Here is a 55,089-nt window from a genome sequence, read left to right as displayed (position 1 = left end):
TCGCGGCGTGTCTGCTCCACCCGGCGCCCAAGCCAGCGGCCGGGGGCCCCGATGAGCCTCCCGCGACCCACTGAATTTCAGACGAAAGTGATTGCGTGATGAAAAGCAAAGCCTTGAAGTGGCTGACAACCGTTCCCGTGGCCATCGCCGTGGCGGTCTCCCTTGCAGCGTGCGGCGGCGGGACGGCCCAGACAACTGCGTCATCGACCGATGCCCTCCAGGGCAGCGACCAGAAATCCTTGGACAAATACACCACCAAGGACGTCACTCCCCTGGACAAGATTGACAAGTCCAAGCTCGGCCTGCTGAGTGAAGGAACCCTGACTGTGGGCACCCTTTCGGATGCCCCGCCGAACATCTACATCGACAAGTCCGGCAAATTCACCGGCTACGACAACGAGCTCCTGCGTGCCATTGCGGACAAGCTGGGCCTCAAGGTGGAGTTCAAGTCGACCGGCTTCGCGTCGCTGCTCGCCCAGGTCCAGAACAAGCAGTTCGACCTCGGGTCCTCCTCGATTTCCACCACCGACGCGCGCCGTAAGACCGTGGGCTTCACCAACGGTTACGACTTCGGCTACATGGCCGTGGTGGCCAAGAAAGACTCCAACATCAAGGGGTTCAAGGACCTGACCAAGGACTCCCGCATCGCCGTGGTCCAGGGCACGGTGCAGGATGACTACGTCACCAACACCCTTCAGATCGAGCCCGTCCGCTTCGAGGACTACAACACCGCTTACGCCAACTTGAAGAACGGACAGGTTGACGCCTGGGTCGCTCCGTCCCAGCAGGCCACCGGCCAGGTCAAGGAAGGCGATGGCACTGTCATCGCCGAGTCGGTTGTGAACACCCAGAACTTCACCGCGTACGCCGTGAACAAGGAAAACCAGCCGCTCATTGACGCGCTGAACTCCGGCCTCGACGCTGTGATTGCCGACGGCACCTGGTCCAAGCTGACCAAGGAATGGTACCCGGACCGCGAGACCCCGGCCACGTGGTCCCCGGGCTCCAAAGCCGTCACCGTTCCGAAGTCCTAGTCCATGGATGCACTCGATCAACTCGTAAAGACCTTCTTTGACTGGGAGGCGATGGCAGCCGTCCTACCGAACATGATTAAGTTCGGCCTGCCCAACACCCTGATCCTGGCAGGTTCCTCGGGCGTGCTCGGGTGCATCCTGGGCATGTTCCTGGCCGTCATGGGCACGTCCCGCATCACTGCGCTGCGTTGGCTCTCCCGGATCTACACGGATGTGTTTCGCGGCGTCCCGGCGATTGTGATCATCCTCCTGATCGGCCTCGGGCTTGGACCCGTGGTCCGGGTCACGACCGGATCCACCAACCCGTTCCCTCTCGCCATCTTCGCCCTGACCCTCATGGCGGCGGCCTACATCGGCGAGATCTTCCGCTCCGGCATCCAGAGCGTGGAAAAGGGCCAGTTGGAGGCCTCCCGCGCCCTGGGCTTCAGCTACGGCTCGTCCATGCGCCTCGTGGTGATTCCGCAGGGCATCCGACGGGTGCTCCCGGCCCTGGTCAACCAGTTCATCGCGCTGATCAAGGACTCGTCCCTGATCTACCTGCTGGGCCTGATCGCCAGCCAGCGCGAGATCTTCCGGATCGGTAACGACGCCGCCGCCAACACGGGGAACCTTTCGCCGCTGGTGGCCGCGGCGTTCATGTACCTCATCCTGACCGTTCCGCTCACCCACTTGGTCAACTACATCGACAACCGCCTGCGCACCGGCCGTCCGGAGAAACGTCAGCCCGACGACGCCGCGGCCCTGATCGGGAAGGGAGCACAGCCATGAGCGAATTCGCGTCCGGTTCGCTGACCGGCAAGAACCTGCACCTGTCCTTCGGCTCGAACCATGTCCTCCGCGGCATCGACCTGCACGTCGAGAAGGGCACCACCGCCTCGGTGATCGGCCCCTCCGGATCGGGCAAGTCCACGCTGCTACGGGTCATGAACCGCCTGATCGAACCGGACCAGGGCGATATCCTGCTCGATGGCCGCTCGGTCCTGAAGGACAACCCGGACGAGCTGCGCCAGCGGATCGGCATGGTGTTCCAGCAGTTCAACCTGTTCCCGCACAAGACCGTGGTGGACAACGTCTCGCTCGCGCTGCGGAAGCTGCGCAAGCTGCCGGCTGAGCAGGCCCAGGCAGAAGCGCTTGAACAGCTCGACTTGGTGGGGCTCAAGCACAAGGCCGACGCGCGTCCCGCCAACCTCTCCGGTGGCCAGCAGCAGCGCGTCGCCATTGCGCGCGCCCTGGCCATGAAACCGGAGGTGATGTTCTTCGACGAGGCCACCTCGGCCCTGGACCCAGAGCTCGTCAAGGGTGTCCTGGCGCTGATGGCCGATCTCGCCAAGGGCGGCATGACCATGGTGGTGGTGACCCACGAGATGGGCTTCTCCCGCAACGTCTCGGACACCGTGACGTTCATGGACGCCGGCGTGGTGGTCGAGTCCGGTCCGCCGGAACAGATCTTCACGAGCCCGGAGACCGAACGGCTGCAAGGGTTCCTCGCGGACGTTCTCTAGGCCGCCTGCGGCAGCATTAACTACTGATGGCACCCGCCGCTGCGGGTGCCATCAGTCATTTAAGGATGCCGGCCACGAGAGCCCGACGCCGGCCGCAGGCTACGGCTTGGCGCCGGCCGCCGCCTTCGCCGCCGCCGGCAGGGCGTCGAAGATCCGGTTCATCGCAGTGTCGTCGTGCGCGGCGGAGAGGAACCATGCCTCGAAGACTGACGGCGGCAGGTAGACCCCCGAGTCCAGCATGGAGTGGAAGAACGGGGCGTAGCGGAACACGTCCTGGCCCTGGGCGTCGTCGTAGTTGTGGACCCCGCGTGCGCCCGTGCCGAAGGCCACGGAGAAGAGGTTGCCCGCGCGCTGGATGGAGTGATCCACGCCGGCTGCGTCGAGCGCGGAGGACAGCGCCGCGGAGAGTTCGAGCGAGCGGGCGTCCACGAACGAGTAGACCTCGGGGGTGGCGTGCGTGAGGGTCGCGACGCCGGCGGCCATGGCCACCGGGTTACCGGACAGTGTTCCGGCCTGGTAGACGGGACCCACGGGCGCCAGATAGTCCATGACGTCGGCGCGTCCGCCGAGGGCCGCCGTCGGCATGCCGCCGCCAATCACCTTCCCGAACGTCAGCAGGTCGGGGGCCCACGGCTCGGCGGCGTCGGCCGCCCCGCCGGTCAGGCCCCAGTAGCCGGAGTAGCCGGTTCGGAAGCCGGTCAGGACCTCGTCGAGGATCAGCAGGGCGCCGTGCTCGCGGGTGATCCGGGACAGGCCTGCGTTGAAGCCGTCGGCGGGGGTCACCACGCCCATATTGGCGGGAGCGGCTTCGGTGATGACGGCGGCAATGCTGTCGCCGTGCTTGGCGAAGGCGGCTTCGACGGCGTCGAGGTCGTTATACGGCAGCACGAGAGTCTCGGCGGCCGTCGCGGCGGTGACGCCGGCCGAGCCGGGCAGCGCAAGGGTCGCCAGGCCGGAGCCCGCGGCGGCGAGGAGGCCGTCGAGGTGGCCGTGGTAGCAGCCGGCGAACTTGATGATCAGGTTCCGTCCCGTGAAACCGCGGGCCAGCCGGACGGCCGTCATGGTCGCCTCGGTGCCGGTGGACACCATCCGGACGCGCTCGGCGGCCGGGACGCGCTCCTTGACGATGGCGGCGAGGTTGGCCTCGTCCGGTGTGGACGCGCCGAAGGACAGCCCGCGGTCGACGGCGGCATGCACGGCGGCGAGGACCTCCGGGTGGGCGTGTCCCAGCAGCGCCGGGCCCCAGGAGCAGACGAGGTCGACGTAGTCGGCGCCGTCTGCGTCGGTCAGGTAGGCGCCCTTTGCGGACACCATGAACCGCGGCGTCCCGCCCACGGAGCCGAAGGCACGCACGGGTGAGTTCACACCGCCCGGCATCAGCTGGCGGGCACGGTCAAAGAGTTCCTCGTTGCGAGGCATGCTGGAAGTCATGGTTCCTATTCTTTCAGTTCGCGGCCGGGTCAGTGCGCGGCCAGCAGCGCGGCCACGCGGGGCGCCACTTCGGTGCCGAACAGTTCGATGGAGCGCATCATGGACGGGTGCGGCAGGGTGCCGTTGCTGTACTTGAGGTCAAAGCGGTCCACGCCGAGGTTCTTCTTGAGCAGGGCGATCTTCGCGGCCACGGTTTCGGGCGAGCCGACATAGAGGGCTCCCTCGGGGGTGCACATCGCGTCGAATTCGCCCCGGCTGGCCGGACCCCAGCCGCGTTCGGCCCCGATCCTGTTCCGCTGCTCGAGCCAGTGGGGGTAGAACTCCTCGCGGGCTTCCGCATCCGTGGCGGCGACGTGGCCGGGTGAATGCGTGGCCATCTGCTGCATCGGGTGCCCGTACTTGGCCATGGCCTCCCGGTAGAGGTTGGCCAGGGGCGCGAAGGACCGCGGCTGGCCGCCGATGATCGCAAAGATGATCGGGTAGCCGTACTCGGCGCAGCGCAGCACCGACTCCGGGGTGCCGCCGACGCCGATCCAGGTCGGCAGCAGGTGGTGTTCCAGCGGCGGATAAACGCTCAGGCCGTTGAGGGCCGGCCGGGTGCGTCCCTCCCAGTGGACCGGTTTCTGTGCCCGGACCTTCTCGAAGAGCTCGAGCTTTTCTTCGAAGAGGACCTCGTAGTCGGCCAGGTCGAGGCCGAACAGCGGGAAGGATTCTATGAAGGACCCGCGGCCAAGCATGACTTCTGCCCGGCCGCCGGAGATGGCGTCCACAGTGGCGAAGCGCTGGAAGACCCGGATCGGGTCATCGGAGCTGAGCACTGTCACGGCTGAGCCGAGCCTGATGTTCTTGGTGCGGGCAGCCGCCGCGGCGAGGAAGACCTCCGGGGCGGAGACCGCGAAGTCGCGGCGGTGGTGCTCCCCCACCGCGAAGGCGTGCAGCCCGACGTCGTCCGCGAGTTCGGCCTGTTCCAGGAGCTGCCGCAGCACCTGGGCGTGCGGGACGGGATGGCCGTCCGGGAAGACGCCGACGTCGCCGAAGGTGTTCAGGCCGAGGAGGATGCGGTCGGCCGCCACCGGCGCCGTGGGCGTGGTGTTCCCTGGCTCGGGGGCCGCGCTCACCGGGACTCCTTCAGCCAGCCGGCCAGCTCGCTCGCCCAGTAGGTCAGCACCATGTTGGCGCCGGCGCGCTTGATGCCCAGGACGGACTCGGTGATGGCCGCCCGGCGGTCGATCCAGCCGTTCGCGGCGGCGGCCTCGATCATCGAGTACTCGCCGGAAATCTGGTAGGCGGCCACGGGGACGGGGCTCATGGCGGCGACGTCGGCGAGGATGTCCAAGTAGCTCATGGCAGGCTTCACCATGACCATGTCAGCGCCTTCGGCCAGGTCCAGGTCCACCTCGAGGATCGCCTCCCGGCGGTTGGCGGCGTCCATCTGGTACGTGCGGCGGTCGCCGGTCAATTGCGAGTCGACGGCCTCACGGAACGGGCCGTAGAACGCTGAGGCATACTTCGCGGCGTAGGCCACGATGGCGGTGTTGGCGTGCCCGGCGTCCTCGAGGGCCTGCCGGATCACCGCGACCTGGCCGTCCATCATGCCCGAGGGACCCAGCACGTGGGCGCCGGCCTCGGCCTGCGCGACCGCCATCTGGCCGTAGATCTCCAGGGTCGCATCGTTGTCGACGTAGCCGTTGGCGTCAAGGACGCCGCAGTGGCCGTGGTCGGTGAATTCATCGAGGCACACGTCGCTCATGATGACGAGTTCGTCGCCCACCTCGGCCCGGACGTCCCGGATGGCCTTGTTCAGCACGCCGTCGGGGTCCAGGGAGGCCGTCCCGCGCGCGTCCCGGACCGCGGGGACGCCGAACAGCATGATGCCGCCGACGCCCAGCTGCACGGCTTCCGCCGCGGCCCGCCGGAGCGAATCGGTGGTGTGCTGCTGCACGCCGGGCATGGAAGCGATCGGGTTGGGCTCGGTGAGGCCTTCGCGGATGAAGGCCGGCAGGATGAGTTCCGACGCCGAGAGCCGGTGTTCAGCGGTCAGCCGGCGCATGGCCGGGGTGGTGCGGAGCCGGCGTGGGCGGTGGGTCGGGAAGCTCATAAGGTGTCCTTTGCTGAGGGCTCTGCGACTGACGGATGAGGTGGAGAGTGCTGGTGGTCCAGGGACCGGACGACGGCGGCTACCAGGCCCGACGCCGTCGGCTCCTGCGCCACGGCGTCGACGGTCAGTCCGAGGGAGGCTGCCTCAGCCGCCGTCGAACGTCCGATGGCGACGAATCGGCAGTTGCCCAGCGGGGCGAGGTCCGCGTGGATGCGGCGGGCGGCGCTGGGCGAGGCGGCGACCACGGCGTGCAGCCGGCCGGCACCGATTTCCGCCTTCGCCTCGGCCACGGTGAGCACTGTGGGCGGGGGCGCGTCCTGCCCAACGGGACCGGCCCGTTGCGTCAAGGTCTGCGGTGAGGCCGGCGCGGGGCCGGACGGGAAGGCGGGCAGGGCCCGGCGCGGATCTGCGGGATAGTCGACCGTGTTGTAGGCCGTGACGGCCTGGACGAAGGCGCCGCGGGCCTCGAGGCCCCTGCGGAGCCGCGGGTCGGCAATGTCCGCCTGGGGCAGGAGCACGCTGCCCTGGTTCGCGGGCCAGATGTCGAGCAGGCCCGTTCCGGATTGCTGGCCCGTGGGGGCAAGGTCCACGCTGATACCCCGGGATTCCAGGAAAGTGCGGGTGGCCGGGCCAATCGTGGCCACGAGGAGACCGCCGGGCAGCCAGTTGCTGAGGGAAGCGCCCCGTTCGGCGGCCTTCGACTCAAGAGCCTGGACGGTGGTCACGCTGCTGATCACAAGCCAGGTGTAGGCCCCGGCGCCGAGCGCGTCGAAGGCGACGTCAAGGGAGTGCTGGTCACTCGCCTGCTCGAAGTCGATCAGCGGCAGGAGCATGGGCTCGGCACCCACACGGCGGAGGGCCGTGACGAGCTCCCCCGCCCGGTCCGGGCTGCGGGCAACCAGCACACGGGCGCCGTCCGGCACCCTCGTGCCGGCCGGCCCGCCCATGTGGTTTCGGTCGCTTTGCCGTCCCATAAAGTGTGGAATCCGCGGTTCAGGAAGCTGCCAGGTCCGCGATGCCGGCGGCGCCGCCGGCCAGCAGGACTTCGGCCAGTTCGATCCCGAGCAGCGTTGCCCCGATCTCGGTGAGGCCATCGGTGGCCTTCTTGTCGCGGACCGTTGCCGTGCCGTCGACAGCGCAGACCACCGCCTCGAGGTACAGCATGCTGCCCTTGCGGTAGGCGTAGGCGCCCACGGGGGCGGCGCATCCGGCTTCCAGGCGGGCCAGCAAAGCACGTTCGGCTGTGACGGCGAGCCGGGTGTCCGGATCATCGAGGGCCGCGAGGGCCTGCGCCAGCACGCCCTGGGAGCCTTCCGTGGACCCGGCCCTGCGGGGCGCATCGGCCGTGCGGCATTCGATCGCCAGGGCACCCTGCCCGGCGGCAGGGAGCATGACGTCCGTCTCGAGATACTCGCTGACGGCGTCAAGCCGGCCGATCCGGTGCAGTCCGGCGGCGGCGAGCACGACGGCGTCGAGGTCGCAGGACTTGCCGTCGACGACGGCGTCGATCGTGTTGCCCGCCAGGCCCGGGACGCGCCCCAGCCGGGTTTCCACGTTGCCGCGGATGTCACGGATGTCCAGGTCGGGGCGGGCGGCACGGAGCTGGGCTGCGCGCCGCGGGGAGCCGGTGCCCACGGTGGCTCCCTCGGGCAGGTCGGCGAGCTTGAGCCCGCCACGGGCGCACAGCACGTCCCGGACGTCGACGCGTTTCGGGGTGGCAGCGAGGCTCAGCCCCAAGGCCGGACCGGTGGGAAGGTCCTTGAGCGAATGCACGGCGACGTCGCATTTGTCCTGCAGCAAGGCGTCGCGGAGCGCGGCGACGAATACACCGGTGCCGCCCATCTGGGACAGCGAGCCCTTGAGGACATCACCTTCGGTCCGGATGTGGACGAGCTCGACGGGGAACCCTCCGACGGCGGCCAGCTGGTCCGCGGTCTGCTGGGTCTGGGTCAGGGCCAGCTTGCTGGCGCGGGTGCCGATCCGGACGGTCATGGGGTCCCCCGGCCTGCCGCCGTCGCAGCCGTAGCCGATGCCGCGCCCGCAGCCACGGGTGCGGCCGGGTAAGGATCGTGCCCGGTCCCGACGTTGGTGTCGGCTCCGGCGACGGTGGGCTTTTCGCCGCGGAAGTTCGCGCAGCAGCCGGGCCGGCAAACGTCGTACCAGGGGCCGAGCTTGGTCAGGTGGGGACGCTCGGCGATGTTGTTCGCGACGGTCCGCTCGCAGATGAGGTCCACGAGCCCGGCGACAAACTTGCGGTGCGTTCCGGGGGTGGGGACGCGGGTGGCGGTCAGATCCAGCTTTGCGCAGGTCTCGAGGGCCTCGGTGTCCAGGTCCCAGACCACTTCCATGTGGTCACTGACAAAGCCCAGCGGCACAATCACGATGCCCTTGACGCCCTGGCCGGCGAGCTCCTCGATGGCGTCGTTGATGTCCGGTTCGAGCCACGGCACGTGCGGGGCTCCGGAGCGGGACTGGTAGACGAGGGACCACGGTGCGGTCATGCCCGTCTCGACCTCGACCCGGCGGATGATCTCGCTGCCGGAGGCCAGGTGCTGCGCGGCGTAGGCGGAGTCTTCCTCGAAGGTGCGGGGCTCGTCCTCGGACCGCCCGGCGGCCTCGGCGTCGCGGGTAGGGATGGAGTGCGTCGCGAACAGGATGTGCACGGGGGCGTCCGGGGTGCCCGCCGCGGCCAGCTGGGCCCGGACGTCGGCAAGGCCGGCGGCGGTGCCTTCGATGAAGGGTTCTACGAAGCCGGGGTGGTCGAAGTACTGGCGCACCTTGTCGACCTCGAGCTTGCCGTCGAGCCCGGTTTCCGTCAGCGCCATGCCAATGTCCTCGCGGTACTGGCGGCAGCTGGAGTAGCAGGAGTAGGCGCTCGTGGTGAGCATGAGGACCTTGCGGTGGCCGGCGTCGTAGATCTCCTGCAGGGTCTGCGGGATGTACGGGTTCCAGTTGCGATTGCCCCAGAAAACGGGCAGCCCGATGCCGCGGGCGGCAAGTTCGGCCTCGAGGCCGGCCTTGAGCTCACGATTCTGTCCGTTGATGGGGCTGATGCCGCCGTTGGCGCGGTAATGGTGCGAGACCTCTTCGAGCCGTTCGTCCGGGATGCCGCGGCCACGGGTGACGTTGCGGAGGAACGGGATGACGTCCTCCTGCCCCTCGGGTCCGCCGAAGGAGGCAAGGAGTACGGCGTCGTACTCCTTGGGGGCCATCCGGCCGGCCTCCGTGACGGGGTTCACTGCGGTTACTGAGGCGGCGGATTCCTGGGGATCCAACGGACTCATGCAAGGACCTCGGCAATCTCGGCGGGGGTGACGCGGCGGCCAGTGTAGAAGGGGATTTCTTCCCGGACATGGTGCCGGGCTTCGGTGGACCGCAGGTGACGCATCAGGTCCACGAGGTCCACGAGTTCGGGGGCTTCCAGGCCGAGGATCCATTCCCAGTCGCCCAGGGCGAAGGAGGAGACCGTGTTGGAGATGACCTGGGGGAAGTCGCGGCCCAGCATGCCGTGGTCGCGGAGCATGGCGCCACGCTCGGCGTCCGGCAGGAGGTACCACTCGTAGGAGCGGACGAAGGGGTAGACGCAGAGCCACTCTGCAGGTTCCACACCGCGGGAGAACGCCGGAGTGTGGTTCTTGGCGAACTCGGCCTCGCGGTGCACGCCCATGGCTGACCAGACGATCTCTGTGCCTGCGAACAGTTTGCTGCGCCGGATGTCCCGGACTGCACGCTGCAGCGCTTCCGGCCGGGGACCATGCAGCCAGACCATGATGTCCGCGTCGGCCCGCATCGCAGAGACGTCGTAGCTGCCGCGGTGGACAACGCCGGCGTCGGCGAGGCTTTTCATCAGCGCTTCGAAGTCTTCGGCTGCATCAGGGCCCCGCAGGATGTCCTCGGACCGCTTGAAAACGGTCCAGAGGGTGAAGAACTGCTCGGTTGAATCTTCGGGCGCCGCTGCCCCGGCGACTGATTCCCCGGGGGCTGACATTCCGGTTTTAGTGACAGATTCGGCAGAAGTGTGGCTCATGCATACCAGTCTGCCTCCTCTCCCCAGCTAAGTCGAAAAAAAGCACTTCTACAACGCGTAGAAGTGCTTTATTTCACACCCGGGAGGCTGCTCTGGGGCAGGCGGGTCAGCGGCAGGCGGGTCAGCGGTCCGCGGCGGGCGGGTCAGCCAAAAAAGGTCCTGTCAGCTCCGGCGCATCCGGATCACCGCGACGCCGGCACCGAGCGAGAACACCACCAGGCCGATGCCCCAGCCGACCAGCGGTGACCGCCCGGCAGGTTTCACCACCGACGTCGCCTCCAGGGAGGAGTTGCCGGCGTGGCCCTTGGCCGGGGTCATGGTCGCACCGGCTGTGTTTGATTCGGCGGTGTTTGAACCGGTTGGGGAAGGGTGCGATGTGGCCGGTTTCGAGGCCGGCGCCTGCGTGCCAGTACCGCTGCCCACGGCCGGCACTGCTGCCCCGGGCTCGGCGGTCTGGTCGGCGCTGCCGCTTCCCGGTGCCGGCTGGCCGGGAGCTTCTCCTGTGGGAGCGGACCCGGCGGATCCGCCAGCGGCGGGAGCTCCCGGTGCCGGGGCGGCGGGCGGCGTGCCGGGGACCTGCGGGGCGGCGGGCGGCGCAGGTTTCGCGGACGGGGTGCTGGTGGGCGGGGTGCTGGTGGGCGGTGCCGTGGGCTGGGGAGTGCTGGGCTGTGGGTCACTGGGATCGCTGGGCTCCGGGCTGCTGTGCGACGGTGGCCGCGAAGGGGTGTCATCGTCCGAGCCGCCGGAGGGCGAGTGGCTCGGCGTCGTCGCGGAGCCCAGCAGGCCATCCAGCACGTCATCGAGGCCGAGACTCAGCGAGCCCTGCGCCGACGGCGCGGACGCTGCCGCGGACAGCCCGGTGGCCGCATGTGAGGCCGGGACCCCTGCGGTGGCAGCCAGCACCGCCCCGGGGGCGACTGCCGCCGCGCCGCGTCGAAGGCCCCAATGACGCCCGTTTTTCGTTGTGGACACCTTGGACCTGAAAATAACCATGGTCATCGACCCTAGCCGCAATCGACCGGCAGGAAAAACTTGCAAAAACCGCGGAAATCCGGCAGGAAACCACACGGGACCGGAGAGGTTCAGGGTGCCTGGGAAACACTGTTATTCCTGTGGCTGAGGGTGCTTTTGGGACTCGAGAGACCGTGATCAGGCCAACAGGGTTTGGACCTGCCGCGGGGTGTCGGCCACGATCGCGGCCAGGCCGTTGCCGGACAGCCAGCCGCCCACCACGGCAAGCGTGCCGTCCGCTGCACAGATGCTCCGGACGGCCGCGACGCGCTGCCTGTGGCCCAGCGACGCAAAGGGCAGCGCACCGGCCCAGCGGACCACGTCCCAGTCCGCCACGTCCCCGGCGCCGACGGGAACGCCCAGCAGGGCCGAGGCGTCAGCCAGCGCTGCGCGGAACAGCTCATCGTCAGAGTGCGGGGCCGCGGGCGCTCCCCCGGCTCCGGGCTCCCGCGCCGGGCCTGCGGCAGCAGCGCGTCCGTAGGAGAGCCGGAGCACATGCCTTCCCGGGCCTGTCCGCTCCGCCAGCCAGGCCCACTTGGCGGTGGCGTGGGTCAGCGCCTTGGCCTGCACGCCCGGGCTCTGCGGCGCCACAAGCACGCCGGTGCCGCGCGGCGCCGGGTCAAGGGCAGGCAGATCCACCACAAGCGTGACCAGGCAGACATCGGGTCCGGCGTCGGGGCGGAGGCCGGCAAGTTCGGGCAGTGTGTCCTCAAGCAGCCCGACGGCCGCGGGGCCCTCCACCGCAACCACGAGGAATCCGGCGTCGAATATGGCCCGGTCAGTGGCCACCCGCCAGCCGTCGGCTGTGCGCTGCACGGACCGGGCCGAGGTGCCGTTGAGCAGGGTGACGCCGCGCTGGCGGAGATCGGCGAGCAGGGCGGCGACGAGAGTGTGCATTCCACCGCGCAGCCCGGCGACGGCGGACCCGGCCTTCCGGAGCCCCGCTGACTGGGCCCTCGCGGAACCGGCCGGTCCGGCCGTGGCGGCCGCCGCTCCCCTGCGCTGGGCCGCGACGGCGGCGGCGAGGGAACCGTGCTCACGGATGCCGGCACGCAGCCCGGGGGCCACCATGTCGACGTCGAGCACTGCGGGATCGGCCGAGTGGACGCCCCCGACAACCGGTGCCACGAGCCGGTCCAGGACCCGGCTGCCCATCCGCCGGCGGACCAGGGCTGACACGCTCGTGGCCTCGGCGCCGGTGCCCAGCCAGGCCGGCAGCACGGCATCGAGGGAGGCGCGGAGGGAACCCAGCCGGCCCAGTGACCGGAGGACTTCCGGGTCCCACGGGCTGGCCGGGATGCCCAGGACGCCGGTCTTGGGCAGTTCCCGCGGGCCGTCGGGCAGCTGGACCCAAGCGCCGCCGGGGTTCGGAGCGACGATCTCGCCAGCCAGCCCGAGCTCCGCCGCGAGGTCGGCTACGGCGGTGGTACGGGTGGCGAAAGATTCTGCGCCGCTGTCCAGGGTCAATCCGGCCACGGCATGGCCGCCGATGCAGCCGCCCCAGGCTTCGCTGGCTTCGAGGACGGTGGTGCGGACGCCGGCCCGGGCGAACTCCCGGGCCGCAAGCAGGCCGGAGATCCCGCCCCCAATCACGACGGCGGTGCCTTCCAAGGGAGTCCCGGCGGGGCCCGCGTCCACGCTCTTACTCCGGAGCGATGGAGTGGATGAGTTCGACCACGCGCGTGAGCACCTCAGGATCCGTTTCCGGCGGCACCCCGTGGCCGAGGTTCACCACGTGCCCGGGAGCCGCGGAGCCGGCCGCGAGCACGTCGCGGACATGCGCTTCGAGGACTTCCCACGGCGCCGAGAGCAGGGCCGGGTCGATGTTGCCCTGCAGAGGAACGGTGCCGCCAAGGCGGCGGTTGGCCTCGTCCAGCGGCAGCCGATAGTCGACCCCCACGACGTCGACGCCGACGTCGCGCATCGCGACGAGCAGTTCGGAGGTGCCGGTGCCGAAGTGGATCAGCGGCGCGCCAAGGTGCCGGACATGGTCCAGGGCACGGGACGACGCCGGCGCAACGAAGCGCTTGTAGTCGGCCAGTCCCAGCGAACCGGCCCAGGAATCGAAGAGCTGGCCGGCCGAGGCGCCGGCTTCCAGCTGGGCGCGGAGGAACATCCCGGAGGCGTCCGCGGCCCAGTTGGCCAGCGCAGTCCAGGTCCCGGGGTCGGCGTGCATCATGGTGCGCGGGCCGAGGTGGTCGCGGGAAGGCTTGCCTTCCACCATGTAGGCGGCGAGGGTGAAGGGCGCACCGGCGAAGCCGATCAACGGCGTGCTGCCAAGCTCGGCCACCGTAAGCCGGACAGCTTCGCGGATAGGCTCCAAGGCCTCCCAGGTCAGCTGCGGCAGGGCTGCAACGTCCGCGGCCGTGCGGACCGGTTTGTCCAGGACGGGTCCGATGCCGGGCACGATGTCCACACCCACGCCGGCCAGCTTGAGCGGGATGACAATGTCCGAGAAGAAGATGGCGGCATCGACGTCGTGGCGGCGGACCGGCTGCAGGGTGATCTCGGAAGCCAGCTCGGGGCGCAGGCACGAGTCCAGCATCGCGACGCCCTCACGGATCTTGAGGTATTCGGGCAGCGACCGGCCTGCCTGGCGCATGAACCAGACCGGTCGGCGGGAGGGCTTGCCGCCGCGGTAGGCCGTGATCAGCGGCGAGCTTGCGGTGCGGCCGTCCATCAGCGGGTGCCCGGCATCGAGGCCGCCTGCGGCGCCATCCACGACGCCGCCATCGTTGGCAGCATTGCCCTCGGACATACTGAATGTGGTGGTGCCGGCACGTGCCGCAGTGCTTGGAGTCATGCCTTCGATTGTGCCCAAATTTGTGCCCAAAAGATAACGACAGCCTGTCACGGTGCCTCTCACACTGGCCACGAGCGCCGCACGGTGGCGGGAATCACAGGCCGGCGTGCCCGAACCCACGCCGGGACAGTTGTTCTACACGGGCACGAAAAAGCTATGATGGTGGTGCTGTGGTTCTTTTTTCATTGGTGGCTACACACGCCGACATCGACCTCGAAACCGTTGCTCAGTTGAGCACCGGCGCTTCAGGGCTCGCCACATCCGCCCTCGCCGGATCGCCGGCCGTGGCGGGTGCCGTTGTCCTTGCCACCTGCAACCGCCTTGAAATCTATGGTGAAGCCCCGCATCCTGACGCTGTCGACGCAGCCCGGGCGGCCCTCATCACCCAGATCAGCGGAGCCAGCGGACTCAACGATCAGCTCGTCTCCCGCGCCTTCAGCACCCGCACCGGCGCCGAGGTCAGCCAGCATCTTTTCGCCGTCAGCTCCGGACTGGACTCCGCCGTGGTCGGCGAACGCGAAATTGCCGGCCAGGTCCGCCGCGCCCTGATCACCGCCCAGCACGAGGGCACCGCCAGTTCCGGCCTGGTCCGGCTGTTCCAGGCTGCGTCCAAGACCGCCAAGGACGTCGGCGCCCAGACGGCGCTGGGTTCGCGCGGCCTGTCCATCGTCTCCGTGGCGCTGGATCTCGCGACGGACCTGTCGGAAAACCCGGACTGGTCCGCCAAGAAAGCTGTCGTCTTCGGGACCGGCGCCTACGCCGGAGCCACCATGTCGCTGCTGCGCGAACGCGGCTGCACCGACGTCTTTGTCTATTCCTCCTCCGGCCGCGCCGCTGGCTTTGTCGCCACCCGGGGCGGCACAGCCCTGGACGAGGACACCCTTCCGGCCGCAGTTGCCGGGGCCGACGTCATAATCGGCTGCAGCGGCTCCGACAGCCGGGTCGAAGCGGGCGATCTCGCCCGGATCCGGGCTAACTCGCCCCAGCCGCTCATCGCGATTGACCTCGCCCTGACCCATGACTTCGACCCCGCGGTGGGCGATCTCGACGGCGTCGAATTGCTCACGCTCGAATCCGTCCGGCTGGCCGCGCCGCAGGAACAGGCCGAGTCGCTCGAGCAGGCCAGCAGCATCGTGTCCGGGGCCGCCAGCGCCTTTGAGCAGGAGCGCGAGGCACGGTCCGTGGACTCGGCGATAGTCGCCTTGCGCCGCCACACGATGAACGTCCTGGACGCGGAGATGGAAAAGGTCCGGGCCCGGCACGGCTGCACCGCTGCCGCCGAGGAAGTCGAATTCGCCCTGCGCCGCATGGTGAAACAACTCCTGCATATCCCCACCGTCCGGGCGCGCGAACTGGCCTCCAACGGACAGCAGGAGACCTACATTGCCGGTCTTGAGGCGCTGTACGGCATCACAGTGGAGCCCGCCGCCGGTGCACCGGCCTCAGGTGCTGCCGGCCCCGCGGCCGCGTGCCCCGTCGACCACAACGCAGCTATCGGCAACCCTGGGGACCACATCTCCGGCGCGGGCGATATCCGCGAAACCGCATAACTGCCCCGAGGCCCCCGGGCGTAGCCGCCCCGCGTAGTCAGCGCCGTCCGCGGCCTGCCGGTGTTTATCAGCGGAATGCGTTGATTCCGGTCATTTCGGCCGACATCTGCCACAGCTGCGCGGCAGCCTCGCGGTCCACCGCATGCGCATCCACGCCCCGGATCCTCGCTTCGGGGGATCCCGGCACCGTGGCTTCGGCGATGTCGCAGTCCTCGCAGTAGACGCCTCCCATTCCCTCGAGCGCCGGAGCCGTCGCGGCCCAGACCGAAGTGGCGGCGCCCTGCGCCGGTGTCTTGAAGCGCGGGTCGAGCTTGCCGTCCGCGTCCATCCAGCCTGCGGCGATCATCTCTTCGCGCGGCAGGTGCCGCTGCAGTTCCGTCATGATCCCGCCCGGATGTACGGCGAAAGCGCGCACGCCGAAATCCCGGCCCAGGGCATCGAGCTGGACGGCGAAGAGCGCGTTGGCCGTCTTGGCCTGGCCGTAGGCGCGCCATTTGTCGTAGCCGGAGTCGAAATTGATGTCATCGAACCGGATCCCCGAGAGCTTGTGGCCGGTGGAGGACAGCGAGACCACGCGGGCTCCCTGCGCCGCGGTAAGCGCGGGCCACAGCAGGTTGGTGAGGGCAAAATGACCCAGGTGGTTCGTGGCGAACTGCGACTCCCAGCCGGGGCCCACCCTGCGCTCCGGGCTCGCCATGATGGCGGCGTTGTTGACCAGGATGTCCAGGCTGCGTTTCGCGCCGGGCGCCGCGCCCGCCAGGAAGCCGGCGGCGAACTCCTTCACGCTGGCCTGGTCCGCCAGATCCATCTCGGCAACGCTGACATCGCTGCCTTCGATGCCTTCGGTGGCCGGCGTCAGCCCGGCCTCTGAGAGGACGTCCCGGGCGTGCCCCGGCCGGCGGGCCGGCACCACAACGGCGGCACCGGCGGAGGCCAGTGCCCGCACGGTCTCCAGGCCCAGTCCCGAGTAGCCGCCCGTCACGATCGCGGTCCTCCCGGTCAGGTCGATGCCGGCAATCACCTCGGCCGCTGTCGACTCCCGGCCAAAGCCAGAGCCAATCTTGCGCTGGGGTGTCAGGGTATATTCCTCGCTCATGGCCAGGCCTTTCGTAGGAGGGCGCCGCTTGGCGGAGCATTTTTCGGCGGCCGCGACGCGGCCGCGGCGGCCGCGGCGCGGCTGGCCGGTTGGCCTCAGTACACCGGCTTCCCGGGTTCCACGTCCCGGACCCAGGCGAGAATGCCGCCCTCGAGGTGGCTGACGCGCTCGTACCCGGCGGCTCGGGCTGCGGACAGGACGGCGGCGGAACGTGTTCCGCCCTTGCAGTGGAAGACAATTTCGGCATCCTGGGGCAGTTCCTGCCACGCCTCCCCGGCAAGGATGCGGCCCTGCGGGATCAGCACCGACCCGTCAATGCGGACAATCTCGTACTCCCCTTGCTCCCGCACGTCAATGAGGTGGAAGTCCTTGAGCCCAGCCTTGCGGGAGGCCAGCATGGTGGCGAGCTGGGTCGCCGTCACGGTGTGCTCGGTGCCGGCATCCGCCGTCGGGGTTATCCCGCAAAATGCCTCGTAATCGGTAAGCTCAGTGACGCGCACCGCCTCGGGGTCCCGGGCCACCTTGATCTCGCGCCAGGTGCCGCCGAGCGCGTCATAGAGGGCCAGCCGGCCCAGCAGGGACCGGCCGACGCCGGTGATCAGCTTGACAGCCTCGGTCACCATCAGCGTCCCGACGGCGGCGCACAGCATGCCGAACACGCCGCCTTCGCCGCAGGACGGCACGGATCCGGCAGGCGGCGCCTCCGGGTAGAGGTCCCGGTAGGTGGGCCCGAACTGCTCCCAAAAGACGCTGACCTGGCCGTCGAAGCGGAAGATCGATCCCCAGACGTAGGGCTTGCCGAGGATGGCAGCGGCGTCGTTGACGAGGTAGCGGGTGGCAAAGTTGTCGGCGCCGTCGAGGATGAGGTCGTAGCCGGCAAAGAGTTCCAGCGCGTTGGTCGCGTCGAGGCGGACGTTGTGGAGCCGGACGTCCACGAGCGGGTTCAGGGCCGCAATGGCGTCGCGGGCGGACTCGATTTTGGGCCGGCCCACATCCGCGACGCCGTGGATGATCTGGCGCTGGAGGTTGCTGAGGTCGACGTCGTCATCGTCAACGATGCCGAGGGTGCCGACCCCTGCAGCGGCGAGATAGAGCAGGGCCGGGGAGCCGAGGCCGCCGGCCCCGATGACGAGGACTTTCGCGTTCTTGAGGCGCCGCTGACCGATCGCGCCGATCTCCGGGATGATCAGGTGGCGCGAGTAGCGTTCCACTTCGTCGGGGCTGAGCTCCCCTGCCGGGTCAACCAGCGGCCCTGGCCGCGGATCCAGCTGCGTCTGGTGGGTTGCGGGGGCGCCGGTGGCGGTGAACTTGGAAGCCATACTTCAATCTATGCCCGAAGATACCGCCAGGTCATATTACCCGCGCGTAAGGTGTAATTGAGTGCAAGGTAGTTCAGTACAAGTGCAGTTGAGTGCCATTGCGCGCAATGGGGTGAAAAGGAAAGAAGGCCGACGTGGTTCATCAGGCACCGGTGGAACGGGACGAGACCGGCAAGCCGCCGGCCGGACAGACACGGAGCGGCCAGCGCTCGGCCCGCCTGCCCCGTGACGAACGCCGGGCGCAGCTGTTGGCGGCCGCGCAGGAAGTTTTCGTGGCGAACGGCTATCACGGTGCCGCCATGGATGAGATCGCCGAGACCGCCCACGTCAGCAAGCCGGTGCTGTACCAGCACTTCCCTTCCAAACGGGACCTGTACCTGGCATTGCTGGACAGCCACCTCAGCACCCTGATCGATCTGCTGCTTGGCGCCCTGAATTCCACCACGGACAATGACGAACGCGTCCAGGCGGTCATGCGCGCCTACTTCCGCTTCATTGCCCACGACGACCAGGCGCACCGGCTGGTCTTCGAATCAGACCTGATCAACGATCCCGACGTCAGTGCACGGCTGGAAACATTCAACAAGACCTTTGCCGACGCCGTCGCCCGCGTCATCGCCGAGGACACCAAGCTGCCCGAACTGGAAGCCCGGCTGCTGGGCCGCGGGCTCGCTGGAATGGCCCAGGTGAGCGCCCGGTACTGGCTGGAAACGGCCGGGAATCTGGATCTCGATGTAGCCAGCGACCTCATCTACCGTTTAGCTTGGCGCGGAATCTCCCGCTTCCCCAAAGAGACCTAGACTACAAATAGAGATTGACCTTAGACATTTTTTGGACGTTGATTGGCTGGGAGGCCTTGCTGTGGAAGTAAAGATTGGTATTCAGAACATTGGCCGCGAACTTGTCCTTGAATCGACACAGGACGCCGACGCCGTCGCCAAGGTGGTCGGCGACGCGATCGCCAAGGGCGGCGAACTGCGGCTGAAGGACGACAAGGGCCGCCTGGTGATCGTCCCCGCCAACGTTCTGGGCTACGTGGAAATCGGTGCAGAAGAGGCCCGCCGCGTCGGCTTCGGCGCCCTCTAGCCCGAGCGTTTAGCCCCGGCGTTTCTCCACTGTCGTTTCTTCATTGTCGTTTTCTTCACCAGCGTGAGGTGTCCTGAATGCTTTCCCTGATTGTGGTTGCCATCGTGACCGTTGCTGCGGGCTTTGTCGTGTGGGCCAACGACAAGCGGCACACGAAATACGGTGTCAGCGTCCCGGCGGGAGTCGCTGCGACCGTCGGCATGCTGAGCTGGATCATCTTCATTGCGGCCGGACTTGGCTACCAGCCAGGCCTGACCTGGATCCCGTGGATCCTGCCGATGCTCCTGGGCACCGCGGCCTCGATCGCGTCCGTGGTGTACCTGGGCAAGACCCGGACCCGGCAGGACACCGAGCGGCTCACCGCAATCCTGAAGCTCTAACGGCCCCTCCGGGGGCACCAGCAGGCGGGGCATCGGCAGGGCAGTGCCCTACGCCGGCAGGTCCGGTCCGTGGCCGTCCTCGGTACACAAGCACAGCCGGTTTCCTTGCGCATCCGTGACCACCACCCAATGGGGTGCGTGGTCACGGTTGATTAATGCCCCGGTAGCCGCGGTCTGGTCCAGTACGGGCCCGGATTCGGCCTGGCTCCGGTGGATGTCCACATGGATGCGGCTGGCCCTTGGGGTGGTCGTTTCCCGGAACCGGAGCGAAGGGCCGCGGCCGTAGGGGTCCGTGAGATCCCCGAGTCTGCCCTTGCGGTAACCGAGGGCGACCCGCCAGACCTCCGAAATCCCGGCGGGATTCTCCGAATCGATGGCTACTTCCACGGTCCGGTACAGCCCCGGTTGCGCGGTGGCAGCGACTGCGGCGGCCGCCGCACTGGCCGCAGCGGCCGCCTTGACGTCCCGCTGCGTCACCTCGGAGCCGACGTCATGGGAACTGTAGCGAAGAAAGACCCGGTTGAAGCGCCAGTCCAGGTCCGGGTGATGGTTCTGCACTTCGGCGAGGTGCCCGACGGCGGCGATCAGCTCGAGTGCCGCGGCCGTCGTCGGCGCCTTGTACACGGTCACCAGCCCGCCGAGGCGGTACCGCCAATCCGGCAGGCCTGCCAGCGCTTCGTCGAGTTGTGGGCGGGCGAGGATGTCGTCCGTGGCTGCCATGACAGTCTCCTTCACTGGTTGACCGACAAGACGGCCTACCGGAGCGGCCGGACTCAGAGGAACTCGGCCCGGCCTTCCATCGCCGAGGACGCCAGAGCGTGCTCGCGGCGCGGGATCCTGCCAGCCTTTTTTGCCAGCCTACCGGCGATGACGGCATGCTTGAAGGCCTCGCCCATGAGCACGGGATTCTGCGCCCGGGTCACGGCCGTAGCCAGCAGCACGGCGTCGCAGCCCAGTTCCATCGCCAGGGCCGCGTCCGAGGCCGTGCCGATCCCTGCATCCAGCACCACGGGCACGGACGCCCGCGAGACGATCAGCTCGATATTGTGCGGGTTCAGGATGCCCAGGCCGGTGCCGATCGGGGCGCCCAGCGGCATCACGGCCGCCGCGCCGAGGTTTTCGAGCCGGAGGGCAAGCACGGGATCGTCGTTGGTGTAGGCGAAGACCTTGAAGCCGCGCGCCACGAGCTGTTCGGTGGCGTCTACGAGTTCGACGGCGTCCGGCAGCAAGGTGTGCTCGTCGGCAATGACTTCGAGCTTGACCCAGTCCGTTTCCAGGGCTTCCCGGGCCAGCTCGGCGGTGAGAACGGCGTCCCTGGCTGTGAAGCAGCCGGCCGTGTTGGGCAGCACCCGGATCCGGTGATTCTCCAGCAGCTGAAACAGAGAGCCGGTCTCCGCTGGCGAATAGCGGCGCATTGCCACGGTGGTCAGCTCGGTGCCGGAAGCCACGAGCGCCGCCCCCAGCCCGTCCAGGCTCGGCGCACCGCCGGTGCCCATGATGAGGCGGGAGCCGAGCGTCACGCCGTCGACCACGAACGGGTCGGCCACTGCCCCGGCCGCGGGTGCGGCTGGTGTTGCTGCCAATGTTGTCTCGATCATGCTGGTCATCCTCCCTGGACTGCCGTGACAAGTTCGACGTCGTCGCCGTCGGCGAGCGCCGTGGCGTGCCACTGGCTGCGCGGCACCACCTCAGCGTTGCGGGCCACGGCGACACCGAGCTTGCCCCCGTCGGCAGCCCGGCCGTCGGGGCCGATGCTGCGGCCAGTGAGCTGGCTGACGAGAGTGCTGACGGAGGCGCCGTCGGCGACGCTCTGCTCCGTTCCGTTCAGTCTGATGTTCATGCTGCTTCCTTCTTGGGGCTGTCCCCGGACGTGTCCGGGGTGCGGGAAAAACGGTCGGGGCGGAACCCGGCCCAGCGCGGGCCCGGCGTCCCGTCCATGAGTTGCCGGCACACGGCCGCAGCCGCGGGGGTCAGCAGGACGCCGTGCCGGAAGAAACCGGTGGCGATGATGAGCCCCGGGACGTCCCCACCGTCCGGGCGGGCGACCCGTCCCAGCAACGGGGCGTTGTCCGGCGTGCCGGGCCGGGCCCGCGCCGTGGCTTCCAGCAGCTCCAGCTCGGCGACCGCGGGCACCAGCTGCTGGGCATCCCTTAGCAGCTGGTAGACGCCGCCGGCAGAAACCGCATGGGGATCCGACGGCCCGTCCTCACGCTGGGTGGCTCCGATCACCACGGTGCCGTCCTGGCGGGGAACGATGTACACCGGGACCCCGCGCACCATGCCCCGCACGGTGGCCGTGAGCAGCGGCAACAGACGCGGGGGCACGCGAAGCCGGAGGATGTCGCCATAGACAGGCCGCAGCGGCAGCGCCAGCCCGGTGGGCAGGTCCTCGAGCCCGGCGGCGCCAAGGCCGTTGGCGATTACCGTTTCCGCAGCCCGCACGGAACCGCCGCCCGCGAGCCGTACCCCGGCAACCGTGCCGTCCTGCCACAGCAGGCCCGCCGCGCGCCGCCGGACAAAGCTCCCGCCCTCCGCGCCGAGCACGCTGGCGAGCCGGGTGAGCAGCAGCCGGGGGTCCACCTGGTGGTCGGCCGGGATGTCGAAGGCGCAGGAGATGCCCGGGCTCAGCAGGGGCTCCCGGCTGCGGGCCTCGCGCACTGTCAGTGGTTCCACGGTGAGGCCGCAGGCCTGCTGGACCTCCCTCAGGTCCGCGAGCGCGCGCCGGTCCGCCGCGTCGGCCCCGACCGCGAGGGTCGACGTCGTCAGGTAGCCGGTACCGGCCAGGGAATCCGCGCCGCCGGCGTCGAGGCCGGCAGCGAATCCGGGCCACAGCCGGGACGACTCAAGCATCAGTTCCAGCAGCTGCTCCTCCTGGTAATGCAGCTCGCTGACGGGGGCCAGCATGCCGGCCGCGGCCCAGCTGGCTCCGCTGCCGGGAGCATCGTCGATCAAAACCACAGACCGGCCCGAGCGGCTGGCCTCGAACGCGATGCCATGGCCAATCACCCCGCCGCCGATCACGGCAACGTCGGCGGCGTCATTTGCGGCGGCGGCTGCGCGGCCGGCTCGTGTGCCCATAAAAAAATTCCTTCCCTACGCCGGTACTAGCCGGATCAGGTCAAGCGGTCGGCTCTGACGCCCTCTCAGCCCTGCAGCAGCGACTTGGCTGCTGCGGGCTCCCGCGGTATGCGCCCAGTTTAGAGGAACTAGGCTGGACCCATGAGCCAGGACCCCCTCCACACCACCGCCCGCCTCTACTTGTGCACTGACGCCCGCAGGGACCGCGGCGACTTCGAGGACTTCGTTGACGCCGCCTTCGCCGGCGGTGTGGACATCATCCAGCTGCGCGATAAAACACTTGAGGCGGCCGAGGAACTCGAACTCCTGGAGGTCCTGCACGCCGCGGCCCAGCGCCACGGACGGTTGTGGGCCGTCAACGACCGGGCGGACATCGCGTCCTTGTCCGGGGCACCCGTGTTCCATATCGGCCAGAAGGACATTTCGCTCGACGCCGCCCGCGGCTTCCTGGGCAAGGACGCCGTGATCGGCCTGTCCACCCACAGCCCGAAACAGGTGGACGCCGCCATTGCTGCCTCGCCCGGCCGCAAAGGGCTCGACTACTTCTGTGTGGGTCCCGTCTGGGCGACGCCCACCAAACCGGGACGCGCCGCCGTCGGCCTCGACCTCGTGCGCTACGCCGCCCAGGCGATCGGCCGGGCGGACGCTGAGGGAACCGGCAAGGTGGACGGCGTCATGCCCTGGTTCGCGATCGGCGGGATCGACCTCAGCAACGTTGAGCAGGTAGTCGAGGCCGGCGCCCGGCGGATCGTGGTGGTCCGGGCGGTCACCGACGCCCCTGATCCGGCCCACGCCGCAGGTGCGCTGCTGGCGGCGCTGGACGCCGCGGCATCTTAGGCAGGTTCCCGGCCTGCACTGAACCTAGCCGGCGAGCCCCAGCCCTGCCATCCGGCGGGCGTGGTTCGCCGCGAGTTCGGCCGTCAGGCCCCTGACCAGCTCCCTGGCGCCGGCGTCGTCCAGGCCCGAGAGCCCGGCGAGGAACGCGTGCTCAAGGCTGAGCCGCTGGGCATGGGTCAGGACCTCGCCCAGCAGGCGCCTGGCCCACAGCGCCAGGCGCGACGCCAGCCGGGGATCATCGGCCAGGGCCGCCTTGAGCCGCTCCTGGAGCACGGCCGTGGACTCGCCGGTGGAGCGGACCTGCCCGATCAGCTCCCGGGTCCCGGCGTCGACGTACCGGCCGACGGCGCGGTAAAAGTCCGCGGAGACGGTGTCGATCACGTAGGCCTTCATGAGCGCCTCATACCAGTCCGCCGGGCGCGTGCGCTCGTGGAAGTGGTCCACCGACGGCTGGAACGGCAGCATGACAGCCTCGGTGTCCAGGCCCATGTGCTCGAGCCGGGCGCGGACCAGTTCGTAATGCTGGAACTCGACCACCGCCATGCTGCCCAGCACCGCACGGTCATGCAGCGTGGGCGAATACCGGGCACTCGAGGACAGCCGCTCGAAGGCGGAAAGCTCGCCGTACGCCAGGACCCCCAGCAGATCCGCCACCAAGCTGTTGTAGAGGGCAGGATCGTCCGCAGTTGCGCTCATCATCCAAGACTAATAGCGGAAATCGGGCTACCCTGATTTTCGTGTCACATCATCGCCTGACCCCCAGTGTCCACGAGCAGCAGAACCAGCTTGCCGAGGCTCTCAAGGCGTTGCGCACCACGCTGGAACTGCCCGGTCCGTTCCCCGAGGACGTGCTGCGCGACGCGGAAGCAGCGGTGGCCGAGCACAAGCTGCCGGACCTGGACCTGACGCACGTCGAGTTCGTGACCATTGATCCGGCATCGTCCACCGACCTCGATCAGGCCCTGTTCATCGAACGGAGCAACGGGGGCTACAAGGTGTTCTACGCCATCGCCGATGTCCCCTCCTTTGTCGCCCCGGGCGGGGCGCTCGACGCCGAGACCCGGCGCCGCGGCCAGACCTTCTACACCCCGGACGGCCGGATTCCGCTGCACCCGGAGATCATCAGCGAGGCCGCCGGCAGCCTGCTCGCCGGGCAGTTGTGCGCGGCGTTCGTCTGGGAGTTCGAGCTCGACGCCGCCGCAGAGGTGACCGCGGTCCTCGTGCGCCGGGCGCAGGTCCGCAGCCGGGCCAAGCTCAACTACAAGGGCGTCCAGGCCGAACTCGACGCCGGCACCGCGTCGCCGGTACTGCAGTTGCTCAAAGAGGTGGGCATCAAGCGGGTGGAGCAGGAACGCCTGCGCGGCGGCGCGAGCCTGAATATGCCCGAACAGGAGATCCAGCAGCTGCCCGACGGCGGCTACCGGATCGTGGCTGCCCCGCCGCTGCCGGTCGAGGACTGGAACGCCCAGATTTCACTCATGACCGGGATGGCCGCCGCCGCTCTCATGCTCCGGGGCAAGGTGGGCATCCTGCGCACCATGCCCGCCCCGGATGAGGCGTCGCTGCGGCACTTCCACCGCCAGACCCAGGCCCTCGGCAAGCCCTGGGATGGGGAAATGCGCTACGGCGAGTACCTCCGGACCCTGGACCCCATGGACCCCCGGCAGCTGGCCATTGTGCATTCGGCCGGGATGCTTTTCCGCGGTGCCGGGTACACGCACTTCGACGGCAACGTGCCGGGAGCCGCCGTCCAGTCCGCCATCGGCGCGGCCTACGCCCATTCCACGGCGCCGCTGCGGCGGCTGGTCGACCGTTTCGTGCTGGTGATCTGCGAGGCCCTGAGCAACGGCACCGAAGTTCCGGCCTGGGCCCGGGAGGCCCTGCCGTCCCTGCCGGCCATCATGGGCACCTCGGACCAGCTCGCCGCGAAGCTGGAGCGGCTCTCGCTGGACACCGTGGAGGCGGCGCTGCTGGTCAACCACGTCGGCCAGGAATTCGACGCCGTCGTCATCTCCGGCCCCAAACCGGCGAAGAGCGCGAACGGCAACACAGCGGTCAGCGTCAACGGGAATGGGAACGGGAACGGCGGCAAAGCCAACGGCAACGGGAATGGTCCCTCCGGGATCGTCCAGATCGCCGAGCCCGCCGTGACCGCACGATGCCCGGGCGAACTGGAACCGGGCACTCAAGTCCGGGTCCGGGTGCTGTCAGCGGACATCGCCACCCGCGAAATCGAGCTGGAGCTCGTGGGCTGACGGTCCGCTTCAGGCCCGCTATCGGTCCGCGGCCGGCACCACTCCGCGGCGCGATCACGGGTCCAGTCGAGGATCCGTGCCTTGTACAGCTAGACTGGAGAGGTAGATATGGATGCCCGGTCGTTGATTTCCATGATTTTCGAATTCAACAAGCCCGCCCCTACGCGATCTTGAGATACACCCGCTGGTCCCCAGTGCCAGCATTTAGATAGCCCGCGATCGGCTTCCACTGGAAATGCTTGCGCGCCTGAGCGTGCTCCGGAACGGCCACTTTGGCCGGCCCCGTTGAGCAAGCAGCGCAGCCCAAAATGAATAAGGAAACTCCCCTGTGAGTGAATTGCACACGCACCAGCTTCTGACCGATGAGTCCGGCACGGAGACCATCGAGCCCGAAGAGACCATTATCTCGGACGAAAAGCCGCACGAGATTGCCGAAAAGACCTTCGCCGACTTCAACGTCCGCGCGGACATTGTGGAGTCCCTGGCCGACGCCGGCATCACCCACCCCTTCCCGATCCAGGCCATGACGCTGCCGGTCGCACTGGCCGGGCACGACATCATCGGCCAGGCCAAGACCGGTACGGGCAAAACCCTCGGCTTCGGCATCCCGGCGCTGCAGCGCGTCGTCGGCCGTGACGACGCCGGTTTCGACAAGCTGGCCGTTCCCGGCGCCCCGCAGGCCCTGGTGATCGTGCCCACCCGCGAACTCGCCGTCCAGGTGGCCAAGGACCTCGAGAACGCCGCGAAGAAGCGCAACGCCCGCATCGCCACCATTTACGGCGGCCGCGCCTACGAGCCGCAGGTCGAGGCGCTGAAGAACGGCGTCGAAGTCGTCGTCGGCACCCCGGGCCGCCTGATCGACCTCTTCAAGCAGAAGCACCTGAGCCTGAAGAACGTCAAGATCGTCATCCTCGACGAAGCCGACGAAATGCTGGACCTCGGGTTCCTGCCGGACGTTGAGACCCTGATCGCCGGTACCCCCGCGGTCCGCCAGACGCTCCTGTTCTCGGCCACCATGCCCGGCCCGGTCATCGCCATGGCCCGCCGCTACATGACCCAGCCGACCCACATCCGCGCCGCGGACCCGGACGACGAAGGCCTGACCAAGCGCGACATCCGCCAGTTGATCTACCGTGCCCACAGCATGGACAAGGTCGAAGTCGTCGCCCGCATCCTGCAGGCCCGCGGACGCGGCCGGACCATCATCTTCACCAAGACCAAGCGCACCGCCGCGAAGGTAGCCGAGGAACTGGTGGACCGCGGTTTCGCTGCGGCTGCCATCCACGGCGACCTCGGCCAGGGCGCCCGCGAACAGGCGCTGCGCGCCTTCCGCAACAACAAGGTGGACGTCCTCGTAGCCACCGACGTCGCTGCCCGCGGCATCGACGTCGACGACGTCACGCACGTGATCAACTACCAGTGCGTCGAGGACGAGAAGATCTACCTGCACCGCGTCGGCCGCACGGGCCGCGCGGGCAACAAGGGCACCGCCGTGACCTTTGTTGACTGGGATGACATGCCGCGCTGGGGGCTGATCAACAAGGCCCTGGGCCTGAGCTACCCCGAGCCCGTGGAAACCTATTCCTCCTCGCCCCACCTGTTCGAGGAACTCGATATCCCCGCGGGCACCAAGGGTCGGCTCCCCCGCGACAAGCGCGTGCTGGCCGGCGTCGACGCCGAAGTCCTCGAGGATCTCGGCGAGACCGGCAAGAAGAACTCGCGCACCAGCGCAAAGGACAGCGGCCGCGACGGCGCCCGCGAAAGCAGCCGTACGGGTGGACGTGACGGCGCCCGCGAAGGCAGCCGCACCGGCGGCCGCGACTCGCGCCGCAGCGGCGCGGAAGCCGGCGGACGCTCTGGCGACCGCCGTCGCCGTCCCGCCGAGGCCGAGACCGCAACGGCGTCCGCCGCCAACGGACAGGGTCCGGAAACTGCTGCCGCCGCAACGGCGAAGGCCCCCACCGAGGTGGACCGGGCGACCCGCGCCCGCCGCCGGACCCGCACGCGCCGCCGCAACGGCGAGGTAGTGGCCGGGGGCGACGCACAGCCGAGCGGCGCCGAGGCCTAATCCCCTCCATGACTGACACCGTCTGGGCGCCGGACGGCAGCAACCTGGTGGTTCACGCGGACAACGCGGAATACCTCCCCACGCTGCCGGACGGCGCCTTCACACTGATATACGTGGACCCCCCTTTCAACACCGGCCGGGTCCAGCGGCGCCAGGAAACCAAGATGGTGCTCAATGCCGGCGGCGAGGGCGACCGCGTCGGGTTCAAGGGCCGGTCCTACGACACCATCAAGGGCGCCCTGCACAAGTACGACGACGCGTTCAGCGACTACTGGTCCTTCCTCGAGCCCCGGCTCGTGGAAGCCTGGCGGCTCCTGGCCGACGACGGCACCCTGTACCTGCATTTGGACTACCGCGAGGTGCACTACGCGAAGGTCATGCTGGACGCGATCTTCGGCCGGGAGTGCTTCCTGAACGAGATCATCTGGGCGTACGACTACGGCGCCCGGGCCAAGTACCGCTGGCCCACCAAGCACGACAACATCCTGGTCTACGTCAAGAACCCGGCGAAGTACCACTTCGACAGCGCCGAGGTGGACCGTGAGCCGTACATGGCCCCCGGACTCGTCACCCCCGCCAAGCGCGAGCTCGGCAAGCTTCCCACGGATGTGTGGTGGCACACGATCGTTTCGCCGACCGGCAAGGAGAAGACCGGCTACCCGACGCAGAAACCGGAGGGGCTCATCCGCCGCGTGGTTGCGGCCTCGAGCCGGCCCGGTGACTGGTGCCTGGACTTCTTCGCCGGTTCCGGAACGCTCGGATCCGTGGCCGCGAAACTGGACCGCAGGTTCGTGTGCGTGGACCAGAACCAGCCGGCTATCGACGTCATGGCCAAGCGCCTGGCCGCGCAAGCGCAATTCACGTCGTTCCCGGCGGCCTGACGCCACCCCGCCCGTTGCGCTATCACTTACGGCGGCTCTTCGGGCCCTGAGGGTGCCCTGAGGGGCCTTATGGCGACGCTAAGTGATAGCGCAACCGCGGGTTCAGGCCCTCATGGTCTAGGGTCTCAGCGGACCGGTCCTTAGCGGACTACCGACGAGCCGGTGCCCAGTTCCTCGATCCGGGCAAGGACTTCTGCGGAGGTCAGGTTCTCCCCCAGCAGGTTCGGCTTTCCTGCGCCGTGGTAGTCCGAAGACCCCGTGACCAGCAGGCCGTAGCGTTCGGCGATGCGGCGGAGGAACCTCCGGCCCTCCTCGGGATTGTCCCGATGGAAAATTTCCAGGCCGGCCAGGCCGGCGTCGATCATCTCCCGGTAGGTCTCCTCCCCCACGATCCGCCCGCGGGCAGACGCCACAGGGTGGGCGAACACCGGGACGCCGCCGGCCGCACGGACCAGTTCGACGGCGAGCGCCGGCTCCGGCGCATAGTGCTGGACCCAGTAGCGCGACCTTGCGGTGAGGATGGAGCCGAAGGCCTCGGCCCGGTCCTCCACGACCCCCGCGGCGACGAGCGCGTCGGCGATGTGCGGGCGGCCCAGGGTGGCGCCCGGCGCGACGTGGTGGATCACGTCGTCCCAGGTCAGCGGGTAGTCCTCGGACAACAGGGTGACCATCCGCTGTGCCCTCGTGTGCCGGGCATCCTTGGATTTCGTGATTTCCTCCAGCAGCCCCGGATGCGCGGGATCGTGGAGGTAGCTGAGCAGGTGGACGCTGATGCCTTCAGCCGTCCGGCACGAGATCTCCATGCCCGGGACCAGGGCCACCCCCGCCTTCCGGGCGGCGACGGCGGCCTCCGCCCACCCGGCCGTGGAATCGTGATCGGTCAGGGCGATGACGTCGAGGCCGGCAGCGGCAGCGGACTCCATGACGTCGGCCGGCATCTGGGTGCCGTCGGAAACATTGGAGTGCGCATGCAGGTCAATCCTCACCTCACCAGCCTAGTAGATGGCCGGATCCAAAGCCCCGGCTCCTCCACGCCGTTTCCATCGTGTCAGGGCTCCTCCAGCTGCCCCACGGCGCGAGCGTGCCGTTGGCCTAAGCCGCGGCGCTGGTGAGACTATGGGACGGTGAACGATGCAGATAACACCCTAGTCTCCGCTTCCCAGCCCCTCGAAGAGCGCGTCAACAACCGCTCACAGCGGCCCAGCTCCGACGCCTTCAAGGCCTTCATGGCCAGCAACTGGGCGCCGGCCACGCAACAGCTCCCCGCAAGGGACGCCGTCGCCGGCCACGCCGCAGCCCGGCGCCGCTCCATCTCAGGCCTGTTCAAAGGTGAACGCCTGGTCATCCCCGCCGGTCCGCTGAAGGTCCGCTCGAATGACTGCGACTACCGTTTCCGGCCGCACTCCGCCTTCGCGCACCTCACCGGTCTCGGCCTGGACCACGAACCTGATGCGGTCCTGATCCTGGAACCGGTGCCGGAAGGCACGGGCGACGACGGCGGCCACCACCGCGCCACCCTGTACTTCCGTCCGCTGGCCGGCCGCGACACCGAGCAGTTCTACGCCGATTCCCGTTCCGGGGAGTTCTGGATCGGTGCACGCCCAACCCTGGCCGAATTCCAGGCCAAGCTCGGACTGGCCACGGCGGACATCGCCGAACTCGAACTCGCCATTACCAAGAACGTTGGTGCGCCCGAGATCGGCGGAATCTCCATCAGGCTGGTCCGCAAGGTTGACGACAACATTGACGCCCTCGTGGACACCGCCCGCTACAACACGGCCAAGGACCCGGACAACCTTGACCTGAGTGTCCTCGACGCCCTGGACGAGAAGCTCACCGAGGCCCTCTCGGAGCTGCGCCTCCTCAAGGACGAGTGGGAAATCGAACAGATGAAGACCGCCGTCGCGGCCACGGTCGCAGGCTTCACGGAGGTCGTGAAGGCCCTTCCCCGGGCACTGACCCACCACCGCGGCGAGCGCGTGGTGGAAGGGGCGTTCTTCGCCCGGGCCCGCGAGGAAGGCAACGAGCTCGGTTACGACACCATTGCCGCCTCGGGCAACAACGCCACCGTGCTGCACTGGACCCGGAACACCGGCAAGATCAACGCCGGTGAACTGCTGCTCCTGGACGCCGGAGTGGAGGCCGACTCGCTGTACACGGCCGACGTCACCCGCACCCTGCCGGCCAACGGCAAGTTCTCCGAGATCCAGCGCAAGGTCTATGAGGCAGTGCTCGACGCCGCCGACGCCGGCTTCGCCGCTGCCCAGCCCGGCACCAAGTTCCGGGACATCCACACCGCGGCCACCACTGTGCTGGCGGAACGGCTCGCCGAATGGGGCCTCCTGCCCGTCTCCGTGGAGGAAGCCGTCAGCACCGAGGGCCAGCAGCACCGCCGGTGGATGCCGCACGGCACCAGCCACCACCTCGGCCTCGACGTCCACGACTGCGCCCAGGCGAAGCGGGAACTCTACCTCGACGGCGTGCTCACGCCCGGAATGGTCTTCACGATCGAGCCCGGCCTGTACTTCAAGAATGAGGACATCGGCATCCCCGAGGAATACCGCGGCATCGGCGTCCGGATCGAGGACGACATCCTCATGACGGCTGGCGGGCCGGTCAACCTCAGCGCTGCACTGCCGCGCAAGGCCGACGACGTCGAGTCCTGGATGGCGGGCATCTACCTGGAGGTCGATGGCCAGACGCCGTAGCTCGGAAAAGTCTCGAAAGAGGCCCAAAGCCGGTAATGGCATAGATCCGAAAAGGGAGGGTCCCGGACGTTCCGGAACCCTCCCTTTTCTGTTGCCTGTTTTTGCGGCCCGGGATCAGTGCTGCTGGCCGTCCTGGCCCGGCGCGGGCTTCTCGGTGTCCGTGACCCTGACGCCGTACTGCGGTCGGCCGTCCGGAAGGTCCGGGTAGGTCACCCCGGAGACCCGGCCGGCCGGTCGGGCCGGCTCGTCCGCCCTGGCCGCTGCAGCCGGCGCAGGGCCTGCGGCGCCCTCCTGCTGGGGCGCACCGCCCTGGTATTGTCCCGCCGCCTCGCCGCCGGTCTCCGGAGTCCGCTGGCCGTACGGATCGTTCCAGCCCGCGGGGCGCTGTGGCTCATGGCCCTGCTGCCCCGGCTGCTGGGGTTCCTGATGACGGTAGTCGTGCTGCGCGTAACCGCCGGCCGCGGCACCGGACGCGTCATGCGGCGTCATGGGCAGCTGGTGCAGCATGCGCCGCGCTTCGCCGGCGGCCTCGAAGGAGACCACGACGTCATAGTTGGTCGCCACCACCTGGCTCGTGGACGTGAAGTCACGCTTGCCGCGCTGCATCGCGTAGGTGACGATGCCGAACAGCATGAAGAACGCGGCACCCATCAGCACGGACGTCACAATCGAGAAATAGCCGGGGGTGGTGGAGAAGAAGGACAGCATGACGCCGACGAACAGGCCGAACCACATGCCGCTGAGGGCGCCGGAGAGTGCGACGCGGGGATAGGTCAGCCTGCCGGTCACCCGCTCCACCATCTTCAATTCGTTGCCCACGATCGACACCATCTGCACGGGGAACTGCTGGTCAGCCAGATAGTCCACCGCCTTCTGGGCATCCAGGTAGGAGTTGTAGGAACCGACGACGTCGCCCCTCGGGACGGCGCGGGCCTCATCCGAACCGTTGGGGGCACCGGCCCTGGGACCAAAAATGTTTGACATAAGCCCATTCTCACCTATCCGGCTGGTGTGCGGCTGGAAATTCAGCTAAAAGAGAGCAGACTCGGTAGCCTGTAGGGGTGAGCACGAATCTTTCGCGAGTGTTTGTCGCGCGCCTCCTTGGACTGGACGTCTTCGACCCATTGGGCGACCGTCTGGGCCGGCTGCGCGACGTCGTGGTGCTCTCCCGCGGGACCAGGGGCGCCCCGCACGTGGTGGGCATCGTCGTCGAGGTCCCCGGCAAGAAGCGGGTATTCGTCCCGATGACCCGGATTACATCGATCGACCAAACCCAGGTCATCTGCACCGGGCTGGTCAATCTGCGCCGCTTCGAACAGCGCGGCGCGGAAACCCTCGTCGTGGCGGAAATGTTCGACCGCCGGGTGACCCTCGCGGACGGCAGCGGCGATGCGACCATCGAGGACATCGCCATGGACAAGCACCGCTCCGGCGACTGGTTCGTCAGCAAGCTCTTCGTCCGCCGCGGCCACTCGCTCTCGCCGCTGAGCCGGCTGCGCCGCAACGAAACCATGATCATCGACTGGGCCGATGCCCGGCAAGGCGCCAAGACCGAGCCGCAAGCCGCCACCCAGTTCGTGGCCACGCACGAGGACCTCAAGCCGGCCGACTTCGCCGAAGCCCTCCAGGAAATGAGCGACAAGCGCCGCTTCGAGGTTGCCAGCGAGCTCCAGGACGAACGGCTCGCGGACGTCCTGCAGGAGATGCGGGAAGGTGACCAGGTGGAGATCCTCTCCGCCCTGGACGTCCACCGCGCCGCCGACGTCCTCGAGGAAATGGACCCCGACGACGCCGCCGACCTCCTCGCCGAACTCCCCAGCGCGCAGGCCGAGGAACTCCTGCAGCTGATGGAACCCGAAGGCGCCGAGGACGTCCGCCGCCTGCTCGAATACGACGAGGACACCGCCGGCGGGCTCATGACGCCGGTTCCAGTGATCCTGCCCCCGGAAGCAACCGTCGCCGAGGCACTGGCCCACGTCCGCCGGGAAGAACTCTCCCCCGCCCTGGCGTCCTCGATCTTCGTCGCCCGGCCACCGCTGGAAACCCCGACGGGACGATTCCTCGGCGTCGTCCATATCCAGCAGCTCCTGCGTTTTCCGCCGCCGGAACCGCTGGGCAACTTGGTGGACAAGAACCTGGAACCGGTCTCCGACCAGGCCCACATCAGCGAGGTCGCCCGCACGCTCGCAACATACAACCTCAACTCCCTCCCCGTGGTCAACGAAGACGGACGGCTTGTGGGGGCGGTGACTGTTGACGACGTGCTTGATCATCTGTTGCCGGACGACTGGCGCGCCCACGACGACGACGCCCCGATAAGAAAGCTTGGAGGCCGCATTGGCTGATCCCACCGCACCACGGAACGCCCCCGTGCGTCCCGGCAGCAGGACTTCAGGCGGCCTCGACACGCCATTGAGCGGCAGGCAGCGCATCCTGCCCAACTTCCGTCCCGACCCGGACGCCTTCGGCCATGCCACGGAAGGCTTCGCCCGTTTCATGGGCACCCCCCAGTTCCTGCTCTATATGACCGTGTTCTGCGTCTTCTGGCTGTGCTGGAACACCTGGGCTCCGGAGCAATGGCAATTTGATTCACGGGCACTGGGCTTCACGCTGCTGACCCTCATGCTTTCCCTGCAGGCCTCATACGCAGCCCCCCTGCTGCTGCTCGCGCAAAACCGCCAGGACGACCGGGACAAGGTCTCCCTCCAGCAGGACCGCCAGCGGGCCGAGCGCAATCTCTCCGACACCGAATACCTGACCCGGGAACTTGCGTCCCTGCGCATCGCATTGCGGGAAGTCGCCACCCGCGACTACGTCCGCACCGAGCTGCGCAGCCTGCTCGAGGACATGCTGGAAGCCCAGGAGGAACTGCGCACGCACGATCCTTCCGCCGGCGTCCACGAGACGCCGCGGGACAAGGTCAAGGAGAAGATGAAGGACCGGCGCGACAAGCAACGGAGCCCCCGAACCCAGCAGATCCCGCGGGTCAAGTCCGGCGGCAAGCGGGACTACCCTGCGAAGGAAGGCAAGCGGGAAGACCCGGCGGAGAAACCGCCGGTGAACGAGTCCGGGGTCGCTGCCGACCCCACCCGCCTGCCCGCACACCGCACCATCCCCGAGAGCTGAGCATCGCCCGCATGAGCACCCCGCTGGACCGCACTCCCCTGGAACAGGCAGTGCACGGCGCACTTGCCACCGTGATCGACCCTGAACTCCGCCGCCCCATCACCGAGCTCGGCATGGTGGAGTCCGTGGACATCGCCGACGGCGGCCGGGTGCGGATCGGGGTACTGCTAACCATCGCGGGCTGCCCGTTGCGCGGCACCATCACGGCCGACACCGAGGCGGCACTGTCCGCCGTCCCGGGGGTCACCGGCGTCGAGGTGGACTTGAAAGTCATGACGCAGGTCCAGCGCGACGCTCTCAAAGAGCAATTGCGCGGCGCAGGCGGCCAGCGCGGCATCCCGTTCAACGCGCCGGGCTCGCTGACCAAGGTGTACGCCGTCGCCAGCGGCAAGGGCGGCGTGGGCAAGTCGTCAGTGACGGTCAACCTGGCGTGCGCACTGGCTGCCCAGGGCCTCCGTGTGGGGATCGTGGACGCGGATGTGTATGGTTTCTCCGTTCCGGGGCTGATGGGCATCACACAGGCCCCCACCCGGGTGGACGACATGATCCTGCCGCCGGTGGCCTACGGGGTCAAGGTCATCTCCATCGGCATGTTCGTCACCGGGAACCAGCCCGTGGCTTGGCGCGGACCGATGCTGCACCGGGCGCTGGAGCAATTCCTCACGGACGTCTACTTCGGCGACCTCGATGCCCTTTTCCTGGACCTGCCGCCGGGCACGGGCGACATCGCGATCTCCGTCGCCCAGCTGCTGCCCAAGGCGCAGATCCTCGTCGTCACCACACCGCAGGCGGCCGCCGCGGATGTAGCCGAGCGGGCCGGGGCGATCGCAACGCAGACGGGCCAGACCGTGGCCGGCGTCGTGGAAAACATGTCCTACCTTGAAATGCCCGACGGCGGCAGGATGGAACTGTTCGGCAGCGGCGGCGGCGCCGTGCTCGCCGAGCGTCTCTCGGCCACCGTGGGTGAGGATGTGCCCTTGCTAGGCCAGATTCCCCTGGACGTCCTGCTGCGTGAGGGAGGGGATTCCGGGGTGCCGCTGGTGCTGGGCCGCCCGGAGACGCCTGCGGCCATGGCCCTGGCGGGAATCGCCGGCAAGCTGGCGTCGGTTCCCCGCGGGCTCAAGGGCATGTCATTGGGCCTGCAACCCCGCTGACGGGGCCTCACTGACAGGCTCCCGGGGACGGGGCCTCACAGTCGGAGTCCCGCTGGTGGCGGCTGCCGACCGGGGCCCGGTATGCGGGCCCAGGGCTGCGGGAGGTCCTAGGTCGCCTCTGTGTCGAACGGAGCCGGTTCGCCCTCGGGCAGCCGCTCCACCATCCGCGCCGGGCGGTGCTCTGCGACCGCAGTGGCGGCCGCGGCCGTGGCGGCGGGCGCCCCGGTGCTCACCGGCTTGGTGTCATCGTCGAGGAGCGCTTCCTTGATGATCCGGCGTGGATCGTACTGGCGGGGATCGTACTTCTTCCAGTCGACATCATCGATATCGATGCCGACTTCTTCCTTGATCTGCTCCCGCGCACCGGACGCCATCCGGCGCACTTCCTTGACGATATTGGCAAGTTTCTGCGTGTATTCGGGCAGCCTGCTGGGACCAATCACCAGAAGGCCGATGATCAGCAGAAGTAAGAACTCCGGTCCATTGATTCCAAGCACTTTAGGAAGATTACCCTCTCGCTCGGGCTGGCGACGACTTCGCGAGGGCCGAATGCCGACCATGTCCGCCCCGGACCTGCCTCACGGAGCCAGGCGCTCCAGGATTCGGCTCAGCCCACGCTCGATCCGCTCCGGAATTCCGTTGCGTGAACCCGGCCCCGGAGTGCCGCTGCTGCCCCGGGTGAGGGCGGCGGCGCCGTCGTCGGCCTGCTCGGCCGGCAGGTCCGAAATGTATGTGTACGTGGCCGCTGACGTCTGGTAGATGGCCCGGTAGGGCGGGGCAGGATTGACCCAGAGGGCGCCATTTCCGGTTTCGGGGGCAGCCGAGGGCCTGCCCGCCTTGGCCCGGGTGAAGCCGTCCGCCGCCGCGGCGTGTCCGGTCAGCACGTTGATGGGTGAAACGTCGGCCCCGGAGGGCGTGGCGGGCGAACCGGCGCCCCGGCCCGCAGCGTGCTGCTCGAGGACCGTGGCGAAGTGCTGGCCGTCCGTGAGGCGAAGTTCCAGGACCTCGTCCCCGGCCATGACACCGGCGCGGGCCCACATGAGATGGAATCCGAGGGCGTGCAGCTCCGGACATGTCCATCCCTGCGACCGGAACGCGGCAAGCTGCCCGGTGCTCAGCGTCCCGGCGGGGGTGAAGTCGGGCTCGCCGCCCAGGCCGAAAGCAACACGGGGCTCGGTTTCCTCTGCCCCGGGACCGCTGGGGCTGCCGGGACCGCCGGCGTCCAACAGCTCACCCGCGCCGACCGGTTCACCGCTGGCGGGCAGTCCGGCGGCGTCGGGGTGTGCGAGGGCGGAGGCCCCTGCGCCGTCTACGGGAACGGCGTCGTCGCCTCCCATGACATACGCGGTCCCGGTCATGAAGGCCAAGGCGGCGACGGCCCCTCCTACTGCCAGCACTGGCAGGCGGGCGCGTCCGCGGCGGCGGTGGGGATCCGCGGCAAAATTAGCGGCTGCCGTTCCGGCGGTCGCTGTCCGATCCGGCAGGGAACCGGTTGCGGGGAATTGCCCTGGCGGCCACCGATGAGTGCCGGGCTGTTCCGTCGCCGCCGTATCGGTTGCGCCCGCCGGTGCTGCCCGTTCCGGGGCCTCCAGCTCTGCCGGGCCCTCCCGTTCTGCCGCCGCACGTTCCGCGGCCAGCTGCCCGGTCCGTGCCAGGAGCCGTGCGGTCAGGTCCTCGCTGGCCTCGGGCACGGCCGCACCGCGGAGCTTCTCGAGGTACTGGCGCTCACGCTGTTGCCGGGCACGGCATTCGGCACACGATTCCACATGATCATGGCGGCCGGCGGTCCACCTCCGGGTAGCACCGAATTTGGCACGGCCGGTCCTGCTCCAGAACCCGCAGCCAGAGCCTCCCAGTATTCGTCTCAGCAGCCCCATCGACAGGTTCAGAGGAGGCCGGCGATGCGCGGCAGCTTGAGCCGCGGCTTGAGGGACTGCTTGGCCGGCTGCGCCGGACGGGGGTCGCGGTGCGCGAGCTTTTCCCGCAACATGGTCCGGCCGCGGTGAATCCGGGACCGGACTGTCCCGAGTTTGATGTCCAGTGCTGCGGCGACTTCATCGTAGGACAGTCCCTCGAGGTCGCACAGCACGACGGCGGCGCGGAAGTCCGGCGGAAGTTCCTCGAGCGCAGCCTGAACGTCGATGTCGAGGTTGTTGAATTCGAAGCTTTGCTCCGGGCCCGGCTCCCGGCCGGGCAGCCGCGACTCGGCGTCGTCGGCCAGGGCGTCAAAGCGGATCCTGCTCTTGCGCCGCGCCTGGTCCAGGAAGAGGTTGGTGGTGATCCGGTGCAGCCAGCCGTCCAGGGTGCCCGGCTTGAAGTTCTCCAGCGAACGGAACACCCGGACGAACACCTCCTGGGTGAGGTCCTCGGCGTCGTACTTGTTTCCGGTCAGCCGGTACGCAAGGCGGTAGACCTTGGCGGAGTGGTTCGTCACCACTTCCTCCCAGGTCGGCCGGACCCATTCGGCTTCCGCCGCGGTCCGTGACGGGCCGGTTGAATCAGATGCCTCAGTTGCCGGGACAGGTGCCAGAATCGACATCGTCCGCTCCCCTCGTGGATGGTACCTACGCCTGAATTGTTCCTGCCTGCGCAGGTTCCTGCACCCTTCATTCGACGCCGATCACCACGCGGATGAGCGGATACCCATCCTTTCAAAATAAGCTGGGAATTTCCTGATTCATCGCGGTCTTCCGCCGAAGGCAGAACGAGTGCCTTCCTGCCCGTGCCACGGCGCTTGCGCCTCCGTGTCCCGTCCCGCCGGACACAGTACGCTGTAGTGAACACTCCCCTGCCGCCCAGAAAGCGATATCCCATGAGCGCCGATAAGTCCACGAGCTGGTCCTACGCAGAAGATCTGCCTGCCGAGGATGAGGTCCTGTTGCACGCGCGCGAACGGTCCTTCGAGCTTGGCGTGACCCCGATCGGTCCCGGCGTGGGCGCTGTGCTGACGGTGCTGGCGGCAGCGTCCAAGGCACAGACCGCGGTGGAGATCGGCACCGGCGCGGGAGTGTCCGGCGTGTGCATCCTGCGCGGGCTGGGCCCGCAGGCTGTCCTGACCACCATCGACGTCGACGTCGAACACCTCAAGGCTGCGCGCGAGGCGTTCCACGAAGCAGGCAGCCCGGCCAACCGCACCCGCACCATTTCCGGACGGGCCGGCGATGTCCTGCCCCGGCTTACGGACGGGGCCTACGACCTCGTGTTCATCGACGCCGACAAACCGAGCTACCCCAGCTATGTGGAACAGGCCGTGCGGCTGCTCAAATCCGGCGGCCTGCTGATCGTCAACGACGCCCTCGACAAGGACAGGGTGGCGAATCCGGCCGCCCGGGAAGCCACCACCGTGGTGCTGCGCCAGATCGGCAAGTCCATCCGCGACGACGACCGTCTCGCCTCCGCGATGCTGCCCACCGGCGACGGCCTGCTGATCGCCGTCAAGAAGTAGCAGTGCCCGTCAAAAAGTAGCGGCCAACCAGTAACACCCAGGGTGGCCGCCACGAAGTAGACGTCAAAGCGCAAACAGCAAAGGGCGGGGTCCGCGGCCTGATGGCCTGGACCCCGCCCTTTTGCGAAGCTCTTGGCGTGACGCTATTCGGTGACGCCGACGAGGCATTCCTTGAGGTTTGTCGCCTCAGCGGCATTGAGTTCGACTACAAGCCGCCCCCCGCCTTCGAGCGGAACACGCATGATCAGGCTACGTCCCTCTTTCGTCACTTCCATTGGGCCGTCGCCGGTGCGTGGTTTCATTGCCGCCATAAGGAATATCCCCTCCATTAGTCCCTGACATACCAGCCCGGCTGGGCTGCGTCCGCTTGGCCAATCAAGCCGTCCGGCAGCGCTCCAGGAGGCCGCCGTGACAGGCAAACTCACAAATAAATCGCTTACGAATTCTGTGCGCTTCTTGTCCTTGCTTATCCTCTATTATCGCGTAACAATGCGCGCGGAGCTAATCGTTGGACTTTCCAGCGCGTCCCGCCATGCCGGGCCGGCACCGCGAAATGGTGCTGTGCGTCACGGCGGGTAGTCCCCTCCGCCCGGCAACTGCGCCCACGCCCACAGCCACACAATCCACACGATTTGCAGCAGCACGAACATGACCACCACGGCACCGCGGTAGGCGCGCGAACGCGAGAGGAGGGCGGCGCTGAGGGCGAGCGGGAACAGCGGCAACAGCATCCTGAAGGTGCTGGTCTGGGGGTGCAGGAAGACCAGCAGGTACCCCATGTAGCAGCAGCACCAGAGCCTCAGTTCAGTGCCCAGGGCGACGACGGGATGGGACATCATCAACAGGGTAAACGCGGCAACGAACACGAAGGGCGCCAGCACGCCGAGCGTCGGCCCGAACAGCATGATGCCGGCGTCGAACCACGGCTTGAACGGCACCAGGTCCTCGCCGCGCCATGCGGTTTCGGTCTTGGTATAGGCGCCCAGATCGCCGGTGGCGGCCCAGGCGAAGGCCGGCCACAGCAACGCACCGATGCCGCTGACGGCGGTGAGGCCGCCCAGGGACCAGAGCTCCGCGTTGCTGGGGACGGCAGCACCCGCCCCGGTCTGTGCTGTGAGGCCCTGCGCCGGGGGGTCCTGCGTCATGGGGCCTTGCGCCGTGGAGGTCTGCGCGGCGATGCGCTGCCAGAAACGATAGAGAAACAACAGCCCCAGCATTACGGCAAACGGAACCCCGGTGGGGCGGGAAAGACACATCAGGACCACCACTGGCATGGCCCACAGGTACCTGCGCTCCATGACGAGCAGCAGTGCGGCGCCCAGCAGCAGCAGGTTGAGGGATTCGGCGTACGGCACCTGCAACACCGGTGCCACCGGGAAGGTCGCCAGGAACACGGTCCCCCAGAGCGCCGTGCGGTGCGCGGCACGGTGCCGGAAGATCCTGTAGGCCACGAGGGCTGCACCCAGTCCGGAGACCAGCGCGATGGCCGTCAGCGACCACGCCGGGCCTGTGCCCGTGACCCCGGAGACCACCCGGCCCAGCACGGGAAACAGGGGGTAGAAGGCCCAGGTGTTCTCTTGGACAGTGCCGGCAGCATCGGTCGGCAGAAGCGCCGGATACCCCTGCTGGAGGGCCTCGGCGTACCAGCGGGCGTCCCAGATATTGATGAAGTTCCAATAATCCGGTTTGGCGGGAAACCACGGATTCACGCCCTGGTGCAGGGCGGCAGCCATGAAGATGCAGGCGCTGACCAGCCGGGCGGCGATGTACAGGCCGGCCACCTGCACCCACCACGGCCACCGCGCCATCCTGGCCCCTGCGGCCGCGATGCGGTTCCACAGCGCCGCGTTCAACCCTTGCGGTTTCTGGGCCTCAGGCTCCGTGACAGTCTCCGGGTCTTCCACGAGGCTCACGGACGTTCTTCTGTGGGCGGGCGGAGGCGTTCCAGTTCCTCCCCGAGTGCCTCGATCTTCTGGTCTTTGGCGATGATCTGGTCCTTCAGGTCATCAAGGACCTGATCCACCTGGTCCATCCGGTAACCGCGGAGTCCGACGGCGAAGCGGAGACGGTCGATGTCGGCCGCGGCCGCGCGCTCGGGCAGCAGAACAGGCGGCAGGGAGGCGACCGGTTCGTCGAAGCCGTCGTCAAAGGAACCGCCTGCACCGCCGTCCCGGTGACGGCGGAAGATTTTCGGCGCCAGGCCGGTGCCCAGGAGGACGGCGACGCCGATCAGCACAATCGCCAGGAAGACCAGGAAGAGACTCACTAGACCATCGTGCCAGACGCCGGCGGCCGGGAGGGGTCAGCCCCGCGTTCCTGCGCCGTTTCCCTTGGTGTTCGCGTTGCCGGTCCCGTTGGCGGAACCGCCGTTCGGGTTCCGGTGGCGGGCCGCACCCTCCACGACCAGCTCGACGGCCAGCGCGGGGTCATCCACCACCTGCACGAGGTCCAGGTCTTCCGCCGAGACCATCCCCTCCGCGACGAGGGTGTCCCGGACCCACGCGAGCATGGGGCTCCAGAAGGCGGTTCCCACCAGCACGATCGGGAAGGAGGTGACCTTGCGGGTTTGGACCAGGACCATGGCCTCGAAGAGCTCATCCAGGGTGCCGAGGCCGCCGGGGAGCACAATGAAGCCCCGGGCGTACTTGACGAACATGGTTTTGCGGGCGAAAAAGTACCGGAAGTTGATGCCGAGGTCCACCCACTGGTTCATGCCCTGTTCGAAGGGCAGCTCGATCCCGAGCCCCACGGAGACACCGTTACCCTGCACGGCGCCCTTGTTCGCGGCCTCCATCGACCCCGGCCCGCCGCCCGTGATCACGGCCAGTCCGGCCTCGGCCAACCGGCGTCCGACCTCGACGCCGAGCTCGTAATTCGGGCTCCCCGGGATGGTGCGGGCGGAGCCGAAGACGCTGACCGCAGGACCGAGATCGGCCAGGGCGCCAAATCCTTCCACGAACTCGCTCTGGATCCGCAGGACGCGCCAGGGGTCGGTGTGGACGAACTGGCCCGGGCCCGTGGTGTCCAGCAATGTCTGGTCAGACATCGTGACCTTCGCGGCCTTGCGGCGCAGCTCAAGCGGGCCCTTGTGGCGGATCCCGTTGGCCGCCGGGGCTGTGCGGGCCTCGCGGGCCGGCTTACCGGCGGGCTTCTGTTCGGCGTCTTGCTGGCCGTGCTGCGGATCGGTACTCATGCCCATAGGCTAGCGCGGAACTGAAGCGCCGCCGCGTCGGCGCGTCGACGCGGAAGCGGCAGAAGGCGGCGGCCGGGACCGGAACAGGAGGGCTGCGGCGTCCCCGCAAGGGACGCTGACGTGCAGGTATCTCTTGAATCACGATCTGCACTAAACAGGGTGATTGGGGTCATATTGCGTCAATCTTCGCTAGATTCTTTCTATGACTACTCAAGTGCCCGGCGATGCTCTCGTCTCCCTGAAGGCCGTGAACAAGCATTACGGCCAGCTGCACGTCCTGAAGGACATCAACCTGAACGTCCGCAAGGGTGAGGTTGTTGTTGTCATCGGCCCCTCGGGTTCCGGCAAGTCGACGCTCTGCCGCGCCATCAACCGCCTCGAGACCATCGACGACGGCGACATCAAGATCGACGGCAAGGAACTGCCCGCTGAGGGCAAGGAACTGGCAAAGCTGCGCGCCGACGTCGGCATGGTCTTCCAGTCCTTCAACCTGTTCGCCCACAAAACGATCCTGGAAAACGTGACCCTCGGCCCCATCAAGGTCAAGGGCGTCTCCAAGGGCGAGGCCGACAAGGACGCCATGGCGCTGCTGGAGCGCGTCGGCGTCGGGCACCAGGCCCCCAAACTTCCGGCCCAGCTCTCCGGTGGCCAGCAGCAGCGCGTTGCAATCGCCCGTGCCCTGGCCATGAAACCAAAGGTGATGCTCTTCGACGAGCCCACCTCGGCCCTCGACCCGGAAATGATCAACGAGGTCCTGGACGTCATGGTCCAGCTGGCCAAGGAAGGCATGACCATGATCGTGGTCACCCACGAGATGGGCTTCGCCCGCAAGGCGGCGGACCGGGTTGTGTTCATGGCCGACGGCCAGATCGTCGAGGACGCAACCCCCGAGGAATTCTTCACCAACCCCAAGAGCAGCCGGGCCAAGGACTTCCTGTCCAAGCTGCTGACACACTGACCGACTACGAAATTCGTACCCTGGCCGCCGGACGGCGGCCGCCCAATGAAAGGAATGTCATGATGGCATTTTTGACCCGAAGGAAATCCCTTCTGGTTGCAGCATCCGCAGCACTGGCGCTCAGCCTGAGTGCCTGTGGCGGCAGCTCCTCCACGACCACCAACCCGCCTGTAGCCGAGAAGCCGAGCTTTGCCGCCGATTCCACCATGGCCAAGCTTGCCTCCGCAGGCAAGATCACCATCGGCACCAAGTTCGACCAGCCTCTCTTCGGCCAGAAGGGCCTCGACGGCAAGCCCGTCGGCTTCGACGTCGAAATCGGCAAGCTGATTGCCGCCCAGCTGGGTATCCCCGCCGACAAGATCGAGTGGGTTGAAACTGTCTCCGCCAACCGCGAGCAGTTCATCAAGCAGGGCAAGGTTGACATGATCGTCGCCACCTACACGATCAACGACAAGCGCAAAAAAGAAGTTGACTTCGCCGGACCGTACTACGAGGCCGGTCAGGCTCTCATGGTGAACAAGGACAACAACTCCATCACCAAGCCCGAGGACGTCAAGGGCAAAAACGTCTGCTCCGTGACCGGTTCCACGCCGGCCTCCACGATTGTCGAGAAGTACGGAGCTGTCCTGGTGCCGGCTGCGACCTACTCCGCCTGCCTGGAGCCGCTGCGCAACCACCAGGTTGAAGCCGTCACCACCGACAACGTCATCTTGGCCGGCTTCGTGTCCAAGGAGCCGGACGCCTTCAAGCTGGCGTCGGATCAGACCTTCACCAAGGAGCCCTACGGCATCGGGCTGAAGAAGGACGACACCACCTTCCGCATGTGGATCAATGACAAGCTGGAGGCCGCCGAGAAGGACGGTTCCTACAAGAAGGCCTGGGAAGACACTGCAGGCACCGTCATCAAGACCACGCCCTCGCTTCCCACGATCGACCGCTACTAGCCGGCTGTGGCGGCCGCCGGGCCCGCAGATCTTCTGCAGCCCGGCGGCCGCCACTCCCGTCTTTCGCCTGGAATCCCCTCAACGCAGCTGAAGGAACTTATGGACGTCATCATTGAAAACCTCCCCCAGTATTGGGACGGTTTTCTCCGAACCCTCTTCCTGTCCTTGGTCTCTGGCCTCATCGCATTGGTCTTCGGCACCGTTCTGGCTGCCGCCCGAGTCTCGCCCGTCGCCGCGCTGCGCGGCTTCAGCATGACGTACGTCGAGATCGTCCGGAACACCCCGCTGACCATCGCATTCTTCTTCGCGGCGGTGGTTCTGCCCCGCCTCGGCGTCACGTTCCAGCAGTTCGAGGTGGCCGCCATCATCGCCCTGAGCGCCTACACCTCGGCCTTCATCGCCGAGGCCGTGCGCTCCGGCGTCAACAGTGTCCCGGTGGGCCAGGCGGAGGCCGCCCGCAGCATCGGGATGAAGTTCACCCAGGTGCTCTCCCTGATCATCCTGCCGCAGGCCCTGCGCACAGTGATCCCGCCCTTGATCAACATCCTGATCGCCCTGGTCAAGAACTCCTCTGTGGCCGGCGCGTTCTATGTGCTGGAACTCTTCGGCCAAGGGAAGCAGCTGGCCAACGCCAACGGCGACGCCGTCATGTGGGTTCTGGTCGGCGTCGCATTCTTCTACCTGCTGATAACCATCCCGCTGGGCTACCTCGCCAGCGTCGTTGAACGAAAGGTGGCGATCGCGCGATGACCTCTGTTCTCTACGACGTCCCAGGCCCCAAAGCCCGCCGGGTTTCGCTGATCGGCTCCATCATCGGCGTGATCGTGATCGGCGGCCTCCTAGTCCTGGCAGTCATGACCCTCGCACAGCAGGGAATCTTCGACGCCAAACGCTGGGCGGTCTTCCAGCTGCCCGAGGTCTGGGCGCTGATCGCCGCCGGCATCGGCGCCACGCTCGCCGCCGCGGCGGTGGCGGCCGTGATCGCCTTCCCGCTGGGCCTGCTCTTGTGCCTGATGCGCATCTCGGACAACGCCTGGGTCAGGGTGCCCACCCGGATCGTGCTGGAATTCCTGCGCGGCATGCCCGTGGTGCTCATGATGCTGTTCGTGCTGCTCGTCTTTGCCACCAGCTCGTTCGTCGCCGTCGTCGCCGGCCTGGTCCTTTACAACTCGGCGATTTTCGCCGAGATCATCCGCGCCGGCGTCCAGTCGCTGCCCAAGGGCCAGCGTGAAGCCGGCCTGGCGATCGGCCTCACCAGTTTCCAGTCCCGGCTGACCATCGAGCTGCCGCAGGCCATCCGGCGCATGCTGCCCTCGCTGGTCGCACAGCTCGTGGTCCTGCTGAAGGACACCTCGCTCGGCTACATCGTCGCTTACGGCGAGCTGCTCCGGGCCGTGCAGGTCATGGCCGACTTCCTCGGCCCGCAGTACCTGTTCCCGGTGTTCTTCGTGGCCGCGGCCATCTACATCGCGATCGACCTGGCGGTCTCCCGTCTGGCCATCTGGCTCGAACGCCGCGGCTCCAAGCGGGCCGCCGGCGGCGTGGCGCACGTGCCGGTCGCCGGAATCCCGGCGGCCAAGTAAAGCCCCACCACCCACAAAGGGTCCGGAACCTCTCGGAGGTTCCGGACCCTTTGTGCGTTAGCTTGTTGTACCTTGCTCGTTCCGCGCTGCTAGGCGCCGAGCCAGGTCCGCAGCGCCCGCAGGCATTCCCTGATGGCATCCGCCTCGACGTGCTCGTTATCCTTGTGCGCCAGCAGCGCATCGCCGGGTCCGAAGTTCACCGCGGGGATGCCGAGCTCGCTGAACCGTGCGACGTCGGTCCAGCCGTACTTGGGCTTCGGTTCCGCCCCCACTGCGGCGACGAAGGAGGCGGCGGCGGGGTGGTGCAGTCCCGGCCGCGCCCCGGCGGCGCTGTCGGTGCGCACGACGTCGAATCCGGCCAGCAGTTCGCGCACCACCGCCTCGGCCCCGTCCGGGGTTTTGTCCGGGGCGAAGCGGTAATTAATTTCTATGACGCACTTGTCCGGAATGACGTTCCCGGCCGTGCCACCATGAATCTTCACGGCGTTGAGGCTTTCGCGGTAGTCCAGGCCGTCAACCGTCACGGTCTGCGGTTCATAGGCCGCGAGCCGGGCCAGGATCGGGGCCGCGGCATGGATGGCGTTGCTGCCCATCCAGGCCCGGGCGGAGTGGGCGGCCTCGCCGTTCGTGGTCACCTCGAAGCGGCTGGTGCCGTTGCAGCCGCCCTCCACCGTCCCGTCGGTTGGCTCGAGCAGGATCGCGAAATCCCCGCCAAGCAGGGACCCGTGATTGCGCACCAACCGGCCGAGGCCGCTCTTCACGGCTTCGACTTCCTCGTGGTCATAGAAAACGAACGTGACGTCCTTGTTCGGCTCCGCCCCGGCGTCGAACATGGTGGCCGCCAGCGCCAGCTGCACGGCGACGCCGCTCTTCATGTCGGTGGCGCCGCGGCCGTAGAGGATGCCCTCCCCGGGGGCCCCGGAGGGCCAGTACGACGGCACCGTGCCCAGCGAGCCCTCGGTGGTGGGAAGCGGCACGGTGTCCAGATGCCCGGCAAGGATGACGCGCTCGGGGCGGCCGAGGTTGGTGCGGGCGATGATCGAATCGCCGTCGCGGACCAGATCCAGCTGCGGCAGCAGGCGCAGGGCATGTTCCACGGCGTCGGCCAGGGCCCTTTCGTTGCCGGAGACGCTGTTGATGTCAATCAGGGCGGCCGTGAGCAGGGCAACGTCCTGGCGGAGGTCCAAAAGGACAGGCGTACGGACGGGGACGCTGGCAGTTGCAATGGCGGGGGTGCGCGGGTTCGTGGGGGTCACCGTCCCACTTTATCTGTTCGCCTTCCGGGGGGCCGCAGCAACTGCTGCTGGACGGACCTGCAGGTGGCGAGCATCTCCTGTCACTTGGGTGTCTCAGGTTTCAGCGCCCGCGGGCCCTCTCGTTAGACTTGGACCATGACTGAAACTGCTGCTTCCGCTGTGCCCACCGACGCCCGCTCCGCCTATGGCTACGGGGTGGCCACCGTGTCCACCCGCAGCGGTGACGCCACCGTGCTGGACGTATGGTTTCCGGCGCCGGCGCTCGGAGTCGCAGCGGAGCACCTGCGTGAGGTGGAGAATGCGGACCAGTCGCTGATCGACATCGCTGCCAGCGGCACCGACCCGGACCGCGGCACGGAGCAGCAGGTGGTCTTCGCCCAGATTAACCTGGACGAGGCACCCGCGGACACGGCGGACGCCTACCTTCGCCTGCACCTGCTCTCCCACCGGCTCGTCCAGCCGAACACCATCAACCTTGACGGCATCTTCGGCAAGCTCCCCAATGTCGTGTGGACCAACTTCGGCCCCGCCGCCGTGGAGGACTTCGAACTGACCCGGGCGCGCCTGCGCAAACGCGGCGCTGTCACCGTCTTCGGCGTGGACAAGTTCCCCCGGATGGTGGACTACGTGGTTCCCTCCGGCGTCCGGATCGCCGACGCCGACCGTGTCCGGCTGGGTGCGCACCTGGCCGAAGGCACCACGGTCATGCACGAGGGCTTCGTGAACTTCAATGCCGGAACCCTGGGTACGTCCATGGTTGAGGGCCGGATCTCGGCCGGCGTCGTCGCCGGTGACGGGTCCGACGTCGGCGGCGGGGCCTCGATCATGGGAACCCTTTCCGGCGGCGGCAAGGAAAAGATCGCCATTGGTGAGCGGGTCCTCCTGGGCGCCAACTCCGGCGTCGGCATCAGCCTGGGCGACGACTCAGTGGTGGAGGCGGGCCTCTACGTCACCGCCGGCACGCGCGTCCGCGTCATCAGCCCGCGGGATGCCGACGGCGAGGACACCAGCCGGATAGTCAAGGCCGTGGAGCTTTCCGGGGTTCCGAACCTGCTCTTCCGCCGCAACTCCGCCACCGGCGCCGTCGAGGCACTCCCCCGCAAGGGCCAAACCGTAGAGCTCAACGCGGACCTGCACGCCAACTGACCGCACGGGCTGGTACGGTGTGGCGGGCGGCGAAGGCCGTACCGGCGGGGCCGACCCGCAACGATGAAGCAGCCGATGACGCAGCCCGCTAGGGCCTGAGGGAGTATGTCCGTGGCACGACGAGGGAGCTGGCGGCGCCGGATCGTCCTTCTGCTGACCCTGGCGATGGTCGCGGGCGCGATTTACACCGCGGTGGCGTTCCTGCAGCGATCGGAAACCTTGATCACCGAACGCTGCACGGCCGCGGGCAGTGGAGGCGATGACCTCGCCACCGACCAGGCGGCCAATGCTTCCCTCATTACTGCCGTCGCGGTCCGGCGCGGGCTTCCCGCCCGGGCCGCCAGCATCGCGCTGGCCACCTCCATGCAGGAATCCAAACTGCGCAACATCGGCCATGGCGACCAGGCCGGCCCCGACTCGCGCGGATTGTTCCAGCAGCGGCCGTCCCAGGGCTGGGGCACCACGGCGCAGGTGATGGACCCGTACCACGCCAGCAATGCCTTCTACGATGCCCTCGTCGAGATCTCCGGGTACGAGTCGCTGGAGATCACCGATGCCGCCCAGAAGGTCCAGCGTTCGGCGTACCCGGAGGCCTATGCCCAGCATGAGCTGATGGCCCGCGCCTTTGCCTCCGCCCTGAGCGGCCAGACGCCCGCAGGCCTGGATTGTTCGCTGCGGTCCCCCGACACCGCCGGGGATCCTGCGACGGTCACCGCGGAGCTGACCGCAGCGCTCGGGAACGTCCAGACGTCCAGCAGCGGCCGGACGCTGCTCGTGGATGCCGACGGCACGCAGGCCTGGGCTGTGGGGCAGTGGGCCGTGGCCAACGCCAAAGAACTCGCCATCACCAGCGTGGAAGTCGACGGCCGCGCCTGGAACCGGCAGTCCCGCGACGGCTGGCAGCCTGCCTCAGTCCCGGCCGGCCAAGTCCGGGTCACCGTCGCCGGCGCGCCCGCCACCTGACCGCCGGACAGCCACCACAACCCTCACAGTCACTTACGGCCCAACCGGGGCGGCAACATGGGCCGCAGGTGACCCCACGTTGGACTATTTCGCCGTCCCGGACACCGACGCGGCTTACACCAGGAGGTCGACCACCGGCTGCACGTAGCTGCGGAACAGTTCCGGCTGGGACAGCAGCTCGTGGCTCATGAGGATCTTGTCCGGCTCGAGGTACCAGGCCCGCGGCTCCGCGAGCGGGAGTTCGATGATCGTCAGGCCGAAATCCTTTGATGCGCGTCCCACATCCAGCAGGCGGTCCTCCACCATGTCGGCCAGCAGCTCATTGTTGCCGTTGGCTTCGCGCTCCGCTTCGAGGGCCAGGTATTCCCCGCGGCGTTCCCGGGCCCATGTCAGGGCCGCACCGAAGTGGGCCTGCAGCACGCGCCGGAGGGCCGGCGAGTTGCCGAACGCACGGAAGCCTGGCGGGGCGAGCTCGGGGGACATTTCCGGGTGGGCCTTCAGCAGCTGTTCCCACCAGGCCTCCCATTCGGTCTTGAGCGCAGCCGGTCCGCCAACCTCGGCGGTCAGATGGGAGTGGTCCGCGGCACGGATCTTCGGGGCCACGTGGCACAGCGCCGGATGCCCCGCAGTGTCCAGACCGGCAGCGTCACGAATATAAAGGGCGATGAGCATGGGACCAGAGGTGTCCATCGTGATCCGCCAGCCAGGTCCGCCGGTGTGGTGCATCCAATTGCCTCCTTGGCATGCCGTACCCACTCAGTCTATTCCTGTTGTTATGAGGCGTTAACGGCTGGCTGCCCGGCCGCCAGCCGGCGATTCAGGCCCTCCAGATGGGCATCGAGCACGTCCTTGCACATCAGGGCCGTCATCCACTCGGGCTGCAGGAGGGCGTGCATCGTCAGACCGTCCAGGACTGCCAGCAACAGCTCCGCTTCAGTGACGAGCACCTGCTGGTTGATACCGACCGACCCATCGGCGCCGTCGGGGTGGGGGTCCGTGCCGCTGGGGACGGCGCCGTCGGCCAGACCCAGAATGAGTCCGCCCACCACTGCGGCCACCGCACGGTGGCTGCGGTCCGCCTCGGCGGCCAGGAACGGCTTTGTCCGGGCGGCATTTTTGAAGGCCATCCAGACGCAGGCGTCGACCGCCCGCTCCTCGTCCAGCGGAAGAAACTCCCCCAGCACCGCCATGACGGCAACGTGGTGCTCCGCCGACCCTGGCGCCAGGTCCTGCTGCCGGGAGTCCGCGGCGGTGACGCGGCCTACGATCCGGTCCACCACCACGGCGAAGGCGTGGGTCAGGAGCTCGTCACTGCTGGCGAAATAGTGCCGCACCGAGCCGACGGCCAGCTGGGCTTCGTCTGCAACCTCCCGCAGGGAGGCCCGTTCAAGACCATCCGCGGCGATGATCCTGAAGACTGCGTCAACTACTTCCTGGCGCCGGATTACGGCGTCGACAAATTTAGGCACTGGTCTTTTTTAGCACGTCTGTGCCGCCGCAGCCGCAGGGCACACCGGTCCCACCAGAGGCGTGGCGCGGGTCACAACGGCGCAGGTCAGTGGCGCGGGGCGTCCCGGGAACGACGCCGGCCGCGCACCTCAGCGGGAGGTGCGCGGCCGGCGTCGGGCGTGCTAGCACGTGCCTGCCGTGGCAGGCGGGGCGGGCTACAGCGACGGGTAGTTGCGTTCCGGTTCGCCGACGTAGAGCTGGCGCGGGCGGCCGATCTTGGTGTTGGGGTCGCTGATCATCTCGCGCCACTGGGCGATCCAGCCCGGCAGGCGTCCGATGGCGAACAGCACGGTGAACATCTTTTCGGGGAAGCCCATGGCCTTGTAGATCAGGCCGGTGTAGAAGTCCACGTTCGGGTAGAGCTTGCGCTGGATGAAGTAGTCATCGCCCAGGGCCTTCTCTTCGAGGCGCATGGCGATGTCGAGGAGCTCGTCGTTTCCGCCGAGCTTGCTGAGGACTTCGTGGGCGGTGGCCTTGATGATCTTCGCGCGCGGGTCGTAGTTCTTGTAGACGCGGTGCCCGAAGCCCATGAGGCGGACGCCGTCTTCCTTGTTCTTGACCTTCTCCATGTAGTCCTCGGGCTTGATGCCGTCGGCCTGGATCTGGCGCAGCATCTTCAGGACGGCCTCGTTGGCACCGCCGTGGGCGGGGCCGAAGAGGGCGTTGATGCCGGCGGAGACGGACGCGAACAGGTTGGCGTTCGAGGAGCCGACCAGGCGGACAGTCGAAGTGGAACAGTTCTGCTCGTGGTCAGCGTGCAGGATCAGGAGCAGGTCCAGGGCCTTGGCGACCACCGGGTCCACCTCGTACTGCTCGGCCGGCAGGCCAAAGCTGAGGCGCAGGAAGTTCTCCACCAGGTTCATCGAGTTGTCCGGGTACAGCATCGGCTGGCCGATCGACTTCTTGTGGGCGTAGGCGGCGATGACGGGCATCTTGGCCATGAGGCGGATGGTGGAGACTTCCACCTGCTCGGCGTTGAACGGATCCAGCGAGTCCTGGTAGAACGTCGAGAGCGCGGACACGGCCGAGGACAGCACCGGCATCGGGTGGGCGTCACGGGGGAAGCCGCTGAAGAAGCCCTTGAGCTCCTCGTGCAGCAGGGTGTGGTGGCGGATCCTCTGGTCGAAGGCTTCCAGCTCGGTGGGGGTCGGCAGGTTGCCGTAGATCAGCAGGTAGGAGACTTCCAGGAAGCTTGAGTGCTGGGCCAGCTGCTCGATCGGGTAGCCGCGGTAGCGCAGGATGCCGGCATCACCATCGATGTAGGTGATGGCCGAGGTGGTGGCCGCGGTGTTCATGAAACCGGGGTCGAAGGCGACAGCGCCGGTCTGCTTCAGCAGCTTGGAAACGTCGTAGCCTTCGTTTCCTTCTACAACCTTGATGCGCGGGAGTTCGAGTTCGCCGCCGGCATGGCGCAGGGTTGCGCTGGTGGTTTCAGTCATGGAGTCTCCTCATGAGGCATCGGGGCCTCTGTCGAAAGCTGGTCCAACATCTGGTGAAAGCTGCCCGCGGATCCTGTGCGGACAGGATTTCCAAAGGCTGCGCTGCCTTCTTGTGGAAAGCCACCATTGATCGTCAGTTAAAAAGTACCTTCACTTCGCGGGTGGTACTAATCCGTGAGGCGTCCAAAGCGCCTAAAACGCGCCACATGTGGCACGCGTCACAGCATTGTTACGCTTCCGGGGCCAGCCGCGAGACGGCGGCGTCGACCCTTTCGTCGCTGGCGGTCAGCGCCACCCGGATGAACCCCTGGCCGGCGTCGCCGTAGAACACCCCGGGGCCGACGACGATCCCGTGGTCCGCGAGCCGGCCAACGGTGTCCCACGTGGCCTCGCCGGCGGTGGCCCACAGATAGAGGCCCGCCCTGGACTCATGGATTGTCAGGCCGAACGCCTCCAGCGCGGGCACGATCCGTTCCCGCCGGCCCCTGTACAGGTCCTTCTGGGCCTGGACGTGGCCGTCGTCGCCGAGTGCCACCCGCATGGCTTCCTGCACCGGATACGGAACAATCATGCCGGCGTGCTTGCGGCTGTTGACCAGGTTCGCCATGATCACCGGATCGCCGGCGACGAATGCCGCCCGGTAGCCGGCCACATTGGACTGTTTGCTCAGCGAATAGACCGCGAGCAGGCCATCGTGGGAGCCCTCTGCCACCTCAGGGTCCAGGATGCTGGGCACCGGGGTGCCGCCGCGCTGGACGTCCCACTCCCCCCAGCCGAGTTCGGCGTAGCATTCGTCGGAGGCGACCACGGCGCCGAGCTCGCGGGCCTGCCGGACGATCCGCCGCAGCGATGCGATGTCCCGGACGCTGCCGGTGGGGTTGGCCGGCGAATTGACCCAGACCAGGCGCACGCGGGCCCGGGTGCCGGCGTCGAGCTCGTCGAGGTCGTCCGCGGCGACCTGCTCCGCACCGGCGAAGGTGGCTCCGATGTCATAGGTGGGGTATGCGACCGTGGGGCGGACGACGACGTCGCCCGGTTTCAGTCCGAGCAGGAACGGCAGCCACGCGACGAGTTCCTTGGAACCCACCGTCGGCATCACATCCCGCGGATCGAGTCCGGGAACCCCGCGCCGGCGTCCAAACCAAGTGGCGATGGCTTCCCGCAGGGCCAGCGTCCCGTGAACGGTGGGATAGCCGGGGGCGTTCGCCGCGGCGCGCAGCGCGTCCTGGATGAGGGCCGGCGTCGGGTCCACCGGGGTTCCGATGGAAAGGTTGACGGCCCCTGCCTCGTGCCGGGCTGCCGTGGCGAGATACGGCGCCATGGCCTCCCACGGGTAGTCGGGCAGGCTCAGGCCGAAGGTGCGCAGCGCGGATGTCACCGTAGCGCCGTCCTAGTTGTCTTGGTTCTGCGGCGGCAGGGCGGCGATCATGGGGTGGTCGGTGTGGGTGTTCCCGACCTTCGCCGCTCCGCCCGGGGAACCGAGTTCGTCGAAGAACTCGACGTTAGCCTTGTAGTAGTCGGCCCACTCATCGGGCGTATCGTCCTCGTAGTAGATCGCCTCCACGGGGCAGACCGGCTCGCAGGCACCGCAGTCCACGCACTCGTCGGGGTGGATGTACAGGGAACGCTCACCCTCGTAGATGCAATCGACGGGGCACTCCTCAATGCATGCCTTATCTTTAACATCTACACACGGCTGCGCGATTACGTACGTCACGTCCCTGGCCTCTCCACGTTGTTTCCGGCGACCGGCCGGATGATTTCCAGGCCCTAAGCCGGGCTTCTGACTTCCGAGCCTATTATCTCCCAGCCTGTTCCCGCGAACCTAGCGGGACGTCATACACGCTCCGCGTCTTACTATGATCAGATGAGCTCGCCCTTGCCCCTGCCCCAGCAGTTCCTCTCCGGCGCCGCGCTCGGCACGCGCGTTGTGGTCCGGTACCGGATCGACGGCGGTCTGACGGATGCCCTTGGCGAGCTCGTGGAACGCGCCAACGGCGAGTGCACCGTCCGCACCCGCCACTCCGACGTCGTCATCGCTCTCCCCCTCGTAGTGGCGGCCAAGGAAGTCCCGCCACCCCCGCCGCGCCGCGCCCGGCGCGTGCAGGGCGCCTGAGCGGCGGCCCGTGGGTGGGCGCGGGCACGGGCGTCGGCGTCCAGTGGACATGCCCACCCCCGCTTTCCAGCCCCGCACATGCCCACCTACCACCCCCGCGACCAAGGGACATGCCCTCCCCCGCCTGCGAGCCATACACATGCCCACCCGCCACCCCGCGACCAAGGGACATGCCCTCCCCCGCCTGCGAGCCATACACATGCCCACCCGCCACCCCGCGACCAAGGGACATGCCCTCCCCCGGCTGCTAGCAATGGACATTTCACCGTCATGCTCATCAGCGCCAGCCAGCGCGGGACATGTCCAGTGGTGAATCGACGGAGAAGTGGACATGTCCGGTGGTGACTGGGCGTGCTGTGGGATCACGGTGCAAACACGAAGTGCAGGATCACAGCCGCCGCGGGCGAAGCGCAGGATCACGGTGCTCGGGGGCGTAGCGCGGGATCACAGTCCAGGGGCGCCGAGCAGGATCACTGCGCAGGGCCGCCGTCCAAGGGCGCGGGCAAGGACACCCGAAATTTGGAATTCGCGTCTGACTCTATGCGGCGGCAGACAGCCTGTTCAGCGTTTCCCGGACCATGGTGATGAATTCGTCAGGATGCTCCCTCAGCAGCTGGTAAGTCACGATCAGCGTCGGGATTCCGCGTCGCGTCGTGACGTTCCAACGCCGCCGGTCTTCCTCGAAGCTCGTCCTGTCCATGTGGAACCCGGACCCGTCAGCCTCTATGCCGAGGCGGCCATCGACCATCAGGTCCAGGTGTCCCATGCCCGGAACGTTGACCTGCTATTCAACGTGGAAGCCGGCACGCCGCAGAAGAAACCGCGCGAGGCACTCGATGACCGACTGCGACTGCGGGACGATGGCCGATACGATCCGGCGTTCCCGGGAGTCATTCCGGCCATCGAGCCGCTGACGCAGCGAACCCAGAGGGAGTCCGTTCAGCACGACGGCGGATTCGGCGATGATCAGCCCGTCAGGTTCGGGCAAGCAGCGCAAGCATTGGACGACCGTGTCCAGGAGCGTCGGCGGCGCGGATGCCCGGTGGCAGACGAAGCCCTGGTAGTGCCTGCTGTGGGTGAGGGCTACATGCGG

The 55,089-nt window shown here is 67.9% G+C and carries 57 protein-coding genes and 1 riboswitch (1 of these 58 cut by a window edge); of the genes, 23 read left to right on the top strand and 34 right to left on the bottom strand.

Going from position 1 to position 55,089, the window contains the following annotated elements; genetic code table 11:
* Positions 1 to 98 precede the first annotated feature (98 nt).
* The 3 genes from AC1DEM_RS01630 to AC1DEM_RS01620 are packed head-to-tail and all read left to right on the top strand — an operon-like array spanning position 99 to position 2,536.
* A complete protein-coding gene (locus AC1DEM_RS01630) occupies positions 99 to 1,034 on the top strand; it encodes an ABC transporter substrate-binding protein (RefSeq protein ID WP_476882914.1) in 936 nt (311 codons plus the stop codon).
* 3 nt (positions 1,035 to 1,037) lie between these two features.
* Positions 1,038 to 1,802 (top strand): amino acid ABC transporter permease, encoded by a 765-nt coding sequence (locus AC1DEM_RS01625; protein ID WP_476882793.1) that lies wholly within the window; start codon positions 1,038 to 1,040, stop codon positions 1,800 to 1,802.
* Positions 1,799 to 2,536, top strand: coding sequence for an amino acid ABC transporter ATP-binding protein (locus AC1DEM_RS01620; RefSeq protein WP_476882792.1), 738 nt, complete (start codon positions 1,799 to 1,801; stop codon positions 2,534 to 2,536). Before AC1DEM_RS01625 ends, AC1DEM_RS01620 begins: the two co-directional genes overlap by 4 nt.
* A 99-nt stretch (positions 2,537 to 2,635) precedes the next feature.
* On the opposite strand, the gene hemL is transcribed toward AC1DEM_RS01620, so the two are convergent.
* The 10 genes from hemL to hemE all read right to left on the bottom strand — a co-directional run bounded on the left by hemL (position 2,636) and on the right by hemE (position 13,861).
* Complete coding sequence (gene hemL, locus AC1DEM_RS01615) at positions 2,636 to 3,967, bottom strand: glutamate-1-semialdehyde 2,1-aminomutase (protein WP_476882791.1); 1,332 nt, start codon at positions 3,965 to 3,967, stop codon at positions 2,636 to 2,638.
* 29 nt (positions 3,968 to 3,996) lie between these two features.
* A complete protein-coding gene (locus AC1DEM_RS01610) occupies positions 3,997 to 5,085 on the bottom strand; it encodes an LLM class flavin-dependent oxidoreductase (protein ID WP_476882790.1) in 1,089 nt (362 codons plus the stop codon).
* Complete coding sequence (gene hemB / locus AC1DEM_RS01605) at positions 5,082 to 6,065, bottom strand: porphobilinogen synthase (RefSeq protein ID WP_476882789.1); 984 nt, start codon at positions 6,063 to 6,065, stop codon at positions 5,082 to 5,084. The genes AC1DEM_RS01610 and hemB overlap by 4 nt, the downstream gene beginning before the upstream one ends.
* Complete coding sequence (locus AC1DEM_RS01600; RefSeq protein ID WP_476882788.1) at positions 6,062 to 7,039, bottom strand: uroporphyrinogen-III synthase; 978 nt, start codon at positions 7,037 to 7,039, stop codon at positions 6,062 to 6,064. Before AC1DEM_RS01600 ends, hemB begins: the two co-directional genes overlap by 4 nt.
* A gap of 19 nt (positions 7,040 to 7,058) precedes the next feature.
* Positions 7,059 to 8,057 carry a hydroxymethylbilane synthase gene (gene hemC, locus AC1DEM_RS01595; RefSeq protein WP_476882787.1) on the bottom strand — a complete coding sequence of 333 codons (999 nt, stop codon included), beginning with the start codon at positions 8,055 to 8,057 and terminating at the stop codon, positions 7,059 to 7,061.
* Positions 8,054 to 9,349, bottom strand: coding sequence for a ferrochelatase (locus tag AC1DEM_RS01590; protein ID WP_476882786.1), 1,296 nt, complete (start codon positions 9,347 to 9,349; stop codon positions 8,054 to 8,056). Before AC1DEM_RS01590 ends, hemC begins: the two co-directional genes overlap by 4 nt.
* Complete coding sequence (hemQ, locus tag AC1DEM_RS01585) at positions 9,346 to 10,092, bottom strand: hydrogen peroxide-dependent heme synthase (protein ID WP_476882785.1); 747 nt, start codon at positions 10,090 to 10,092, stop codon at positions 9,346 to 9,348. The genes AC1DEM_RS01590 and hemQ overlap by 4 nt, the downstream gene beginning before the upstream one ends.
* Positions 10,093 to 10,254: 162 nt before the next feature.
* Entirely contained in the window at positions 10,255 to 11,085 is an 831-nt protein-coding gene (locus AC1DEM_RS01580) for a hypothetical protein (protein ID WP_476882784.1), read from the bottom strand.
* A 156-nt stretch (positions 11,086 to 11,241) separates the two neighbouring features.
* Positions 11,242 to 12,741, bottom strand: coding sequence for a protoporphyrinogen oxidase (gene hemG, locus AC1DEM_RS01575; RefSeq protein WP_476882783.1), 1,500 nt, complete (start codon positions 12,739 to 12,741; stop codon positions 11,242 to 11,244).
* A 4-nt stretch (positions 12,742 to 12,745) separates the two neighbouring features.
* Complete coding sequence (hemE, locus tag AC1DEM_RS01570) at positions 12,746 to 13,861, bottom strand: uroporphyrinogen decarboxylase (protein ID WP_476882913.1); 1,116 nt, start codon at positions 13,859 to 13,861, stop codon at positions 12,746 to 12,748.
* 215 nt (positions 13,862 to 14,076) lie between these two features.
* Between hemE and AC1DEM_RS01565 the strand changes: the two genes are divergently transcribed.
* Positions 14,077 to 15,456 carry a glutamyl-tRNA reductase gene (locus AC1DEM_RS01565; protein ID WP_476882782.1) on the top strand — a complete coding sequence of 460 codons (1,380 nt, stop codon included), beginning with the start codon at positions 14,077 to 14,079 and terminating at the stop codon, positions 15,454 to 15,456.
* A 67-nt stretch (positions 15,457 to 15,523) separates the two neighbouring features.
* Here the strand turns inward: AC1DEM_RS01565 and AC1DEM_RS01560 are convergent, their stop codons facing one another.
* Positions 15,524 to 16,552, bottom strand: a complete 1,029-nt coding sequence (locus tag AC1DEM_RS01560; RefSeq protein WP_476882781.1) for an SDR family NAD(P)-dependent oxidoreductase — start codon at positions 16,550 to 16,552, stop codon at positions 15,524 to 15,526.
* Positions 16,553 to 16,647: 95 nt separating this feature from the next.
* Positions 16,648 to 17,871, bottom strand: coding sequence for a molybdopterin-synthase adenylyltransferase MoeB (gene moeB / locus AC1DEM_RS01555; protein WP_476882780.1), 1,224 nt, complete (start codon positions 17,869 to 17,871; stop codon positions 16,648 to 16,650).
* Between the two features lie 152 nt (positions 17,872 to 18,023).
* On the opposite strand from moeB, the gene AC1DEM_RS01550 reads away from it, so the two are divergent.
* The 3 genes from AC1DEM_RS01550 (at position 18,024) to AC1DEM_RS01540 (ending at position 19,337) form a co-directional block, all read left to right on the top strand.
* Positions 18,024 to 18,671: a TetR/AcrR family transcriptional regulator gene (locus AC1DEM_RS01550; protein WP_476882912.1), complete on the top strand. Its 648-nt coding sequence runs from the start codon at positions 18,024 to 18,026 to the stop codon at positions 18,669 to 18,671.
* A gap of 61 nt (positions 18,672 to 18,732) precedes the next feature.
* A complete protein-coding gene (locus AC1DEM_RS01545) occupies positions 18,733 to 18,957 on the top strand; it encodes a DUF3107 domain-containing protein (protein WP_377985414.1) in 225 nt (74 codons plus the stop codon).
* A 77-nt stretch (positions 18,958 to 19,034) separates the two neighbouring features.
* On the top strand, positions 19,035 to 19,337 hold the full coding sequence (locus AC1DEM_RS01540; RefSeq protein ID WP_476882779.1) for a hypothetical protein: 303 nt from the start codon (positions 19,035 to 19,037) through the stop codon (positions 19,335 to 19,337).
* Between the two features lie 48 nt (positions 19,338 to 19,385).
* On the opposite strand, the gene AC1DEM_RS01535 is transcribed toward AC1DEM_RS01540, so the two are convergent.
* From AC1DEM_RS01535 to thiO, 4 genes are all read right to left on the bottom strand, one after another.
* Positions 19,386 to 20,057 carry a 4a-hydroxytetrahydrobiopterin dehydratase gene (locus tag AC1DEM_RS01535; protein ID WP_476882778.1) on the bottom strand — a complete coding sequence of 224 codons (672 nt, stop codon included), beginning with the start codon at positions 20,055 to 20,057 and terminating at the stop codon, positions 19,386 to 19,388.
* Positions 20,058 to 20,110: 53 nt separating this feature from the next.
* Positions 20,111 to 20,935 (bottom strand): thiazole synthase, encoded by an 825-nt coding sequence (locus AC1DEM_RS01530; RefSeq protein ID WP_476882777.1) that lies wholly within the window; start codon positions 20,933 to 20,935, stop codon positions 20,111 to 20,113.
* A 5-nt stretch (positions 20,936 to 20,940) separates the two neighbouring features.
* Entirely contained in the window at positions 20,941 to 21,177 is a 237-nt protein-coding gene (gene thiS, locus AC1DEM_RS01525; protein ID WP_377985410.1) for a sulfur carrier protein ThiS, read from the bottom strand.
* A complete protein-coding gene (gene thiO, locus AC1DEM_RS01520; protein WP_476882776.1) occupies positions 21,174 to 22,415 on the bottom strand; it encodes a glycine oxidase ThiO in 1,242 nt (413 codons plus the stop codon). Before thiO ends, thiS begins: the two co-directional genes overlap by 4 nt.
* A riboswitch (TPP riboswitch) is annotated at positions 22,410 to 22,530 on the bottom strand. (Overlaps the previous gene by 6 nt.)
* Before the next feature lie 26 nt (positions 22,531 to 22,556).
* Here thiO and thiE point away from each other — a divergent pair.
* Positions 22,557 to 23,252, top strand: coding sequence for a thiamine phosphate synthase (gene thiE / locus AC1DEM_RS01515; protein ID WP_476882775.1), 696 nt, complete (start codon positions 22,557 to 22,559; stop codon positions 23,250 to 23,252).
* A gap of 24 nt (positions 23,253 to 23,276) precedes the next feature.
* Here thiE and AC1DEM_RS01510 read toward each other — a convergent pair whose 3' ends face one another.
* Positions 23,277 to 23,948, bottom strand: a complete 672-nt coding sequence (locus AC1DEM_RS01510; protein ID WP_476882774.1) for a ferritin-like fold-containing protein — start codon at positions 23,946 to 23,948, stop codon at positions 23,277 to 23,279.
* Between the two features lie 41 nt (positions 23,949 to 23,989).
* On the opposite strand from AC1DEM_RS01510, the gene AC1DEM_RS01505 reads away from it, so the two are divergent.
* The 3 genes from AC1DEM_RS01505 (at position 23,990) to AC1DEM_RS01495 (ending at position 28,456) form a co-directional block, all read left to right on the top strand.
* Positions 23,990 to 25,507, top strand: a complete 1,518-nt coding sequence (locus AC1DEM_RS01505) for an RNB domain-containing ribonuclease (protein WP_476882773.1) — start codon at positions 23,990 to 23,992, stop codon at positions 25,505 to 25,507.
* Positions 25,508 to 25,835: 328 nt separating this feature from the next.
* Positions 25,836 to 27,575 carry a DEAD/DEAH box helicase gene (locus AC1DEM_RS01500; RefSeq protein ID WP_476882772.1) on the top strand — a complete coding sequence of 580 codons (1,740 nt, stop codon included), beginning with the start codon at positions 25,836 to 25,838 and terminating at the stop codon, positions 27,573 to 27,575.
* Between the two features lie 8 nt (positions 27,576 to 27,583).
* Positions 27,584 to 28,456, top strand: coding sequence for a DNA-methyltransferase (locus tag AC1DEM_RS01495; protein ID WP_377985404.1), 873 nt, complete (start codon positions 27,584 to 27,586; stop codon positions 28,454 to 28,456).
* A gap of 140 nt (positions 28,457 to 28,596) precedes the next feature.
* Here the strand turns inward: AC1DEM_RS01495 and AC1DEM_RS01490 are convergent, their stop codons facing one another.
* Positions 28,597 to 29,442 carry a PHP domain-containing protein gene (locus AC1DEM_RS01490; RefSeq protein WP_476882771.1) on the bottom strand — a complete coding sequence of 282 codons (846 nt, stop codon included), beginning with the start codon at positions 29,440 to 29,442 and terminating at the stop codon, positions 28,597 to 28,599.
* Between the two features lie 138 nt (positions 29,443 to 29,580).
* Here AC1DEM_RS01490 and AC1DEM_RS01485 point away from each other — a divergent pair, with 138 nt between their 5' ends.
* On the top strand, positions 29,581 to 31,164 hold the full coding sequence (locus AC1DEM_RS01485; protein ID WP_476882770.1) for an aminopeptidase P family protein: 1,584 nt from the start codon (positions 29,581 to 29,583) through the stop codon (positions 31,162 to 31,164).
* A 114-nt stretch (positions 31,165 to 31,278) separates the two neighbouring features.
* Here the strand turns inward: AC1DEM_RS01485 and AC1DEM_RS01480 are convergent, their stop codons facing one another.
* Complete coding sequence (locus AC1DEM_RS01480; protein ID WP_476882769.1) at positions 31,279 to 32,148, bottom strand: YflT domain-containing protein; 870 nt, start codon at positions 32,146 to 32,148, stop codon at positions 31,279 to 31,281.
* 77 nt (positions 32,149 to 32,225) lie between these two features.
* Here AC1DEM_RS01480 and AC1DEM_RS01475 point away from each other — a divergent pair, with 77 nt between their 5' ends.
* Genes AC1DEM_RS01475 through AC1DEM_RS01465 form a run of 3 tightly spaced genes read left to right on the top strand, consistent with a single transcriptional unit; the run spans position 32,226 to position 35,444 of the window.
* Positions 32,226 to 33,509: a magnesium transporter MgtE N-terminal domain-containing protein gene (locus tag AC1DEM_RS01475; protein ID WP_476882768.1), complete on the top strand. Its 1,284-nt coding sequence runs from the start codon at positions 32,226 to 32,228 to the stop codon at positions 33,507 to 33,509.
* The gene (locus AC1DEM_RS01470; RefSeq protein ID WP_476882767.1) at positions 33,490 to 34,290 is read left to right on the top strand and encodes a DUF1003 domain-containing protein; all 801 of its coding nucleotides are present in this window, start codon (positions 33,490 to 33,492) and stop codon (positions 34,288 to 34,290) included. Before AC1DEM_RS01475 ends, AC1DEM_RS01470 begins: the two co-directional genes overlap by 20 nt.
* Positions 34,291 to 34,301: 11 nt before the next feature.
* Complete coding sequence (locus AC1DEM_RS01465; RefSeq protein ID WP_476882766.1) at positions 34,302 to 35,444, top strand: Mrp/NBP35 family ATP-binding protein; 1,143 nt, start codon at positions 34,302 to 34,304, stop codon at positions 35,442 to 35,444.
* A 107-nt stretch (positions 35,445 to 35,551) separates the two neighbouring features.
* On the opposite strand, the gene AC1DEM_RS01460 is transcribed toward AC1DEM_RS01465, so the two are convergent.
* The 3 genes from AC1DEM_RS01460 to sigE form a co-directional block, all read right to left on the bottom strand.
* Complete coding sequence (locus AC1DEM_RS01460; protein WP_476882765.1) at positions 35,552 to 35,941, bottom strand: twin-arginine translocase TatA/TatE family subunit; 390 nt, start codon at positions 35,939 to 35,941, stop codon at positions 35,552 to 35,554.
* 81 nt (positions 35,942 to 36,022) lie between these two features.
* A complete protein-coding gene (locus AC1DEM_RS01455) occupies positions 36,023 to 37,210 on the bottom strand; it encodes a hypothetical protein (protein WP_476882764.1) in 1,188 nt (395 codons plus the stop codon).
* Positions 37,211 to 37,329: 119 nt separating this feature from the next.
* Positions 37,330 to 37,983 carry an RNA polymerase sigma factor SigE gene (sigE, locus tag AC1DEM_RS01450; RefSeq protein ID WP_476882763.1) on the bottom strand — a complete coding sequence of 218 codons (654 nt, stop codon included), beginning with the start codon at positions 37,981 to 37,983 and terminating at the stop codon, positions 37,330 to 37,332.
* Between the two features lie 273 nt (positions 37,984 to 38,256).
* Between sigE and AC1DEM_RS01445 the strand changes: the two genes are divergently transcribed.
* Positions 38,257 to 38,889 carry an O-methyltransferase gene (locus AC1DEM_RS01445; RefSeq protein WP_476882762.1) on the top strand — a complete coding sequence of 211 codons (633 nt, stop codon included), beginning with the start codon at positions 38,257 to 38,259 and terminating at the stop codon, positions 38,887 to 38,889.
* A 143-nt stretch (positions 38,890 to 39,032) separates the two neighbouring features.
* Here AC1DEM_RS01445 and AC1DEM_RS01440 read toward each other — a convergent pair whose 3' ends face one another.
* From AC1DEM_RS01440 to AC1DEM_RS01425, 4 genes are all read right to left on the bottom strand, one after another.
* Positions 39,033 to 39,200, bottom strand: coding sequence for a DUF3117 domain-containing protein (locus tag AC1DEM_RS01440; RefSeq protein ID WP_079550332.1), 168 nt, complete (start codon positions 39,198 to 39,200; stop codon positions 39,033 to 39,035).
* Positions 39,201 to 39,455: 255 nt separating this feature from the next.
* On the bottom strand, positions 39,456 to 40,697 hold the full coding sequence (locus tag AC1DEM_RS01435; RefSeq protein ID WP_476882911.1) for a hypothetical protein: 1,242 nt from the start codon (positions 40,695 to 40,697) through the stop codon (positions 39,456 to 39,458).
* A 101-nt stretch (positions 40,698 to 40,798) separates the two neighbouring features.
* Positions 40,799 to 41,155, bottom strand: a complete 357-nt coding sequence (locus tag AC1DEM_RS01430; protein WP_476882761.1) for a DivIVA domain-containing protein — start codon at positions 41,153 to 41,155, stop codon at positions 40,799 to 40,801.
* Positions 41,156 to 41,191: 36 nt separating this feature from the next.
* Positions 41,192 to 42,088: an LOG family protein gene (locus AC1DEM_RS01425; RefSeq protein WP_476882760.1), complete on the bottom strand. Its 897-nt coding sequence runs from the start codon at positions 42,086 to 42,088 to the stop codon at positions 41,192 to 41,194.
* A 196-nt stretch (positions 42,089 to 42,284) separates the two neighbouring features.
* On the opposite strand from AC1DEM_RS01425, the gene AC1DEM_RS01420 reads away from it, so the two are divergent.
* From AC1DEM_RS01420 to AC1DEM_RS01405, 4 genes are all read left to right on the top strand, one after another.
* Positions 42,285 to 43,040 (top strand): amino acid ABC transporter ATP-binding protein, encoded by a 756-nt coding sequence (locus tag AC1DEM_RS01420; RefSeq protein ID WP_090575726.1) that lies wholly within the window; start codon positions 42,285 to 42,287, stop codon positions 43,038 to 43,040.
* A gap of 59 nt (positions 43,041 to 43,099) precedes the next feature.
* Positions 43,100 to 43,984, top strand: a complete 885-nt coding sequence (locus AC1DEM_RS01415; RefSeq protein ID WP_476882759.1) for a glutamate ABC transporter substrate-binding protein — start codon at positions 43,100 to 43,102, stop codon at positions 43,982 to 43,984.
* Positions 43,985 to 44,083: 99 nt separating this feature from the next.
* The gene (locus AC1DEM_RS01410; RefSeq protein WP_476882758.1) at positions 44,084 to 44,734 is read left to right on the top strand and encodes an amino acid ABC transporter permease; all 651 of its coding nucleotides are present in this window, start codon (positions 44,084 to 44,086) and stop codon (positions 44,732 to 44,734) included.
* A complete protein-coding gene (locus AC1DEM_RS01405) occupies positions 44,731 to 45,567 on the top strand; it encodes an amino acid ABC transporter permease (RefSeq protein ID WP_476882757.1) in 837 nt (278 codons plus the stop codon). The genes AC1DEM_RS01410 and AC1DEM_RS01405 overlap by 4 nt, the downstream gene beginning before the upstream one ends.
* An 89-nt stretch (positions 45,568 to 45,656) precedes the next feature.
* Here the strand turns inward: AC1DEM_RS01405 and dapE are convergent, their stop codons facing one another.
* Positions 45,657 to 46,793 (bottom strand): succinyl-diaminopimelate desuccinylase, encoded by a 1,137-nt coding sequence (dapE, locus tag AC1DEM_RS01400; RefSeq protein ID WP_476882910.1) that lies wholly within the window; start codon positions 46,791 to 46,793, stop codon positions 45,657 to 45,659.
* 165 nt (positions 46,794 to 46,958) lie between these two features.
* On the opposite strand from dapE, the gene dapD reads away from it, so the two are divergent.
* Positions 46,959 to 47,969, top strand: coding sequence for a 2,3,4,5-tetrahydropyridine-2,6-dicarboxylate N-succinyltransferase (gene dapD, locus AC1DEM_RS01395; protein ID WP_476882756.1), 1,011 nt, complete (start codon positions 46,959 to 46,961; stop codon positions 47,967 to 47,969).
* 111 nt (positions 47,970 to 48,080) lie between these two features.
* The gene (locus AC1DEM_RS01390; protein ID WP_476882755.1) at positions 48,081 to 48,932 is read left to right on the top strand and encodes a hypothetical protein; all 852 of its coding nucleotides are present in this window, start codon (positions 48,081 to 48,083) and stop codon (positions 48,930 to 48,932) included.
* A gap of 114 nt (positions 48,933 to 49,046) precedes the next feature.
* On the opposite strand, the gene AC1DEM_RS01385 is transcribed toward AC1DEM_RS01390, so the two are convergent.
* From AC1DEM_RS01385 to fdxA, 5 genes are all read right to left on the bottom strand, one after another.
* Positions 49,047 to 49,658, bottom strand: a complete 612-nt coding sequence (locus AC1DEM_RS01385) for a hypothetical protein (RefSeq protein ID WP_476882754.1) — start codon at positions 49,656 to 49,658, stop codon at positions 49,047 to 49,049.
* Between the two features lie 47 nt (positions 49,659 to 49,705).
* Positions 49,706 to 50,401, bottom strand: a complete 696-nt coding sequence (locus AC1DEM_RS01380) for a TetR/AcrR family transcriptional regulator (protein ID WP_476882753.1) — start codon at positions 50,399 to 50,401, stop codon at positions 49,706 to 49,708.
* A gap of 195 nt (positions 50,402 to 50,596) precedes the next feature.
* The gene (locus tag AC1DEM_RS01375) at positions 50,597 to 51,880 is read right to left on the bottom strand and encodes a citrate synthase (RefSeq protein WP_090575702.1); all 1,284 of its coding nucleotides are present in this window, start codon (positions 51,878 to 51,880) and stop codon (positions 50,597 to 50,599) included.
* 229 nt (positions 51,881 to 52,109) lie between these two features.
* Complete coding sequence (dapC, locus tag AC1DEM_RS01370; RefSeq protein WP_476882752.1) at positions 52,110 to 53,258, bottom strand: succinyldiaminopimelate transaminase; 1,149 nt, start codon at positions 53,256 to 53,258, stop codon at positions 52,110 to 52,112.
* 12 nt (positions 53,259 to 53,270) lie between these two features.
* A complete protein-coding gene (fdxA, locus tag AC1DEM_RS01365) occupies positions 53,271 to 53,597 on the bottom strand; it encodes a ferredoxin (RefSeq protein WP_091248992.1) in 327 nt (108 codons plus the stop codon).
* 150 nt (positions 53,598 to 53,747) lie between these two features.
* Here fdxA and AC1DEM_RS01360 point away from each other — a divergent pair, with 150 nt between their 5' ends.
* Positions 53,748 to 53,996 (top strand): putative acetyltransferase, encoded by a 249-nt coding sequence (locus AC1DEM_RS01360; protein ID WP_476882751.1) that lies wholly within the window; start codon positions 53,748 to 53,750, stop codon positions 53,994 to 53,996.
* A 538-nt stretch (positions 53,997 to 54,534) separates the two neighbouring features.
* Here AC1DEM_RS01360 and AC1DEM_RS01355 read toward each other — a convergent pair.
* Both AC1DEM_RS01355 and AC1DEM_RS01350 read right to left on the bottom strand, forming a co-directional pair.
* Complete coding sequence (locus tag AC1DEM_RS01355; protein ID WP_476882750.1) at positions 54,535 to 54,762, bottom strand: hypothetical protein; 228 nt, start codon at positions 54,760 to 54,762, stop codon at positions 54,535 to 54,537.
* A gap of 18 nt (positions 54,763 to 54,780) precedes the next feature.
* Positions 54,781 to 55,089, bottom strand: partial view of a type IV toxin-antitoxin system AbiEi family antitoxin domain-containing protein gene (locus tag AC1DEM_RS01350; RefSeq protein WP_476882749.1) — the 3' portion only. 255 nt of this gene lie beyond the right edge of the window; only the last 309 of its 564 coding nucleotides appear in the window; its start codon lies off the right edge, out of view — the gene reads right to left on this strand; its stop codon occupies positions 54,781 to 54,783.

This window comes from Arthrobacter sp. 05T420 (assembly GCF_056396305.1).
Note: the sequence above shows the minus strand (reverse complement) of the source record. Positions and strands in the feature narration are given on the sequence as shown.

Excerpts from the sequence above, each read along its gene's own strand:
- thiS (WP_377985410.1), bottom strand. The coding sequence starts at position 21,177 with ATGAACATCAGACTGAACGGAACGGAGCAGAGCGTCGCCGACGGCGCC.
- dapD (WP_476882756.1), top strand. The coding sequence starts at position 46,959 with ATGACTGAAACTGCTGCTTCCGCTGTGCCCACCGACGCCCGCTCCGCC.
- hemL (WP_476882791.1), bottom strand. The coding sequence starts at position 3,967 with ATGACTTCCAGCATGCCTCGCAACGAGGAACTCTTTGACCGTGCCCGC.
- AC1DEM_RS01425 (WP_476882760.1), bottom strand. The coding sequence starts at position 42,088 with ATGGGCATGAGTACCGATCCGCAGCACGGCCAGCAAGACGCCGAACAG.
- AC1DEM_RS01440 (WP_079550332.1), bottom strand. The coding sequence starts at position 39,200 with ATGGCGGCAATGAAACCACGCACCGGCGACGGCCCAATGGAAGTGACG.
- AC1DEM_RS01495 (WP_377985404.1), top strand. The coding sequence starts at position 27,584 with ATGACTGACACCGTCTGGGCGCCGGACGGCAGCAACCTGGTGGTTCAC.
- AC1DEM_RS01360 (WP_476882751.1), top strand. The coding sequence starts at position 53,748 with ATGAGCTCGCCCTTGCCCCTGCCCCAGCAGTTCCTCTCCGGCGCCGCG.
- AC1DEM_RS01385 (WP_476882754.1), bottom strand. The coding sequence starts at position 49,658 with ATGCACCACACCGGCGGACCTGGCTGGCGGATCACGATGGACACCTCT.
- hemC (WP_476882787.1), bottom strand. The coding sequence starts at position 8,057 with ATGACCGTCCGGATCGGCACCCGCGCCAGCAAGCTGGCCCTGACCCAG.
- AC1DEM_RS01580 (WP_476882784.1), bottom strand. The coding sequence starts at position 11,085 with ATGGTTATTTTCAGGTCCAAGGTGTCCACAACGAAAAACGGGCGTCAT.
- AC1DEM_RS01620 (WP_476882792.1), top strand. The coding sequence starts at position 1,799 with ATGAGCGAATTCGCGTCCGGTTCGCTGACCGGCAAGAACCTGCACCTG.
- AC1DEM_RS01405 (WP_476882757.1), top strand. The coding sequence starts at position 44,731 with ATGACCTCTGTTCTCTACGACGTCCCAGGCCCCAAAGCCCGCCGGGTT.
- AC1DEM_RS01535 (WP_476882778.1), bottom strand. The coding sequence starts at position 20,057 with ATGGCAGCCACGGACGACATCCTCGCCCGCCCACAACTCGACGAAGCG.
- AC1DEM_RS01465 (WP_476882766.1), top strand. The coding sequence starts at position 34,302 with ATGAGCACCCCGCTGGACCGCACTCCCCTGGAACAGGCAGTGCACGGC.
- thiO (WP_476882776.1), bottom strand. The coding sequence starts at position 22,415 with ATGGGCACACGAGCCGGCCGCGCAGCCGCCGCCGCAAATGACGCCGCC.
- hemB (WP_476882789.1), bottom strand. The coding sequence starts at position 6,065 with ATGAGCTTCCCGACCCACCGCCCACGCCGGCTCCGCACCACCCCGGCC.
- thiE (WP_476882775.1), top strand. The coding sequence starts at position 22,557 with ATGAGCCAGGACCCCCTCCACACCACCGCCCGCCTCTACTTGTGCACT.
- AC1DEM_RS01510 (WP_476882774.1), bottom strand. The coding sequence starts at position 23,948 with ATGAGCGCAACTGCGGACGATCCTGCCCTCTACAACAGCTTGGTGGCG.
- AC1DEM_RS01445 (WP_476882762.1), top strand. The coding sequence starts at position 38,257 with ATGAGCGCCGATAAGTCCACGAGCTGGTCCTACGCAGAAGATCTGCCT.
- AC1DEM_RS01560 (WP_476882781.1), bottom strand. The coding sequence starts at position 16,552 with ATGAGCGAGGAATATACCCTGACACCCCAGCGCAAGATTGGCTCTGGC.
- hemE (WP_476882913.1), bottom strand. The coding sequence starts at position 13,861 with ATGTCCGAGGGCAATGCTGCCAACGATGGCGGCGTCGTGGATGGCGCC.
- AC1DEM_RS01435 (WP_476882911.1), bottom strand. The coding sequence starts at position 40,697 with ATGGCGCGGTGGCCGTGGTGGGTGCAGGTGGCCGGCCTGTACATCGCC.
- AC1DEM_RS01590 (WP_476882786.1), bottom strand. The coding sequence starts at position 9,349 with ATGAGTCCGTTGGATCCCCAGGAATCCGCCGCCTCAGTAACCGCAGTG.
- AC1DEM_RS01480 (WP_476882769.1), bottom strand. The coding sequence starts at position 32,148 with ATGTCAAACATTTTTGGTCCCAGGGCCGGTGCCCCCAACGGTTCGGAT.
- AC1DEM_RS01375 (WP_090575702.1), bottom strand. The coding sequence starts at position 51,880 with ATGACTGAAACCACCAGCGCAACCCTGCGCCATGCCGGCGGCGAACTC.
- AC1DEM_RS01530 (WP_476882777.1), bottom strand. The coding sequence starts at position 20,935 with ATGATCGAGACAACATTGGCAGCAACACCAGCCGCACCCGCGGCCGGG.
- AC1DEM_RS01410 (WP_476882758.1), top strand. The coding sequence starts at position 44,084 with ATGGACGTCATCATTGAAAACCTCCCCCAGTATTGGGACGGTTTTCTC.
- AC1DEM_RS01600 (WP_476882788.1), bottom strand. The coding sequence starts at position 7,039 with ATGGGACGGCAAAGCGACCGAAACCACATGGGCGGGCCGGCCGGCACG.
- AC1DEM_RS01355 (WP_476882750.1), bottom strand. The coding sequence starts at position 54,762 with ATGGGACACCTGGACCTGATGGTCGATGGCCGCCTCGGCATAGAGGCT.
- AC1DEM_RS01420 (WP_090575726.1), top strand. The coding sequence starts at position 42,285 with ATGACTACTCAAGTGCCCGGCGATGCTCTCGTCTCCCTGAAGGCCGTG.
- AC1DEM_RS01630 (WP_476882914.1), top strand. The coding sequence starts at position 99 with ATGAAAAGCAAAGCCTTGAAGTGGCTGACAACCGTTCCCGTGGCCATC.
- AC1DEM_RS01415 (WP_476882759.1), top strand. The coding sequence starts at position 43,100 with ATGATGGCATTTTTGACCCGAAGGAAATCCCTTCTGGTTGCAGCATCC.
- moeB (WP_476882780.1), bottom strand. The coding sequence starts at position 17,871 with ATGGCTTCCAAGTTCACCGCCACCGGCGCCCCCGCAACCCACCAGACG.
- AC1DEM_RS01625 (WP_476882793.1), top strand. The coding sequence starts at position 1,038 with ATGGATGCACTCGATCAACTCGTAAAGACCTTCTTTGACTGGGAGGCG.
- hemQ (WP_476882785.1), bottom strand. The coding sequence starts at position 10,092 with ATGAGCCACACTTCTGCCGAATCTGTCACTAAAACCGGAATGTCAGCC.
- AC1DEM_RS01540 (WP_476882779.1), top strand. The coding sequence starts at position 19,035 with ATGCTTTCCCTGATTGTGGTTGCCATCGTGACCGTTGCTGCGGGCTTT.
- sigE (WP_476882763.1), bottom strand. The coding sequence starts at position 37,983 with ATGTCGATTCTGGCACCTGTCCCGGCAACTGAGGCATCTGATTCAACC.